38 protein-coding genes, 1 tRNA gene and 1 pseudogene (1 of these 40 only partly in view) are annotated in these 46,202 nt (G+C 71.4%); 19 read left to right on the forward strand and 21 right to left on the reverse strand.

The genetic code is table 11. The features are described 5' to 3' along the window. A protein-coding gene (locus IG64_RS23245) for a toll/interleukin-1 receptor domain-containing protein (RefSeq protein ID WP_037859378.1) crosses the window boundary here: on the reverse strand, positions 1 to 1,206 show its 5' end (the start). The gene continues 1,641 nt to the left of window position 1, outside the view; only the first 1,206 of its 2,847 coding nucleotides appear in the window; its start codon is at positions 1,204 to 1,206; its stop codon lies beyond the left edge, outside the window. 162 nt (positions 1,207 to 1,368) lie between these two features. Here IG64_RS23245 and IG64_RS23250 point away from each other — a divergent pair, with 162 nt between their 5' ends. The 4 genes from IG64_RS23250 (at position 1,369) to IG64_RS23265 (ending at position 7,700) form a co-directional block, all read left to right on the forward strand. After that, positions 1,369 to 2,241: a DUF4231 domain-containing protein gene (locus IG64_RS23250; RefSeq protein ID WP_051813270.1), complete on the forward strand. Its 873-nt coding sequence runs from the start codon at positions 1,369 to 1,371 to the stop codon at positions 2,239 to 2,241. Between the two features lie 109 nt (positions 2,242 to 2,350). Further along, positions 2,351 to 2,923 carry a hypothetical protein gene (locus tag IG64_RS23255; RefSeq protein WP_037859379.1) on the forward strand — a complete coding sequence of 191 codons (573 nt, stop codon included), beginning with the start codon at positions 2,351 to 2,353 and terminating at the stop codon, positions 2,921 to 2,923. A 47-nt stretch (positions 2,924 to 2,970) separates the two neighbouring features. Then, positions 2,971 to 6,294 (forward strand): tetratricopeptide repeat protein, encoded by a 3,324-nt coding sequence (locus IG64_RS23260; protein ID WP_037859380.1) that lies wholly within the window; start codon positions 2,971 to 2,973, stop codon positions 6,292 to 6,294. 287 nt (positions 6,295 to 6,581) lie between these two features. Then, positions 6,582 to 7,700 (forward strand): ADP-ribosylglycohydrolase family protein, encoded by a 1,119-nt coding sequence (locus IG64_RS23265; protein ID WP_037859442.1) that lies wholly within the window; start codon positions 6,582 to 6,584, stop codon positions 7,698 to 7,700. A gap of 181 nt (positions 7,701 to 7,881) precedes the next feature. Here IG64_RS23265 and IG64_RS23270 read toward each other — a convergent pair whose 3' ends face one another. The 4 genes from IG64_RS23270 to IG64_RS23285 all read right to left on the reverse strand — a co-directional run bounded on the left by IG64_RS23270 (position 7,882) and on the right by IG64_RS23285 (position 12,506). Next, positions 7,882 to 9,465: a sodium:solute symporter family protein gene (locus tag IG64_RS23270; protein WP_037859383.1), complete on the reverse strand. Its 1,584-nt coding sequence runs from the start codon at positions 9,463 to 9,465 to the stop codon at positions 7,882 to 7,884. A gap of 515 nt (positions 9,466 to 9,980) precedes the next feature. Continuing rightward, entirely contained in the window at positions 9,981 to 10,172 is a 192-nt protein-coding gene (locus IG64_RS23275; protein WP_037859384.1) for a DUF397 domain-containing protein, read from the reverse strand. A gap of 214 nt (positions 10,173 to 10,386) precedes the next feature. Next, complete coding sequence (locus IG64_RS23280; RefSeq protein ID WP_037859385.1) at positions 10,387 to 11,244, reverse strand: helix-turn-helix domain-containing protein; 858 nt, start codon at positions 11,242 to 11,244, stop codon at positions 10,387 to 10,389. Between the two features lie 497 nt (positions 11,245 to 11,741). Next, positions 11,742 to 12,506 (reverse strand): GOLPH3/VPS74 family protein, encoded by a 765-nt coding sequence (locus IG64_RS23285; RefSeq protein WP_037859387.1) that lies wholly within the window; start codon positions 12,504 to 12,506, stop codon positions 11,742 to 11,744. A gap of 506 nt (positions 12,507 to 13,012) precedes the next feature. On the opposite strand from IG64_RS23285, the gene IG64_RS23290 reads away from it, so the two are divergent. Beyond that, complete coding sequence (locus IG64_RS23290; RefSeq protein WP_420709964.1) at positions 13,013 to 15,451, forward strand: D-alanyl-D-alanine carboxypeptidase; 2,439 nt, start codon at positions 13,013 to 13,015, stop codon at positions 15,449 to 15,451. Between the two features lie 171 nt (positions 15,452 to 15,622). Next, on the forward strand, positions 15,623 to 17,503 hold the full coding sequence (locus tag IG64_RS23295; protein WP_037859390.1) for an MFS transporter: 1,881 nt from the start codon (positions 15,623 to 15,625) through the stop codon (positions 17,501 to 17,503). A gap of 54 nt (positions 17,504 to 17,557) precedes the next feature. Here the strand turns inward: IG64_RS23295 and IG64_RS23300 are convergent, their stop codons facing one another. The 3 genes from IG64_RS23300 to IG64_RS23310 all read right to left on the reverse strand — a co-directional run bounded on the left by IG64_RS23300 (position 17,558) and on the right by IG64_RS23310 (position 20,172). Beyond that, entirely contained in the window at positions 17,558 to 18,442 is an 885-nt protein-coding gene (locus tag IG64_RS23300) for a MerR family transcriptional regulator (protein WP_037859445.1), read from the reverse strand. Positions 18,443 to 18,509: 67 nt separating this feature from the next. Next, on the reverse strand, positions 18,510 to 19,034 hold the full coding sequence (locus tag IG64_RS23305; protein WP_037859392.1) for a glutathione peroxidase: 525 nt from the start codon (positions 19,032 to 19,034) through the stop codon (positions 18,510 to 18,512). Beyond that, positions 19,024 to 20,172 carry an ArsR/SmtB family transcription factor gene (locus IG64_RS23310; protein WP_078884172.1) on the reverse strand — a complete coding sequence of 383 codons (1,149 nt, stop codon included), beginning with the start codon at positions 20,170 to 20,172 and terminating at the stop codon, positions 19,024 to 19,026. The genes IG64_RS23305 and IG64_RS23310 overlap by 11 nt, the downstream gene beginning before the upstream one ends. 89 nt (positions 20,173 to 20,261) lie before the next feature. On the opposite strand from IG64_RS23310, the gene IG64_RS23315 reads away from it, so the two are divergent. The 3 genes from IG64_RS23315 (at position 20,262) to IG64_RS23325 (ending at position 24,363) form a co-directional block, all read left to right on the forward strand. Beyond that, entirely contained in the window at positions 20,262 to 21,509 is a 1,248-nt protein-coding gene (locus IG64_RS23315) for an MFS transporter (protein ID WP_234438596.1), read from the forward strand. Between the two features lie 132 nt (positions 21,510 to 21,641). Further along, positions 21,642 to 23,720, forward strand: coding sequence for a restriction endonuclease (locus IG64_RS23320; RefSeq protein WP_051813272.1), 2,079 nt, complete (start codon positions 21,642 to 21,644; stop codon positions 23,718 to 23,720). A gap of 193 nt (positions 23,721 to 23,913) precedes the next feature. Beyond that, positions 23,914 to 24,363: a DUF7144 family membrane protein gene (locus IG64_RS23325; RefSeq protein WP_037859452.1), complete on the forward strand. Its 450-nt coding sequence runs from the start codon at positions 23,914 to 23,916 to the stop codon at positions 24,361 to 24,363. Between the two features lie 272 nt (positions 24,364 to 24,635). Here IG64_RS23325 and IG64_RS23330 read toward each other — a convergent pair whose 3' ends face one another. Beyond that, positions 24,636 to 26,150, reverse strand: coding sequence for a SulP family inorganic anion transporter (locus IG64_RS23330; protein ID WP_037859394.1), 1,515 nt, complete (start codon positions 26,148 to 26,150; stop codon positions 24,636 to 24,638). Between the two features lie 404 nt (positions 26,151 to 26,554). Here IG64_RS23330 and IG64_RS23335 point away from each other — a divergent pair, with 404 nt between their 5' ends. Together IG64_RS23335 and IG64_RS23340 are read left to right on the forward strand one after the other, a co-directional pair. Beyond that, on the forward strand, positions 26,555 to 27,022 hold the full coding sequence (locus IG64_RS23335; protein ID WP_051813274.1) for a MerR family transcriptional regulator: 468 nt from the start codon (positions 26,555 to 26,557) through the stop codon (positions 27,020 to 27,022). 186 nt (positions 27,023 to 27,208) lie between these two features. Then, a complete protein-coding gene (locus IG64_RS23340) occupies positions 27,209 to 27,691 on the forward strand; it encodes a DUF5994 family protein (RefSeq protein WP_037859458.1) in 483 nt (160 codons plus the stop codon). A gap of 51 nt (positions 27,692 to 27,742) precedes the next feature. On the opposite strand, the gene IG64_RS23345 is transcribed toward IG64_RS23340, so the two are convergent. From IG64_RS23345 to IG64_RS23360, 4 genes are all read right to left on the reverse strand, one after another. Next, positions 27,743 to 28,936 carry a PP2C family protein-serine/threonine phosphatase gene (locus tag IG64_RS23345; protein ID WP_037859396.1) on the reverse strand — a complete coding sequence of 398 codons (1,194 nt, stop codon included), beginning with the start codon at positions 28,934 to 28,936 and terminating at the stop codon, positions 27,743 to 27,745. Between the two features lie 134 nt (positions 28,937 to 29,070). Then, positions 29,071 to 29,523 carry a DUF5994 family protein gene (locus tag IG64_RS23350; protein WP_037859398.1) on the reverse strand — a complete coding sequence of 151 codons (453 nt, stop codon included), beginning with the start codon at positions 29,521 to 29,523 and terminating at the stop codon, positions 29,071 to 29,073. 315 nt (positions 29,524 to 29,838) lie between these two features. After that, entirely contained in the window at positions 29,839 to 30,813 is a 975-nt protein-coding gene (locus IG64_RS39180; protein WP_078884174.1) for an STAS domain-containing protein, read from the reverse strand. Between the two features lie 1,003 nt (positions 30,814 to 31,816). Further along, positions 31,817 to 32,572 carry a GntR family transcriptional regulator gene (locus IG64_RS23360; RefSeq protein ID WP_037859401.1) on the reverse strand — a complete coding sequence of 252 codons (756 nt, stop codon included), beginning with the start codon at positions 32,570 to 32,572 and terminating at the stop codon, positions 31,817 to 31,819. 78 nt (positions 32,573 to 32,650) lie between these two features. Between IG64_RS23360 and IG64_RS23365 the strand changes: the two genes are divergently transcribed. From IG64_RS23365 to IG64_RS42350, 4 genes are all read left to right on the forward strand, one after another. Beyond that, on the forward strand, positions 32,651 to 32,929 hold the full coding sequence (locus tag IG64_RS23365; RefSeq protein WP_037859403.1) for a hypothetical protein: 279 nt from the start codon (positions 32,651 to 32,653) through the stop codon (positions 32,927 to 32,929). 532 nt (positions 32,930 to 33,461) lie between these two features. Then, positions 33,462 to 33,674, forward strand: coding sequence for a hypothetical protein (locus tag IG64_RS23370; protein ID WP_420709965.1), 213 nt, complete (start codon positions 33,462 to 33,464; stop codon positions 33,672 to 33,674). Then, a complete protein-coding gene (locus IG64_RS23375; RefSeq protein WP_234438598.1) occupies positions 33,671 to 34,432 on the forward strand; it encodes a GntR family transcriptional regulator in 762 nt (253 codons plus the stop codon). Before IG64_RS23370 ends, IG64_RS23375 begins: the two co-directional genes overlap by 4 nt. Next, positions 34,411 to 34,731, forward strand: coding sequence for a hypothetical protein (locus IG64_RS42350; protein ID WP_078884178.1), 321 nt, complete (start codon positions 34,411 to 34,413; stop codon positions 34,729 to 34,731). Before IG64_RS23375 ends, IG64_RS42350 begins: the two co-directional genes overlap by 22 nt. Positions 34,732 to 35,507: 776 nt before the next feature. Here IG64_RS42350 and IG64_RS23380 read toward each other — a convergent pair. Continuing rightward, on the reverse strand, positions 35,508 to 36,122 hold the full coding sequence (locus tag IG64_RS23380; RefSeq protein ID WP_158771629.1) for a hypothetical protein: 615 nt from the start codon (positions 36,120 to 36,122) through the stop codon (positions 35,508 to 35,510). A 525-nt stretch (positions 36,123 to 36,647) separates the two neighbouring features. Between IG64_RS23380 and IG64_RS23385 the strand changes: the two genes are divergently transcribed. After that, the gene (locus IG64_RS23385) at positions 36,648 to 37,208 is read left to right on the forward strand and encodes an SMI1/KNR4 family protein (RefSeq protein WP_051813276.1); all 561 of its coding nucleotides are present in this window, start codon (positions 36,648 to 36,650) and stop codon (positions 37,206 to 37,208) included. A gap of 275 nt (positions 37,209 to 37,483) precedes the next feature. Here the strand turns inward: IG64_RS23385 and IG64_RS23390 are convergent, their stop codons facing one another. Together IG64_RS23390 and IG64_RS40600 are read right to left on the reverse strand one after the other, a co-directional pair. Next, the gene (locus tag IG64_RS23390; RefSeq protein WP_037859466.1) at positions 37,484 to 37,903 is read right to left on the reverse strand and encodes a DUF6578 domain-containing protein; all 420 of its coding nucleotides are present in this window, start codon (positions 37,901 to 37,903) and stop codon (positions 37,484 to 37,486) included. 532 nt (positions 37,904 to 38,435) lie between these two features. After that, complete coding sequence (locus IG64_RS40600; RefSeq protein WP_199811643.1) at positions 38,436 to 38,579, reverse strand: hypothetical protein; 144 nt, start codon at positions 38,577 to 38,579, stop codon at positions 38,436 to 38,438. Between IG64_RS40600 and repSA the strand changes: the two are divergent. The 3 genes and pseudogenes from repSA to IG64_RS23405 form a co-directional block, all read left to right on the forward strand. Continuing rightward, positions 38,575 to 38,925: pseudogene (repSA, locus tag IG64_RS23395) on the forward strand (replication initiator protein RepSA); the annotation flags it as partial. The gene IG64_RS40600 and the pseudogene repSA sit on opposite strands and share 5 nt — an antisense overlap. Then, a complete protein-coding gene (locus tag IG64_RS23400; RefSeq protein WP_037859412.1) occupies positions 38,922 to 39,110 on the forward strand; it encodes a helix-turn-helix domain-containing protein in 189 nt (62 codons plus the stop codon). The pseudogene repSA and the gene IG64_RS23400, both read left to right, overlap by 4 nt. Continuing rightward, a complete protein-coding gene (locus IG64_RS23405) occupies positions 39,110 to 40,261 on the forward strand; it encodes a tyrosine-type recombinase/integrase (protein ID WP_107474331.1) in 1,152 nt (383 codons plus the stop codon). Before IG64_RS23400 ends, IG64_RS23405 begins: the two co-directional genes overlap by 1 nt. Before the next feature lie 68 nt (positions 40,262 to 40,329). Here IG64_RS23405 and IG64_RS23410 read toward each other — a convergent pair. From IG64_RS23410 to IG64_RS23425, 5 genes are all read right to left on the reverse strand, one after another. Beyond that, positions 40,330 to 40,405: transfer RNA gene (locus tag IG64_RS23410), tRNA-Arg, on the reverse strand. Positions 40,406 to 40,900: 495 nt separating this feature from the next. Continuing rightward, positions 40,901 to 41,359: a hypothetical protein gene (locus IG64_RS39205; protein ID WP_078884179.1), complete on the reverse strand. Its 459-nt coding sequence runs from the start codon at positions 41,357 to 41,359 to the stop codon at positions 40,901 to 40,903. Between the two features lie 89 nt (positions 41,360 to 41,448). Next, positions 41,449 to 43,263: an alpha/beta hydrolase gene (locus IG64_RS23415; RefSeq protein WP_037859415.1), complete on the reverse strand. Its 1,815-nt coding sequence runs from the start codon at positions 43,261 to 43,263 to the stop codon at positions 41,449 to 41,451. 9 nt (positions 43,264 to 43,272) lie between these two features. After that, a complete protein-coding gene (locus tag IG64_RS23420; RefSeq protein ID WP_037859416.1) occupies positions 43,273 to 43,743 on the reverse strand; it encodes a hypothetical protein in 471 nt (156 codons plus the stop codon). A 673-nt stretch (positions 43,744 to 44,416) separates the two neighbouring features. Continuing rightward, positions 44,417 to 46,108 carry an IclR family transcriptional regulator domain-containing protein gene (locus IG64_RS23425; protein ID WP_037859417.1) on the reverse strand — a complete coding sequence of 564 codons (1,692 nt, stop codon included), beginning with the start codon at positions 46,106 to 46,108 and terminating at the stop codon, positions 44,417 to 44,419. Between the last annotated feature and the right edge of the window lie 94 nt (positions 46,109 to 46,202).

The raw sequence follows: 46,202 nt of genomic DNA on the forward strand, positions 1-46,202 counted from the left end.
GACGCGCGCGTACGGTGCGTCGCTCCGTTCTCCGAACAGCCTGAGTGCTCCCTCGTCGTCGAAGACGGCCAGATTGTGGCTGGAGGACTGGAAGGCGAGCCCGGTGATACCGGGGGCGCCGGCGGGGAGCCGACGCGTGGAGTGCCCCTGCACGTCCCGTACGACCGTCTCGCCGGAACTGCTCCCCACGGCCAGCAGGCGGTCGTCGTCGCTGAACGCCAGGGAGGTGACCTCCCCGTGGACGGAGATCCTCCCCAGCCGCCGGCTCCCGTCGGAGGTCCAGACGGTCACGGAGCCCTTGGCCGTGCCGACGGCCGCGTAGTGCCGCGAGGTGGTGAGGGCCAGGGCCGTCACCGCCGCGTCGCCCCGGACGAAGCGCACCAGGTGAGGGCTGCGGGTGGTGAGCTGGTACAGCGCCGAAAGGGTCTCCGGTGTCTCCTCGACCTGGTAGGCCTGGAGCGCCAGCAGCGAGGCGAGGTCCAGGTCGTCTCCGCTCAGGTTCACCGCGGTGGCGGCCAGTTGGCGGGCGGTCGCGAGGCGTGCCTGGTCCCGCGCGGTGTTCCGCTGCACGAAGGCGTACACGGCGGTTGCCGACGCCAGGACCGCCAGCGTGGTCGTGACCGCCAGCATGGCCTGTCGGAAGCGCTGTAATTTGCGGCGCTGGGAGACGTCCTCACCGATCAGCTCGTCCTTGGGACGGCTGTGCAGTGGTGCGGCCAGGTCGGCCACGCATTCGCGGAAGCGCGGGTCCCGCGGGGCGTCCTCATGGTCCTCGCTCAGCCACCGGAGGTCCACCCAGCGCGGTTCCTCGGTGAAGTAGCCCCGCAGGGCGTCCGGCAGGCACGTGCTGCGCTCCCAGTCGAAGTCCTGTGCCGAGTGGTCCCAGTGGAGTTCGCCCCCGGTGACGACGAGCAGCAGGTTCGCCGCCCGGGGACCCTGCCGCCACCAGGAGATCTCCTTGGCCACCCACGGGGAACGCGCGGACTGGGGCGACGCCAGGAGGAGGAAGAACTCGGAGTCGCCGAGCGCCTGTTCCACCGTGCTCCACAGCCCTGGGTTCGCGGAGAGGGCGGCGTTGTCGAGGAAGACCCGGAGGGCTCGTACCTTGTTCCAGGGCTTGGCGAAGCTGTGCAGGGCGTCTCTCAGCCAGCGGGCCCGGTGGCCATCCGCTTCGTGACTGTACGAGATGAATGCCGCGTAGCTCATCGGCGTGCTTCTCCGTCCTTCTGCCGCGGGTGCGGGACCGTCCCTGGCATCCTTGCCTGACGGCCCACCAACTTCCTTTCCCTCCAGCCGTATTGAGTCCGCCGGTCGTGGCCGCCTTGTGATGCTTTCCCAGCCGGACCCGAGAAGACCAGAGGGGGCAGAGTGAGTGGTACGGCGAACGGACTGCGGGACGACGATCTTCCTACGGTGTTCCGTTCCTCGGACGGGGCGTCGCTGGCCGGACAGCGCCGCTACATCCAGGGCACGAAATGGCGTCTGGTGCTGGCGGTGGCCGCCGCGCTCTGCGGTGTGCTCGACCAGCGGCCTGCCTTGATCGTCCTGGTGCTGATCTTCGTGGCGACCGTCTGTGTGGAGATCTGGCTGCTCACGGAACGTCCGGAGCAGGCGTGGTACGACGGCCGAGCCCTGGCCGAGTCCGCGAAGACCCTCGCCTGGCGCTACGCGGTGGCCGGCGCGCCGTTTCCCGCTCAGCTGCCGCAGGGGGAGGCGGCGCACCGTTTCAACGAAAGGCTGAAGGAGCTGCTGCGGGAGGCGCCCGCCACGAGTTTGGCCCCTGTGGGACTGGTCGCCGTGACGGACGCGATGAACGTGCTGCGAGCCCGCTCCTTCACCGACCGGAAGAACGCCTATCTGCGGGACCGGATCGAAGACCAGCAGCGCTGGTACGCGGCGAAGGCGAGCTGGAACGTGGCGCGGGCACGGCGCTGGCGCCTGATGCTGGTCGCCGCCGAGGGTCTCGGCCTGGCCGCTGCCGTCCTGCGCCTGACCGGAACCCTGACCTTCGACCTGGCCGGGGTCCTGGGGGCCGTCCTGGGGGCAGGAGCGGCTTGGTTCGCGGTGCGGCAGTACGAGACGCTCGGCCGCGCCTACACCTTCGCGGCCACCGAGCTGAGCATCATCCACGGCCGGCTGTCCCAGGTGGACGAGGACCGCTGGGCGCAGGAGGTGGCCGACGCGGAGGAAGCGATCAGCCGGGAACACACGATGTGGCGGGCTTCTCGCGGGTCCGGGTGACCGGCACCGGTCCTGCGGTCTTTGTGCCCGGGCCCTCCCGCGTCCCGCAGTACGATGAGCCGACGGTTCCCGGGGCCGAACAGCTGAGTAGCCGAGGAGATGCGTGCCCATGCCTGCCCGAATACCTTCGTGGGCCTGGGTCGGCGGCCTGACCGCCGCGGCGGTCGTCGCGGTCGGGACGCTGGCGGCCCAGGCGGACCAGGGCGCGCACCCCGTCGCCGACTCCGCGCGCCCCAGCGCGTCGGCCCCGGCGGGCAGGCACTCCCCGGCGGCGCCCCCCAAGCACACGGCCCCGCCCGCGCCGCCGTCCGACTCCGGCACGGGCCGCCGCGTCGTCTACTCCCTGGGGCACAAGCGCGTCTGGCTGATGGACGTGCGCGGCATGCCGACCAGGACCTTCGCCGTCTGGCCCGGCACGGTCAGCCCCGACCCGGGCGCCTACGCGATCTCTCAGCGGGTCGCCGACCCCACGAAGGGCTCGGACGGGGTGGAGATCGAGCACATCATGTACTTCGCGGGCAAGTCGGGCGTCTTCGTCGCCTTCAGCAACGCCGTCGACGGCTCCTCGCCGCCGCCGGTCGCCGAGGGCATCAAGACGGGCGGCGTCCGCACCGGCAAGCAGGACGGCGCGGCCCTGTGGGCGTTCGCGGAGAAGGGGACGCGCGTGGTCGTCGTCCCCTAGGGGAAGGACGGCAGAGGCGGGACCGGCCGGTTCGGGGGTGGGCGGGAATGGCGCAGGCGCGGCACTCGATGCAGGACCTGATCCGGCAGCGCAGGCGAGCGGGTTTCGTGGGCCGCGGCGGCGAACGCGCCGCCTTCCGGGAGAACCTCGGCCTCACCCCCGAGGACGAGCGGCACCGTTTCCTCTTCCACGTCCGCGGTGACGCGGGCGTCGGGAAGACCTTCCTGGTCAGGGAGATGGAGCAGATCGCCCGGGAATGCGGCGGGCTGACGGCGTACGTGGACGAGAGCGTCGGCAGCGTCCCCGAGGCGATGGCGGAGGTCGGCCGGCAGTTCGCCTCCCGCGGATGGAGGTGCAAGGAACTGGAACGGCTGCTGGCCGCCCACCGGGACCGCCGGCACGAGGCGGAGGCGGCCCTGGCCGTGCCGCAGCCGCAGCCCGACGGACCGTCCCCGGCCAGCGCCACGGCCATGCGCCTGGGCCTGGCGGGCATCGGGCTGATCCCCGGCGCGGGCCCCTTCGTCGGAGCCGTCGACGCCGCCCAGCTCGCCCAGGGGGCCGACCGGCTGCGGGCGGGCCTCAGCGCCCGCTTCCGCAGCCAGGACGACGTGCAGCTCGTCCTGTCCCCCGAGCAGAGCCTCACTCCGGTGCTGCTCGGCGAACTGGCGGAGATCGCCTCCCAGGTGCCGTGGATCGTCCTGTTCTTCGACACGTACGAGATGACGGCCCCGTTCCTCGACGGCTGGCTGCACGACGTGATGGCGACCGACCGGTACGCCGGGTCACTGCCCGCGAACGTCGTCGTGGTCACCGCCGGCCAGCGCCGCCTGGACCCCGTCCGCTGGAGCGACTTCGCCGACTTCGTCCAGGACGTCGTGCTGGGGCCGTTCACCGAGGCCGAGGCGCGGGGACTGCTCGCGGCCAAGGGCGTGGTGGCCGAGCCGGTGGTCGAGGAGGTGATCCGCCTCACCGGCGGACTGCCGGTCCTCGTCTCCACGCTGGCCGAGACCCGGCCCGCCGGGCGCGAGGAGGTGGACGACCCGAGCGAGACGGCCGTGGAACGCTTCCTGAAGTGGGAGCAGGATCCCGTACGGCGGGCGGCGGCACTGGCCGGCGCGCTGCCCCGGCGGCTGGACGCGGACGTGTTCCGGGCGGCGGCGGACTGCCCCGAGGCGGAGGCCGGGCCGCTCTTCACGTGGGTGCGCGGCATGCCGTTCGTCAGCGAGCGGGGAGACGGGCTGCGGTACCACGACGTCGTCCGCGCCCCGATGCTTCGCCTGCAGCGGCGGCGCTCCCCGCACGGCTGGGCACAGCGGCACGAGCGGCTGGCCCGGGCCTTCGGCGCCTGGCGTGAGCGGGCGGCGGGGGACGCGCGGCCCGGCGAGGAGTGGGAGCGGGAAGCCTGGCGCGAGCTGCGCCTGGAGGAGACGTACCACCTGCTGTGCGCGCGGGGGACCGCCGCGCTCGGCGGCGCGCTGCGCGATCTCGTCCTGGCCTGCCGGGAGGACGCGGCGGCCGGCCGCCGGTGGGCGCGGATGCTCCAGGAGGCGGGGGCCGCCACCGGCCTGCCCGTCCTGGAGCGGTGGGGGACACGGCTGGGCGAGGCCCTGTCCGACGAGCGGTCCGGGGTCACCGAGGCCATGGACCGGTTGCTGGCCCGGCCCGCTCTGCGCGGGCGCGACCGGGCGGCGGCGCACGCGCTGCGCGGCCGGGAGCTCAAGGACGCCGGCGAGTACCGGCGTGCCCTGGCCGCCTACGACCGGGCGGTCGAGCTGGACCCCGGGCTGGCCTGGGCCCACTACGGCAGGGCCGTCACCTTCGCCCTGATGGACGACCACGCGGCGGCGCTGCCCGGACTCGACCGCGCCGACGAACTCGCCCCCGGCACCCCCTACATCATCGGCATGCGCGGTGAGATCCTGCGGGTCCTGGGCCGCTTCGAGGAGGCCCTGGAGGCGTGCGACCGGGCCGTGGAACTGGATCCGGCGAACGGAGCCGTCCTGGCCACGCGCGCGGCCTGCCGGCACCGGCTCGGACAGCACGAGGCCGCGCTCGCCGACTACGACCAGGCGCTGAGCATCGACGGGGAGTACCTCTGGGCGCTCGTGCGCAGGGCCCGCCTGCGCCGCACCCTGCGCCAGCCGGACGAGGCCTTCGCCGACCTGGACCGGGCGGCCCGCCTCGCCCCCGACTCCGCCTGGGTCGCCTCCGAGCGGGGCGACGCCTACCGGATCGCCGGCCGGTTCGAGGAGGCCGTCACCGAGCTGGGCCGGGCCGTGGCGCTCGACCCCGCCCACGCGTCGGCGCTGGCGAGCCGGGGCGCCGCCCTCGTCGAACTGGGCCGGGCCGAGGAGGCGCTGGGCGACCTCTCCCGGGCCGTGGAACTGGACCCCGGTTACACCTGGGCGCTGGTGATGCGCTCCCGGGCCCGGTTCCGGCTGGGGGACCGGGACGGCAGGGTCGAGGACCTGCTGCGCGCGGTCGGCACCGCCCCGCGGGACGTCCTGCCGCGCATCGAACTCGCCTACACGTACGAGACGGCGGGCCGGTACGACGAGGCCGTCGCCCTCTACGAGGAGGTCCTCGCGGAGCACCCGGAGGACTTCCGCGCGCTCGCCGGGCTCGGGGCTGCCCGTCTCGGCCGCTGCGAACACGCCGAGGCCCTCCGCCTCCTCGACCGTGCGCTGGAGGTCGCCCCGGACTACGACTGGGCGTACGCGCAGCGGGCCCGCGTCTGCCTGGCCACCGGGCGGACCGAACAGGCCCTGGCCGACCTGGACCGGTGTCTCGCGCGGGAGCCGGGGGCGGTCTGGGCGACCTGGGAGCGGCGGACCGCGATCGAGGTGCTGATGCGCTGCGGCCGGTGGGAGGAGGCGACGGCCCGGCTCGCCGACGCCGGCCGGGAGGCGGCTCCGGACGACGACGGCGCCCTGGACCGGCTGTGGGCCGAGGCGCACCGGCACGCCGGGCGGCAGGCGGCGGCCCGGCGGAGCGCGGAACGCCTGCGGGTCTCGGATCCCGTGGCCGGGACCCTCCAACTCGCCCTGACGGTCGGCAGGTTCGAGGGGGTACCGGCGGCGGGGCCGCTGTGGCGGGAACTGGCCCGGCTGCTGCGGGCCGGCGGGGCGGACACGGCCGGGCACCGGGTGGCGCGGTGCGTCACGGCCTGCGGCCGGGGCGACTGGGCCGGGGCCGACCGGGCACTGGCCGGCCTGCCTGCCGCCGTGCCGGACTGGTACGGGCTCGCGGAACTCGCCGCCGCCCTGACCGTGCTGCTGCACAGTCCCGGCACCGACCGCCCCCGTCTGGCCCCCCGCCTGGCGGCGGTCACCACCGCCCGTGACGCCGTCCGGGCGCGGCACGCCGGGTGACGGGACGGGACAGGACAGGACAGGCACGGCGCGGGCGGTGGGCGGTGTCCGGCCCGGGTGCACCGGGGCGGGGGGGCCTCGGTCGGCCCGGAGGGGACCGGGCGCGAGTGGTGGGCGGTCCTCCGCCCGGAGGACGACCGGGCGCGGGCCGCGGGCGGTGCCCGGCCGGACGGGTCCTCGCCACAGCAGCTCCACCAGCCCCGCCGATCACCCCCTGAACACACCGTTCCCGTTCGACTACAGTGCCGAGCGTCGTACGGACGGACGGTGCCGTGAGGGAGGTCTGGGTGGGTACGACGGCCGGGATCGTCTGGGGGCGTGCCGAGCAGCAGGACTTCCGCGGGCGGGTGCGGGGCACGCTGCTCGGCGTCGCGCTGGGGGACGCGCTCGGCGCGCCGGTGGACGGGCTGGGGTACGAGGCGGTCCGGGAGGCGCACGGGCCGGAGGGTGTCGTGGACCTCGTCGCGGCGCACGGCCGGCGCGGCACCGTCACGCACCTCACCCAGCTCACGCTGTTCTCCGTGGACGGGCTGATCCGGGCGCAGGTGCGGCGGGACACCGGGGCCTGGCACCCGCCGACCGACGTGCACCGGGCGTACCTGCGCTGGGCGGCGACCCAGCGCGACTGGGGGCCCGACGAGCGGCGCGAGGACGACGGCTGGCTGGCCCGCGAGGAGTGGCTGTACGCCCGGCGGGAGCCGACGCGGGCGCTGCTCGGCGGCTTCGGGGACGAGACGATGGGGACGCTCCGGGCGCCGAAGAACCCGGGCGAGACGGGGCCCGAGGCCGCCGCGCGGTCGGCGCCGTTCGGACTGCTGGTCGGCTGGGAGCCCCAGTTGGTGGTGCAGCTCGCCGTGGAGTGCGCGGCGCAGAGCCACGGGCACCCCACGGCGTGGCTCGCGGCCGGGGCCTACGCCGTGATCGTGCACGCGCTCGCCCGCGGGGACGGTCTCGACGCCGCCGTGCAGAAGGCGCTGGCGCTGCTCGCCGTACGGCCGGGCCACGAGCCGGTCTCGGACGCGCTGCAGCACGCGCTGGGCGCGGTGCGCCAGGGCATGCCGGGCCCGGCGCGGGTGGAGGAGCTGGCGGGGGAGGGGGCCGCGGAGGGCGTGCTGGCCGTCGCGGTGTACTGCGCGCTGGTCGGCGAGGACGTACGCCACGGGCTGTGCCTGGCGGTGAACCAGAGCGGTCCCTCGGGGGCGGCCGGAGCCCTCACCGGCGGCCTGCTCGGTGCCCTGCACGGCGAGACGGCGCTCCCGCCGGCCTGGCTGGCCGAGCTGGAGGGCCGTCCGACCCTGCTGGTCCTGGCGGACGACTTCGCGATGGAGATGACCCAGGGACCCGCCCTGCACGGACCCGCCGGGTCGGCCCCGGGCTGGCTGGCCCGCTATCCGAGGGGCACCTAGGCCAGGCCGTCGCGTTCCCGCCTGCCCCGCGACGCCCGGCACGCCTCTCGCCGCACCGGACGAAAGCCCGGGTACGCCCCCGTACGCGGACTTCCGCCCGGCACGCCGGGAGCACGCACCGGACGCCGCGGGGCCGCCCTCCGGGCGACGGGCAGGTGACGCCACGGCCTGGAGGGGTCGGTCACGAGGGCTGGGTGCCGACCACGTCGTCGCCCGCGCCCGCCGGGGCCGGCACCGCCGCGGCCGCAGCGGTGCCGCCGTCGCCGTCCCCGTCGGTGTTGACCCGCTCGATGACCGCGAGCCGCTCGGGGGTGTCCTCCGGCCTGACGTAACCGATGACGATGTACAGGACCAGGGAGACCGCGAGCGGGATCGACACCTGGTACTGGAGCGGGACGCCGCCGTCGACGTTCCAGTTGACCGGGTAGTTCACCAGCCAGAAGGCCAGCAGGCCCAGGCCCCAGCTGGTGAGCGCGGCCGTCGGGCCCGAGCGGCGGAACGGGCGGAGCAGGCCGAGCATCATCGGGATGGCGATCGGGCCCATCAGACCCGCGACCCACTTGATGACGACCGTGATGATGTCCTTGAACGTCGGCGAGTTGACCTGTGTGGCCACCGCCATGGACAGCCCCAGGAAGACGACGGTCGTCACGCGGGCGGCGACCAGCCCGCTGCGCGCGCCCCAGGCCCGCGCCCGCCGCGACAGCACGGGCGCCACGTCCCGGGTGAAGACGGCGGCGATGGCGTTGGCGTCCGAGGAGCACATGGCCATCGTGTGGGAGAAGAAGCCGACGATGACCAGGCCCAGCAGGCCGTGCGGCAGGAGCTGTTCGGTCATCAGGGCGTAGGAGTCGGAGCCGTCGGGCTTGTTCGCGTGGACCAGCAGCGGCGACATCCACATGGGGAAGAAGAGGACGACCGGCCAGACGAGCCACAGGATCGCCGACAGCCGCGCCGAGCGCTCGGCCTGGCGGGCGCTGCCGGTGGCCATGTAGCGCTGGGCCTGGTTGAGCATGCCGCCGTTGTACTCGAAGAGCTTGATGAAGAGGAACGCCAGCAGGAACACCGTGCCGTACGGGCCGACCAGCGGCTTTCCATGGCCGTGCAGGGCGGGCTCGTCCCAGGCGCCGAGGAAGCCGATGCCCTTGTCGCCGAGCTTCAGGACGACGGCCACGAACATCGACACACCGGCGAGCAACTGGATGACGAACTGCCCCAGTTCGGTGAGCGCGTCCGCCCACAGGCCGCCGATCGTGCAGTAGACCGCGGTGATCGCCCCCGTGATCAGGATGCCCTGGTTGAGGCTCATCCCGGTGAAGACGGACAGCAGGGTCGCGATCGCCGCCCACTTCGCGCCCACGTCCACGATCTTCAGCAGCATGCCGGACCAGGCGAGCGCCTGCTGCGTGGAGAGGTTGTAGCGGTTCTTCAGGTACTCCAGCGGGGAGGCCACGTGCAGGCGGGAGCGGAGCCGGTTGATGCGCGGCGCGAACAGCTTCGATCCGATGGCGATGCCCAGGGCGATGGGGAACGACCAGGTGACGAAGGAGGTGACGCCGTAGGTGTAGGAGATGCCCGCGTACCCGGTGAACAGCACCGCGCTGTAGCCGGACATGTGGTGCGAGATGCCGGACAGCCACCAGGGCATCTTGCCGCCGGCGGTGAAGAAGTCGCTGACGTCGCCCACCCGTTTGTGCGACCAGACGCCGATCGCGACCATCACGCCGAAGTAGCCGATGAGCACGGCCCAGTCGAGACTGTTCATGTGCCCCCCTTCCAGGGTCCGCCTTGTGAACTCCGCTCATCCGGTTGGCACTTCGCCTGAGCGGGGTAGGGGCGAGGAAGGCCGCGAAGTGCCCGCTCATCGTGGGATCGGTCACGCGGGCGCGACAAGGAAGGGGAAGGTCAAGAGCAGGCAAAAAGGTTCGGCTTGCTGACCTTGGTTCATCTACATGAACAGGCGCGGGGTGGGGCGCAAGCTGGGAGAGGGCTGGTCGGGGGGCCGGGGAGGGCGGGCCGGCAGGCGGTGGCGAGTCGGCAGGCGGGCAGTGGTGAGGCGGCAGGCGGTGGCGAGTCGGCCGGTGCGCAGTGGTGAGGCGACGGGTGGTGGCGAGCCGACGGGCGGTTCGGGGCGGGCACGGCGGAGCCCCCTCGGCAAGGACGGCGAACTGGTCGAGGGGGCTCTGCGAGCGGCGCGCGCGGTCCTGCTGCTCGCGCCGGCGGTACTGCTCTTCAGTTGTGGTGCGGTGCGTCGCGGGAGGACCGGAGGGCCTGTTCCTCTCAGGCCTTGACCGACGCCACGAAGGAGTTCCACGCGTCGGCGGGGAAGTCGAGCACCGGGCCCTCGTGGACCTTCGAGTCCCGGACCGCCATGGTCGCGACGACCGGTGACTTGACCTCGACGCACGCGCCGTTGCCCGTGGAGTACGAGGACTTGGTCCACGTCTCCGTGGCGCCCTGACGAATTGCCATTTCTGCTCCGGATTGCGAGTGAGGGGTGGAATTGCGGTCACCGCACGACGCGTTCGGGGAACCCACAGCGCGGTTTGCGCCAACGGTGTTGCTCGATGGCGTGATCGACGCTACCCGCCGGGCCCGATGGGTGAAGCGGCCCTTCACTCGACCGGATGGCATATTCCAACGGCTCTTCCGTCACCAGTGGTCGACGGTGTACCGTGCCCCGCTCTCAGCGCGCGTAGTCCTTCGCGGCCTTCTCGATGAACTCGCGCGACTGCTCCACGTTCAGCGCCTGCGCCCGCAGGTGCTCGTACATCACGCTGTACTTCTGCACGTCGTTGGCCTTCTCCAGGTACAGGTCGCTGGTCACGCCCTCGATGTAGACGACGCTGGAGTCGGCCGTGTCCGGGAACTCCAGGATGGCGTACTGTCCGTTCAGACCCGGGTGCGCGCCCATCTCGAAGGGGATCACCTGCACCGTCACGTGCGGCAGTTGCGACTGCTCGACCAGGTGCTCCAGCTGTTCGCGCATCAGCGAGCGGTTGCCGACGGCCCGGCGCAGCGCGGCCTCGTCGAGGACCGTCCACAGGCGCAACGGGTTCTCGGCGGCGGAGATTCGTTCCTGCCGCCGCATCCGTACCTGGACCCGCTTCTCGATGTCCGCGGGCGCGGTCTCCGGCAGCGCCCCGGCGATCAGCGCCTCCGCGTACTGCCGGGTCTGCAGCAGGCCCGGAACGACCTGCGGGTCGTACACCCGCAGACTGGCCGCGTCCGTCTCCAGGCCGATGTAGACGCTGTACGGGATGTCGCCGAAGGAGTGCCACCAGCCCTGCTGGCGCGAGTCCTTGGCCATCTGCATCAGCGAATCGACGACCCGGTGGTCCTCCACCTCGTAGACCCCGCACAGGTCGCGGACGTCGCGCTGGCTGATGCTGCGCCGGCCGTTCTCCAGGCGGCTGATCTTCGACTGCGACACCAGCAGCCGCTCCGCCACCTCCTCGGCCGTCATGCCCTTGAGCTCGCGGAGCCTGCGCAGCTCCTGGCCCAGCCGGCGCCGCCTGACGGTGGGATTGACATTGGACGCCACGGGACGTGCACCTCCGGCTGCATGCCTCTGCTTTGCGTATCTGCTGCTGAGCAGACTGCCACCAAGGTGCTTGCCGCCGCTGGGAAACGCCGGATATGCGGCGCGATCCGCGCTGCCCGCGCGCCGGTTCGGCGCCGCGGTGAACGGCCGGGCGGGGTACGGGACCTGACGGTCCCGTACCCCGCCCGGACCAGCGGCTCCCGAACCGGTTCAGGGGACTGCGGTGCGGCGTACTGACTGGTTGCGGTGCTTACGGTGCTTACGGTGCTTGTCGGGCTTGTGACGCTTGCGGTGTTGGTGCTCATGGAGCTTGTGGTGCCTGCCGCTCGCGGTGCCCGGGTGTTCGCGGCTTGTGGTGCCTGGGATGCGGTGCGGTGCGGTGCGGTGCGGTGCGGGGCCGGGCGTACCGGGCCCCGCGGGGTCGTGCCGTGTGACGTTTCTTCCGCCGTGTCCGCAGCCGCGTCCGCCGCCGCGACGGCCCGGTGGCCGTTTCCGGCTCAGTGCGCCACCGCGCGCGCCATGGAGCCCGCGGCGCGCTGCGGCTGCATCGGGACGCCGTGGGCCGGTTCCGGCGCGGGCCTGCCGCCGGCCGTGGCCTGCCGTCCGCCGGCCGAGGCCGGGCCGCGGCGCGGCTGGGCCGCCACCCCGTTCTGCACGTCCATCACGGCGTGCGCCACGAGACCGCCCATCGGATCGTGCCGGATCAGGTCCCGCAGCCGGGAGCGGGACGAACGTCCCTCGTTGCCCGGATACAGGTGCTTGCCGAGGCCGACCGCGTGGGCCAGCGCGGCGAGCGCCGCGGTCCGCGGGTCCGGCGGTACGCCGGTGCGGATCGCGGAGTCGAGCCGGGCCCTGATCTCCCGGCTGATCACGTTGTCCGTCGCCTGGTAGCGAGTCGTCGGCAGCACCCCGCACATCTGGCCGGCCACGGCGTGCACCATGCCGCACCTCTCCAGGTGTGAGAGATAGGTCTGGCGGAGCCCGAGACGGGGCCCGCCGATCCAGTGGACGGCCCGTACCGGAGCGCCGCGCCTTCGCAGCAACTCCAACGCGCAGTCCAGAGTCGGATCTCCTGTCGGCCGTGGCACCACCACGGCGATACGATCCCCGTCCGGGGCTATCCGTCCGGCCAGCGCCAGCTCCACTAGCTGCGCTCCGGCCAGACCCAGGTCGAGCGACTGCGGCTGCGCAGTGGTACCCGTGGCCGGGTCCAGTGCCAGCAACAGAAGCTCCTCCGGAAGTGTTCTGCGGCTCCTGCCCATCCATGCCTCCCCGCGTGGATGAATGACAGGGTGACCCCTCTCACATTGGTCTGTCGAGGGTGCGTGACCGGTTCGTAGTGGAACCAGTAGGTATGTCGTTCTCGTCTTCCGCTCGGGTTTGGTCCGCACACAGGACACTGGTACATGGTTCGGACAGCGGTGCGACCGCGTGATACAGGCGGTCGTGGGGCCACTGCTCCGGCCGGTCGGTACGGCTGTCGTGCGGGCGGCGGTTCACGGTTCGTAGCGGCACGCGGGGCGTGCGGCACATGGAGGAGGCATCGGTGGCGGGCGAGTCCCCCGACAGGTCGAAGCAGCGCGAGTCGTCGGCAGAACCGACGTCGGGGAGCGCGGGTCCGGTTCCCGGGGCCAGGAGCGAGGCGCGTGATCCTCGCGATCCTCGCCTCGCGCCGGCCGGGGGGTCCGGGGAGTCCGGTACGACGTCCGGCGCGTCCGGCGCGTCCGGCGCGTCCGGCGGGTCCGGTACGGCGGAGAGCCGGGGTGGCGTGGACACGGCCACGCGAGTGCTCTCGGTGCGGAACGTCGTCGCGGACGCACAGGACGATCCGGAGTCCGGGGAGTCCGGGGAGTCCGGGGAGCCCGAGGAGTCCGCGGAGTCCGGGGACGCGGCGGCGGAGGCGGCTCAGGCGGCCGGGAAGCCCGGGGGCGCCGGCACGGCGGTCTCCGGTGCGGAGGGCGCCGACGAGAACGAGGACGGGAAGGGGCGCGGCGGCACGGAGGACGCGGAGAGCGGGGACGGGGCCGGAGGCGACCGTGCCGCCGCCTCCGGCGACGCGCGCCTGCGGGCGGCCGTGGCCGCGTGGGTGGACTCCGAGGGACCCGAGGACGCCGGGGACCCCGAGGAGTCCGGGGACCGCGAGGACCCGGAGGGCCGCAAGGACTCCGACGACGACCGCGACGACCCTGACGGCGGCAAGGACTCCGGGAAGGCCGCGGAGGCGGACGAGGCGGAGGAGTCCGACGCGTCCGCGTCCCAGGGCGAGGATGGGTCCGGGGCCGACGGCGAGGACCGCGAGCCCGGGGCCGCTCCCCGGTGGGCCGCGCAGGGCAAGGGCGGCGCAGGCGAGAAGGGCGGCAAGTCCAGCGAGGCGGGCGAGAAGGCAGAGCCCGGCACCCCGTCCAAGACGTCCGGCGCCAGGACGTCCGGCGCCAGGACGTCCGATTCCAAGACGCCTGAGCCCGAAGCAGCGTCCGAGCCCAAGGCCGAGCCCCCCGTCGACACGCCCACCGCCGTCTTCAAGGCGCCCAGGCCCGCCGTCGACCAGCCCACCACCATGCTGAAGCTGGGCGGCGCTCAGAGGGGCGACGCGGAGAACGCGCCGAAGACCGGTACGGAGAACGCGCCGAAGACCGGTGCGGAGAACGCGGCGAAGACCGGTGCGAAGGGCGGCACGGCGGCCGAGGGCGCCGCCAAGGGCCCCCGGCAGGCCGACGGCGGGCCCGCCCCGAAGCCCGCCCGCGGGGCCGGTGAGTCCGAGGCCGAGCGCACCAGCAAGTTCGTCGCGCTCAAGCCCCTCGACGACGCCCCGAAGACCGCGCCCACCGCGCCCGCGGCCCCCACCGCACCCGCCGCGACCCCCACCCCCACCGCCCGCAACCACCGGCCCGGCTTCGAGCCCACCACGCAGCAGCCGCTGCCCCCCAAGCCCCCGCTGGACCTGCTGGCCGAGCTGACGAACACGCCGCCGCCGCCGGAGACCCCGCTGCGCACCACCGTGCGCCGGGTGAAGATCTGGACCCCGCTGGTCCTGCTCCTCCTGGTCGTCTTCGCGATCGTGCAGGCGCTGCGCCCGCTGCCCGCGCCGGGTCTCGCGCTCACCGCGAAGGACAGCTACACCTTCGACGGCAGCAAGCTGACCCTGCCGTGGCCGGGCGAGGGCCAGGGCTGGATGGACGTCGAAGGCGTCGGCACGATGGACCACTTCGGTGAGCAGAAGCCGGCGCCCATCGGATCGGTCGCCAAGACCATGACGGCGTACATCATCCTGCGCGACCACCCGCTGAAGGTGGGCCAGGAGGGTCCGAAGATCAAGATCGACCCGCAGGCGGAGAAGGAGGGCGGCTACGACAAGACCGGTGACGAGTCCACGCTCAACACGGTCAAGGCCGGCCAGACCCTCACCGAGAAGCAGGCGCTGTCCGCGGTCATGATCCCGTCCGCGAACAACATCGCGCGGCTGCTGGCGCGCTGGGACGCGGGGTCCGAGGCGGCGTTCGTCAAGAAGATGAACGCCACCGCCAAGGAACTGGGGATGGCCAACACGACGTACACCGACCCCTCGGGCCTGACGAAGACCACCGTCTCCACCGCCGAGGACCAGGTGAAGCTCGGCGACCAGGTCGTGAAGAACCCGGCGCTGGTGGCCATCACCAGCGCGGCGAGCTGGACGGACCCGTCCGGCAAGAACTGGCCCAACTGGAACGAACTGCCGTACCGGATGGGCGCGATCGGCATCAAGACCGGCAGCACCACCGCGGCCGGCGGCAACCTGCTCTTCGCCGCCCGCAAGAAGGTCGGCGGCCAGACGGTCACCGTCGTCGGCGCGATCCTGGGGCAGCGCAAGAGCCCGATCCTGACGACCGTCAACGAGGTCAGCAAGACCGCCCTGGAGGCCGCCAAGGGTGCGCTGACCTCGGCGAAGATCCTCAAGAAGGGTGACGTCGTCGGGTACGTCGACGACCGGCTCGGCGGTCACACCCCGGTCGTGGCCACCGAGGACGTCACCGCGGTCGGCTGGGCGGGGTCGAGGGTGAAGGTGTCCTTCGCCCCGGACCAGGTGCCGCACTCGGCGAAGGCCGGCACCAAGGTCGGCACGCTCACCGTCGGCGAAGGCGGCGCGGGCGGTGCGGTCAGGGTCCCGGTCGCCCTGCAGAAGGACCTCGGCGAGCCCGGCTTCACGGACAAGCTGACCCGCCTGGGCTGAGTGCTCCCGGCACCCCGGGTGCCGGGACCCCGGCGAGCCTGCGCGCACCCCGTCGGGGAGCCCCACCCGGGCGCTCCCCGGCGGGGTGCGTGCTAGCGTCACGAATCGGGCACGTCACCGGTCGTGGGACGAGGCCGCGAACAGAGGACGGGACACGGGGAGTGCCTTCAGGTGGCCACTGCGGAGCCGACACGCGCCGACGACGCCGATCCGGGCCCGGGAGGCCCGCGAATAGGTTCGCACCCCAAGGGCACGGACGGCGACCGGACGCATCCGGACGGTGAGGCGGCCTCGCGCGCCGGACGGTGGCCGCGCGCCCGGGCCGCCGTCATGGCGCTGCGCGAGCGGATGCTCGGACACCCCGTCCTCTCGATCACCGGCCTGGCCGGTGTGCTGCACATCGTGTGGTTCTTCACGTTCGCCAACAGCGGCGGGGACCTCGCCGCGCAGGACGCCTGGGCCGAGTTCGTCGGCCGGCACCCGGACTCGGCGTACAACCTCGCCTGGTACGGCGGTATGCACGCGGTCTCCTACAGCATGGTGTCGCCGTACCTGATGTCCGTGCTCGGTGTCCGGACGACGATGATGATCGCCGGCACCGTCTCCTCCGGCCTGCTCACCCTGATACTCCTGCGCAGCCGCGTGGTCAGGAACCCGCTCTGGGCGGCGCTGGCCGGGGTCTTCGGACTGCTGTGCAACGCGATATCGGGCCGGGTGACGTTCGGCCTGGGCACGATGTTCGCGCTCGGCGCGGTCGCCGCCGTGTTCTGCTGGCCGCACCGCTGGCGCCGCAGGCGCTGGGCGAAGGCACTGGTCGCGGCCCCGCTGGCCGCGCTCGCCACCATGGGCTCACCGGTGGCGGGACTGTTCGTGGGCCTGGTCGCGGTCGCCCTGTTCCTCCAGAAGCGCCGCCCCGGCGCCTGGGCGCTCGGTATCGCGCCGAGCGTCGTGGTGGCCGTCTCGGCGCTGCTGTTCCCCTTCTCGGGCACCCAGCCCATGGGCTTCGGTTCGGCGTCCCTGCCGCTGCTGTACGCCGTCCTCGCCGCCGTCCTCGTCCCCCGGGAGTGGAAGACGGTGCGGATCACCTCCTGGGTGTACGCGCTGTCGGTGGTCGGGGTCTGGGTGATCAGCTCCCAGATCGGTTCCAACATCACCCGGCTGGCGATGCTGTTCGCCGGGACGGCGCTGGTGGCGGCGCTGCCCTTCACGGTGCCGCGCTCGCGCAAGTGGTACACGGCCGTGCTGGCCCTGGTCGGCTTCGGCGTCTGGATCGGCGTCAAGACGGTGGACGACATCGTCCACACTGCGCCCGCCGCCTCCTGGTCGCGCGAGCTGGCACCGCTGGTCAACCAGTTGCAGAAGGCCGGCGCCGAGAAGGGCCGGGTCGAGGTGGTCCCGGCCAGCTCGCACCGCGAGGCCTCCGCGCTCGCGCCCTACGTCAACCTCGCCCGCGGCTGGAACCGCCAGGCCGACATGGAGCGCAACCCCCTCTTCTACGACGACACGCTCAACTCGGCCAACTACCACGAGTGGCTGCAGCGCTGGGCGGTCCACTACGTGGTGCTGCCCAAGGGCGAGCCCGACGGCGACGGCGGACAGCGCGAGCGGGCGCTGGTGCAGCGGGGCATGCCGTACCTCAGCCAGGTCTGGGGCGACGCCAACTGGCAGCTGTTCAAGGTCACCGACCCGACGCCGCTGGCCGAGCCGAACGCGGTCGTCGACCGCGCCGAGCAGGGCGAGCTGACCATCGAGGTCCGCAAGCCCGGCCGCGTCCTCATCCGCATCCCGTACTCGCCGTGGCTGAGCCTCGTCGACGACCACGGCAAGAGCCTCAAGGCGCCGCAGGAGACCGAGGCGTCCAAGCACCGGATCAAGGGCACGCCGAAGACGTTCGACAACGTCAACGGGTGCCTGGCGGAGACACCGCAGGACGCCAGGGGCGACAAGTGGACGACGCTGCTCGCGCCGAAGACCGGCACGTACCGGCTGGCGGCGCCCTACCAGCTCCCCCGGGGCACCCCGTGCCCGGACGAGCTGAAGCCGGCGAAGTGAGGAGCGGGCCGCGGCGCCGGCACCGGGGCCCGGCCCGGCTCCCCTGGACCCGCCTCACTCGACGGGAAAGGCCGCGTCGCACACGGGGTCCTGCGGCCCCGCCGCCCCCCAGTCCGTGAAGTACACCTCGCGGCACGGCCCCGCCTGCGCGAGTCCGCGCTGGGCGATCCACTGCTCCACCGCCTCGAAGGCGGCCATGATCTGCGGATGGGCCACCTGGGCCTTGGTGATCCGGGTGTACGCCAGCCGCCGGGCCGGCTCGATGCGCACCGCCGTCTCCCAGGACCGCCCCCCGGCCGCCGCCCAGGCGCGCGCGGCCCGCTCGTCGGCGACCGGCACGCAGCACTCCGCGGGACCGTCGCTCTCCATGGACACCTCGGAGTGGTAGACGACGTACGGCGCCGCCGTGACGCCCCCGCACGCGCGCGCCGCGCCCTCCAGGCGGGTCAGGGACGCCCCGATCCACGCGGGCAGCTCGCTCGCCAGCGTGTGCCGGGTCTCGGTGACCACCACCTGCTCGGGCACGTCGACCGTCTCGACCACGAACTTCCCGTACATGTCGCTGTCCCTCCCGGACAGCCGTGCACGGAGGTACTCGGCGAGGGTCCGCTGCCCGGCCACCCGGCTCTCGACGTCCGCCCAGTACGCGGCGAGCAGACCGGCCGCTCCGGCGCCGTCCGTCTCCACCGCCGCGACCACCTCCGCCACCCGCGCCAGCGGCATGTCCAGCCGGCGCAGCAGCGCCACGAGCCGGGCCCGCTCGGTCTGGGCGGCGCGGTAGTAGCGGTAACCGCTGGCCTCGTCGACGTGCGCCGGTGCCAGCAGCCCGAGGCGGTCGTACAGCCGCAGTGCCTTCGCCGACAGCCGGGAGCGCGCCGCGAACGCGCCGATGGTGAGCAGTTCTTCGTCGTCCCCGTCCACCGCGCCATCCTCCGTCACCGGACGGCCCGTCCCGCCCGGCGACCAGGAGGCCGGGTCCTGCCCCAGGGGCACGGCCGGCGCGGGCTCAGCCGAGCTGGGCCTCGACGGCCGCGACCAGTTCGGGCGCGTCCGGCTCGGTCTGCGGCGAGAACCGGGCGACGACCTCGCCGTCCCGCCCGATCAGGAACTTCTCGAAGTTCCAGCGGACGTCCCCGCTGTGCCCGCCGGCGTCCGCGAAGCCGGTCAGACGCGCGTAGAGCGGGTGCCGTCCTGCCCCGTTGACCTCGACCTTCTCGGTCATCGGGAAGGTGACGCCGTACGTCGCCGAGCAGAACTGCGCGATCTCGCCCGCGCTGCCCGGCTCCTGCCCCATGAACTGGTTGCAGGGCACCCCGAGCACGGTGAAGCCCTGGTCCGCGTACCGCTCGTGGAGCTTTTCGAGTCCGGCGTACTGCGGGGTGAGCCCGCACCTGGACGCCACGTTCACGACGAGGACGGCCCGCCCCGCGTACTGCCCGAGGTCCGCGGAACCGCCCTGGAGGGCGCCGATCTCCACCTCGAGGGGAGAACCCTGGGGGGCCGCGCCGCCGTTGCTGCTGTCAGTGGTCATGTACGGATGCTAGGGCCTCGCGTGACCCCGCTCCCCGACCCGGCCCGATCCGGACGGAAGACCCGGGTGCCGAGACCGGCTCCCCGCCGGCCCCGGTCTCCCCGCCGGTCCCGGTCTCCCCGCCGGCTCCGGCGTCCCCTTCGGACCCGGCGTCCCCGGAGGCGGCCGCGAGGAGGACCTGGCCCGCGCCCGTGCGCGAGTACAGCACCGACCGCCCCGCCCGGCGCCGCTCCACCAGCCCCGCGTCCAGCAGCACCCGCAGATGGCGCCCCACGGACCCCAGCGCCTGCCCGGTCACGGCGGACAGCTGGGTGGTGCTCAGCGGTGAGCCGAGCAGCACCAGCACCTGCGCCCGCGACCCGCCCAGCAGCGCCCCCAGCGCGGCGGGCACGGCCGGGCGCCGCTCGCCCGCACCGGCCGCCAGGACCCCCGCGCACGGGTAGACGACGGCGTACCGGTGCTCGGACTCGTCCCACGCCACCCAGCCGTGCTGCGGCGTCACCGGCACGAACAGCAGCTGGGCACCGGAGATCTCGCGCGGCGGATACTCGTGCAGGTTGACCTGGAACCGGTTCTCGCCGAGCCAGCGCGTCCCCGGCCGCAGGGCGTCCAGCACGGCCGCCCAGCCGCCCCGGCTCATCTGCGCCGTCCGCGCCCCGACATCGGCCTCCAGCACGCGCCGCCGCCGCTCCCAGGAGGGCCGCACCGCCCGGGTCCAGACGTACTCCAGCAGCCCGGCCGCGCGCTCGGGCAGGTCGTCCCGCTCCAGTTCCGCCGGGAGGGCGCCGGCGAGCGAGGTCCGCAGGTGCGCGCGGGCGGCGGCCGGGTCGGCCGCCCGCACCCGCGCCACCCCCTCGGCGAAGGACTCCCCGTCCCGCGGCGTGGGCGTGAGGAAGTCCGCGATCCACTCCCGGCCCAGCCCCGCCCGCACGAGCAGCGCGGTCACCGGGTCACGGGCCAGCAGCGCCCGGTAGGCGGGCAGGTGGGTCCGCAGCCAGGCGTGCTCGCCGGGGTGCCCGCCGGCGTACCCGCCCGCCCCCTTGTGCAGCAGGATCAGGCTCGCGAAGGCCTCGGCGAGCGGCGAGAGCACGAACCGGCTCCCGGCGAGGGTGTCCGCGTTGACCTTCCACCAGCCCACGTGCCGCCCGACCTCCCGCCGGGTGCGGAGGTTTCGCACCCGTGCGAAACAATAACGAGCGCCCGCGTGCCCGCCGCAGACTCCGGCGCATGCGCGGTTACCAGGACCTGTTCCGCACCCCCGAGTTCACCCCGCTCTTCCTGTCCGCCGCCGTCCAGACCGCCGCCCAGACGATGAGCGGCCTGGCGCTGGGCACCCTCGTCTACCGGGCCACCGGCTCGCCGCTGCTGTCCGCGGTGAGCATGTTCGGCCAGTCCCTCGCGCAGGTGCTGGGCGCGACCCTGTTCCTGTCCGGCTCCGACCGGCTGCCGCCGCGCCGCGCCCTGACCGCTCTCGCGCTCGTCTTCACGGCCGGCACGGCGCTGCTCGCGCTGCCGGGCCTGCCGCTGGGCGCGCTGTTCGCCGTCGTCCTCGGCCAGGGCCTGGTCGCCTCGCTCGGCGGCGGAGTCCGCTGGGGCCTGCTGAACGAGATCCTCGCGGACGGCGGCGACAGCGGCTACCTGCTGGGGCGTTCGGTGTTCAACATGATGAGCGGCGTCATGCAGATCACCGGGTACGCCGTCGGCGGCGCCCTGGTCACGGTGGTCTCCCCGCGTCTGTCGCTGCTGCTGTCGGCCGGGCTGTACGCGGTGGCCGCCGCCACCGTCCGCCTCGGTCTGAGCAGGCGCCCGCCCCGCGCCCAGGGCCGCCCGTCGGTCGCGGCGACCTGGCGCGCCAACGCCCGCCTGTGGTCCGACCGGCCGCGCCGCCTGACCTACCTGGGGCTGTGGCTGCCCAACGGCCTGGTCGTCGGCTGCGAGGCGCTGTACGTCTCCTACGCCCCCGGGGCCGCGGGCACCCTCTTCGCGTGCGCGGCCCTCGGCATGCTGGCCGGTGACCTCACGGTGGGCCGCCTGCTGCCGCCCGCCCCGCGCAGACGGGCCGCCACCCCCCTGCTGCTGCTCCTGGCCGCCCCGTACCTGCTCTTCGCCCTGCACCCGCCCGTACCGGTGGCCGCCTGCCTGGTGACGGTCGCCTCCGTCGGGTTCGGCGCGAGCCTGGTCCAGCAGGAGCGGCTGATGACCCTGACCCCCGCGGAACTGAGCGGCCACGCCCTCGGGCTGCACTCGGCCGGGATGCTGACCCTGCAGGGCCTGAGCGCGTCCCTGGCCGGCTCGGTGGCCCAGGTCACCTCACCCGCGGCGGCGATGACGGTGCTGGCGGCGGCGTCGGCCGCGGTGACCCTGGCCCTGGCGGCGGTCGCCCGGCGCACCCCGGGGACGGCGGAGACCGGGGCGGGGGAGCCGGGCGAGGCCGGTGAGGCGGGTGAGCGGCCCCGGCCGGCCCCGGCCCCCTGAAGGCCGCCGGAGACTCCCCCGACCGCGCGATGGCTCTCCCCGCCGCGGGATAGAGTCGCCTGATGAACCGGCCGTGGGGGTGACCGGTGATGCTTGGCTGTACCGGTGTCCTGGGGAGGGGGCCTGCGGAGCATGAGTCGTCGCTCTACTGGTTTGGTCGGTGTCTGGGCCGAGGCGCAGCGGCAGCAGCAGCGCCAGCGCGAGGCCGACGACAGGCGGCGCCGGGAACAGGTCCGGCAGGCGCAGGCCTACCAGCGGCGGGCCGCCCAGGACCACCGGCAGTACCGGCAGGCGGAGGCCCGGCGGCGGACCGAGGAACTGGACGCGCGGGTCGCGGCGTTGCAGGGCCTGCTGGCCGCCGGTATCGGTGCACCCTCCTTCACGGCCGCCTCGCTGCGGCGCCCGGAAGAGGTGGAGCCGTTCGCGCCGGGGCCGCTCGCCCAGCCCGTACCCATGCCGCAGCCCCACCAGTACCAGGCGCAGGGCGGCTGGACCGCGGGCCGGCGCGCCCAGGCGGAGGCCGACGCGCGCGCCCGGTTCGAGCAGGACTGGTACGCGGCGCAGGCCGCGGAGGCCCGGCGCCGGGAACAACTGGCGGCCTACCGACGCGAGTACGAGCAGTGGGCCGCCTCCCGGCTCGCCGAGGTGCGCCGGCACAACGCGGGCGTCACCGAGGTGGCCGAGGGGGTGCGGCGCCGTGACCCCGACTCCGTGGTCGAGTACTTCTCCGCCGCCCTGTACGCGTCGACGGCCTGGCCCGAGGGCTTCCCGCGTCAGCTCTCGGCCGCCTACGACGCCCACGCGGGCCAACTGGTGCTGGACTGGGAACTCCCGGGGTACGACGTCGTCCCCGCCGCCAAGTCCGTCCGCTACGTGGCCGCCTCGGACGAGGACAGGGAGAGCGCCCGTCCGTTGACGCAGTGCCGGGCGCTGTACCGGGAGGTCGTCGCCCAGTGCCTGCTGCTGGTGCTGCACGAACTCTTCGCCGCGGACGCCGTGTTCGGCGCGCTGGAGTCCGTGGCGCTGAACGGCTTCGTGGACGCCCACGACCCGGCGACGGGTCGGCAGGGCCGCATCCCGCTGGCGACCGTGATGGCGCCGCGCCCCACCTTCAACGGGCTGCACCTGGAGCAGGTGGACCCGGTCAGCTGCCTCACCGACGCGCTCCGGGGCCAGCTGACGGCGCGGCCCGACCAGCTCGCCGCCGTACGCCCCGGCAGGCGCCCGGAGGACGTCGGCGACGGCGGCCGGGTCGTCACCCACGGCGGCGAGGGCGACGAGGAGCCGGACCTGTACACGATGGACCCGCTCGTCTTCGAGTCCCTCGTCGCCGACCTGTTCCGTGCGATGGGGATGCAGGCGGTGACGACCCAGCGGTCGGGCGACGGCGGCGTGGACGTGGACGCGCTGGACCCCGCGCCGATCACCGGCGGCAGGATCGTCGTCCAGGTGAAGCGGTACCGCAACACCGTGCCGCCCACGGCCGTGCGCGACCTGTACGGCACCGTCCAGGACCAGGGTGCCAACAAGGGCGTCCTGGTGACGACGTCGAAGTTCGGGCCGGGCTCGCACACCTTCGCGGACGGCAAGCCGCTGGAACTGGTCTCCGGCACCGAACTCGTCGACCTGCTGCACCGGCACGGCCTGCGCGGCCGGCTGGGCGGCCCGCGCCGGACGCCGGAACCGGCGCCCACGCCCCCGTCCGGCGCCGCGGCCCCGGCCCGCGACGACTACAACGTCCTGGGCATGTCCTGGTCCGGCGGTGTCGCGCTGGACGTGTGCGCGCTCGTCTGCCGCGGCAACCGGGTCCTCGACGACGACCACTTCGTCTTCTACAACAACCTGCGCACCCCGGACGGTTCCGTCGGCGCGGTCGCCGCCACGCCCCCGGACAAGGCGGCCCTGCGGGTCTCCTTCGACGCGCTCCCGGCCCACTGCGACCGGCTGGTCCTCGTCGCCGCCGTCGACCCGGAGACGGACCCGGACGCCGACCTCTCCGGTTTCACCGACGCCCGCATCCGGCTGCTCGACCCGGCCCTGACGGAACTGGGCCGCCTGGAGGTCTCCGACGGCCGCCCCGGCGAAACCGCCCTGGTCCTGGGCTCCTTCCGCCGCAGGTCCACCAACGACTGGGACTTCGTCCTCGGCGGCAGGGGTTACGCCGGCGGCCTGCTCGAACTGGTCGAGGACCACGGCATAGAGGTGGAGTGACGGGGGCCTTTTCCCTGGAGCCCTCTCCCCTGGGCCCCTTCCCCCGGGAGCCCCTCCGGCCTGCCCGCCGGCCGGTCGCCCCCGGCCTGCCCGCCGGCTGGGCCTCCGGTTCACCCGTCCGGCGGTCTCCCGCTGGTGGGACGCCCTGCCGCCGCGCACGGTGGACGCATCCGACCGCACGGAGGACGACACCATGACGCAGCAGCCGGCAGCTCCGGGCCCGCGCCCCGAGGACCACGCCGCGGACCGGGGCAGAACGAGTCCCTGGGTGGCGGGCGGCACCGTCTTCGCCGGGGTGGTGCTGCTGGTGGCCGGTCTGCTGGACATCCTCAAGGGCATCTCGGCCCTCGCCTCCGACACCATCTACGGGCGCATCGGCGACTACGTCTACCGCTTCGACCTGACGACCTGGGGCTGGGTCCTGCTGATCGTCGGCATCATCGCCGCCGCCACCGGCCTGGGCCTCCTCACGGACGCGCTGTGGGCCCGCGTGACGGGCGTCTTCATGGCCTGCATCAGCCTCATCGCCAACTTCCTCTGGCTGCCGTACCAGCCCCTGTGGGCGATCATCTCCATCGGCCTGGACGCCTGGGTCATCTGGGCCCTGACGGCCCACAGGGCCTCCCGCACCGCTGCGCTGTGAGGCGGCGCCGGACACCGTGAGGACGTGAGGAGAAGCCGCCGGTACGGATGGCTGTGGACGCACCCCTCCGCCGGACCGGCGTCCCGGGCTCGCCCGGCGCGTGAGGCGGAGGCCGCGGGCCGCGGCCGATGCGCTGCGGAACCGACGACGTCCCCGGACGCCGGGTGGTCCTCGGCGCCGGGCTGCGAGAACCGGCGGTGGCGGGGCTGCCCTTCACCCTGTTCCTGGGAACCGGGGGCCCGGCGCCCACAGGGGTGGACCGGGGCTTGCGCTCAGTGGCCGGCGGTGAGTTCGCCGCTGAGTCTGCCGTGGAGGCGGGCGCTGGGGCTGTTCAGGCCGATGATCTCGACCGTCTTGCCGCGCTGGGCGTACTTGGACTCGACGGCGTCGAGGGCGGCCACCGAGGACGCGTCCCAGACGTGGGTGCCGGTGAGGTCGATGACGACCTTGCCGGGGTCGTTCGCGTAGTCGAACCGCGTGACGAGGTCGTTGGAGGAGGCGAAGAAGAGCTGACCGGTGACCGCGTAGACGACCTGGGTGCCGTCGGGGTCGGTGACCGAGGTGACGTCGGTGAGGCGGGCGACGCGGCGGGCGAAGACCACCATGGCGGTCAGCGAGCCGGCCACGACGCCGACGGACAGGTTCCCGGTGGCCACGACGACGATGACGGTGATCACCATGACGGCGGTCTCACCGACCGGCATCCGCCGGAGCGTCGCGGGCTTGACCGAGTGCCAGTCGAAGGTGCCGACGGAGACCAGGACCATGACGGCGACCAGCGCGGCCATGGGGATGGCGGAGACGACGGGGCCGAGGACGATGCACAGGACGAGCAGGAAGAACCCGGCCAGGAACGTCGACAGGCGGGTGCGGGCCCCGCTCCTGACGTTGATCATGGTCTGGCCGATCATGCCGCAGCCGCCCATGCCGCCGAAGATGCCGGTGACGATGTTGGCGATGCCCTGACCGACCGCCTCGCGGGTCTTGTCGGAGGGGGTGTCGGTGAGGTCGTCGACCAGCTTCGCGGTCATCATCGACTCCATGAGCCCCACCAGGGCCATGGCGAAGGCGTAGGGCGCGACCACGGTGAGGGTGTGGAGGGTGAACGGCACGTCCGGCAGGCCCGGCACGGGCAGGGAGGACGGCAGCTTGCCCTTGTCGCCGACCGTCGGTACGGCGATCCCGGCGGCGACGGTGATCACGGTGAGGATCACGATCGCCACCAGCGGCGCGGGCACCGCCTTGGTCAGCCGGGGGAACAGCAGCATGAGCGCCAGGCCGCCGGCGACGAGCGGGTAGACCGGCCAGGGCACGTCCCGCAGGTTGGGGATCTGCGCGGTGAACAGCAGGATGCCCAGGGCGTTGACGAAGCCCACCATCACGCTGCGCGGCACGAACCGCATCAGCCTGGCCACCCCGAGCGCGCCGAGGACGATCTGGAAGACACCGGCGAGGACGACGGTGGCGATCAGGTAGTCCAGGCCGTGCCGGCGGACGACGGGCGCGATGACGAGGGCGACGGCACCGGTGGCGGCGGAGATCATCGCGGGCCGCCCGCCGACGAAGGCGATCACCATGGCCATGGTGCACGCGGCGAACAGTCCGACCTTCGGGTCGACGCCGGCGATGACGGAGAAGGAGATCGCCTCCGGGATCAGGGCCAGACCGACCACCAGGCCGGCCAGGGCCTCGGTGCGGAACACCGCGGGGGACAGCCAGGCGGGCCGGCCGGGGCCGCGCGGCAGCCCGGCGGGCGTGAAACGGGAGGAGGGCGGAGAAGAAGGCAAGGACGCGGTACCTGTCGTGCTCGGGCGCACCCGGGCGGCGGCCCGGCGGGGGCGCGGAAGGAAGCGGCGGGCCGTACGGCAGGCCGCGGCCGGCCCGTCGTACACGGGCCGGAAGTCTTCGGGGCGGCGGTACGGCGGCGGCTGCCCGCGCGGTCCGGCCGGTGTCAGGGGCGGCGGATCACGGCGGGCAGGCGCCGGCGCGGGGCGCCATCGGCTCGCGCACGCGTCTCTCCCGCAGGGCTCGGCAATCTCGACCGGGGGCGGCGTCGGTCCCGGTACCGCACACAGGCGGAGGCCGGTCCAGCCGGCCTCACCGCCGGCAACTCTACCGCAACGTTAGAGTTGGGGCGGGGGCCGGACGGCGTGCGGCGCCACCGGGACAGACCCAGGACCGGAGCGGGAACGTGGACGGCAAGCACATGCACATCGGCGAGGTCGCCGCGCGGACCGAGCTGTCCCTGCGCACCATCCGGCACTACGAGGACGCCGGTCTCGTCGTCCCCTCCGCCCGCTCGCAGGGCGGCTTCCGCCTGTACACGGAGTCCGACGTCGCCCGCCTGATGGTCATCCGCCGCATGAAGCCCCTCGGCTTCACCCTGGAACAGATGCGCGAGCTGCTGCACGCCACCGACCGCCTGGACTCGGCGGAGGACCTGCCCGCCGGTGAACGGGAGGAATACGTGGAGCGGGTACGCGCCTTCGAGCGCACTGCCGTCGAACGCGTACGGGACCTGCGGACCCGGCTGGCCCGGGCGGAGGAGTTCGCGGCGACCCTGCGCGAACGCCTCGCCCCGGCGGCGCCCACCACGCGATCCCCGACTTCGCTCGACGCCGCTGCTGGGGGCGTTGTCGATACCGAGCCCGGTCCGTGACTGATCCGAGGCCCTGAGCGTCCCGCACATCGCAACCTGCGACGGACCTCCTGTGCTGCGTCCGTTCCCTCCGAGGCCGGACGAGGGGGAGCTTCGAGGACGCCGTCGCGCGTGGCACCAGGAGTAAGTTGGAAGGTGTGGGACGGAGTCCCGTCGTCGCACCGCCGCTACAGACGGGTGGTCACCATGACCAGCTCGGACACACCACCTGTTCCCCGGCGTCTGCCCAGCGGCGTCCACGAGGCCGTGCGGCCAGGATGCGCGCTTCTCCGGCTGGAGACGACCGCATCACGCGAAGGCGTCCTCGACGGTGCGTGGTGGCCCCGCTCTCGCGACATCGGCGCCGAACTGCCCGCACTGCTGAGCGCCCTCGTCGCCCACCTCGGCCCCGTGACCCGCGTGGGACTCGACACCGCAGCCTGGGAAGGTCTCCCGACGCGTATCGCCGTGGACGACCGGGTGGTGCACATCGATTCCTTCCCGGCCGGTGACGACACGGTCCTCGTCACCCGGGGCGACAGGGACATCTTCTCGCTGCTGGTGGTCCCGCCGGACGCGACACCGGAGGCCGCCCGCGCCGCGATGGCCCAGGCGGTCCGGTCGGACAACCTGAGCCAGGCGGAACAGATCCTCATCGACACCGAGAGCGGGCACGGCCCGCCGGGCTGACGGCCCGCCGCCGGGCGCGACCGGCGAAACGGTGCCGGACGGCGGGGGAGGTCAGCCGCGCCACTCCACCATGAGCAGCGTCGCGTCGTCGCTGGTCTGTCCGCCCCGTGCCTGCTTGAGCGTGTGGGACAGGGAGCGCGTCACCGCCCGGATGCCACGGCCCGTCCTTTCCAGATGGTTCACGAAGTCGATCAGCTGGTCCTCCCCGAACTCCTCCCCGCCGCTCTTGTGCTCCTCGACCACTCCGTCGGTGAAGCAGAGGACCCGGTCCCCGGGCACCAGCCCCAGCTCGCTGATCCGGGGCGCCGGACCACCGAGGCCGACGGGAAGGGTCGTCGGGGCGGCCAGACGCCGTGCGACGCGGTGGTCGCGGACCAGGATCGGCGGCGGGTGTCCGGCGTTGACCCACTGCACCCGCCCGGTCGTCGTGTCCAGCTGCATCATCTGCGCGGTGACGAAGTGCTCGGGGCCGAATTGCCCGGCCACGGCACGGTCCATGAACGCGTAGATCTCCGACAGTCCGATGCCGGCGCGGCGGGCGTGGCGGTAGGCGCCGATGGCCACGGTGGCCATCGTGGCCGCGTCCAGCCCGTGACCCATCGCGTCGATCATGGCCACGTGGAGGACGTCGTTGTTGAGCGCGTAGTCGAAGCTGTCACCGGCCACGTCGTAGGCGGGTTCCAGGATTCCGGCCACGGCGACCCGGGGCATGATCATGGCCAGCGGTGGCAGCAGTGACCACTGGATCTCCGCGGCGACGCCCATCGCCTCACCGCGCCGGACGTCGAAGAACAGGTCGGAGTAGCCGTGCTTGGTGACCAGGAGGTCGGCCACCAGGCCGGAGATTCTGAGCAGCAGGCGGCGGTCGTGGTCGTCCACGCTGTCCAGCGTCACCGCCATGACCCCCACCTGGTCACCGCCGTCCAGCAGAGGCAGGTGGATCCGGACGCCGTCCTCCCGGGGCACCTCCACGGGGACCGCGTCCAGGAAGCAGCGGCCCGCCTCGGAGTCGTCGATGACCTGCGGTTCCCCGCCGGCGAGGCCCGCACCGGGCAGCGGTACGAGCAGCAGCTGGCCGTAGTCCTGCAACAGCACCTGCGGACGGCGGCCACCGAGTTGCTCCATCACGTCGGCGACCAAGGGCCCGATGAGGTGGGGCGGGAGTTCGTGCGCGCTGTCGAGGATCTTTCCCAGGAGGGCTTCCCCGAAGCTCTCGGACCGGTCCGTACGCCGCACTGCCGTCATCCCCTCACCCGCCGCGGTCACGCTTCGTGTGGGGGCGGGCCAGGAGGGCAAAGGGTCTGTCGGTGCCATAGCTCCGTCACGGGGTCGTGGACGCCCGGCCTGCCGGCCCCGCGGAGCCGGCCGGGACGGGCCGCTCATCTCGGTCCGGCTCCGCCTTCCGACTCCCAGGCGTCCTGTCCGCCGGGGCCGTTCTCGGCGAGTGCCAGCAGGCGCGGAGCCGACAGGGGGTTCCCGGGGTCGGCGGCGACGGTCAGCAGCCGGGCGGCTACTGCGGCGGGCTCGTCCGGGGGGATCACCAGCAGTTCCCAGCGCCCCACGGTGCCGCAGTCCACGGTGACGGCATGCTCCTCGGCGGCGGAATCGGTCAGGACCACCTCGATCACGTGGCCGGGCGCCATCACTTCCCGCGGGGCATCGGGCCAGGCGGCGGTCCCCACGGTCACGCGGGTCACGGTGCCGCTGCTCGGATCCAGGGAGCCGACCAGCGCGGGCAGTTCGAGTTCGAGGGCGTCGCAGCGCGGCCACCACGCGCCGTCCAGCGGGCCATGGCTGACGTCCGGCGTGAGGCGCAGCCGGGGCATGGGCATCCGGTAGGAGTGTCCCTCATCCGGTGCCGTGCCTTCGGCTGGCTCTGTGATGGGGTTCATCGTGCGATCCCGTTCCGGGCCGTGCGGTTTCCGGCTGCCCGTGTCTGTCGTTCGCCGGGAACGGCGCCGCCGTGGTCGTACGCCCGGAAGTTCTCGGTACCTGCCAGGCTACTCCCGGCGTGGCGGGCCGGCGTGGTGCGCAGCCAGCGTGGAGACACCTCGGCACGGCGGACGCCGGGTGGCGTGACCGCCCCGGCCGGTACGACTGCCGGCTCGTCGCTCCTCTGCCACGCCACTCGTCGCTCCTCTGCCACGTCATCGGCGTGCCGAGGGCTGCCCTTCGACGGAAAGAGTCAACACGCACGGGGCGACGGGGCCGGGCAGTCCGACGACCTCCCCCATGTTCTGCCAGCCCCAGGACGAGAAGGCGGCTTGTCCTGCCCGGTCGGCGGGATGCAGCAGGGTGATCCCGAGGGAGGAGTGCAGGTCCGTGAGCAGACGCTGTTGCAGCCGGCGGGCGATGTCGCGGTGCTGGACGTGCGGGTGGGCCACGACCTGGGTGAGGACGACGAACCGTGCGCGGGAGGTGAGCCGCTGGATGATCTCCTGGAGCGCTCCGTCGCACCCCCGGCGGCCGGAGCCGTCAGGGCCCGCCGGAAAACCGAAGGCGCAGCCGACCAGCACCGTCGTCTCGGCGACCAGCAGGACGAAGCCGGGGCGGCGGGCGGTGACCGTCAAGCGGTGCAGGAAGTCCCCGCGGTTGTGGTACCGCTCGCCCGTGGTGCCTGCGACGGACTCCGCGGCCAGGTCAGCGATGTCCTCGCGCATGTCTTCTGCCTGCCAGCGGGTCAGCCGGCGAAGGCGGATCCCGTCCCCGAGGACCGGCTGGTCCGGCCGGCGAGCGGCATCCTCGGGCGCCCGCGTCGCGCCGCTCACGAGGCCGTCGGATGCGGCGGGCGGCAGGGGACTCGCCGAGGCCGTGAGGAGCAGTGAAGTCGGTTCGGTGGCATCGAGGAGCCGGGCGATCTGAGGGCACGGATGGTGCAGCCGCAGGCGAGCGTGGACCCGGCCGGCGCGCCGCGCTGCCGACAGGAGGACCTCCAAGCCCCTGGCGTCGCAGGAGCCGACCGTGGCCAGGTCGATGTCGATCACCGTGACACCGTCCAGCAGGCACTGCTCCACCGCGGCCCGCAGCAGCGGCGTCGTGGCCGGCCCGATGTCGCCGGCAAGCGTGACGAGCGTTCGCTCTCCACGGTTCCGCCGATGGATGTCCAGCCGGGAAAGGATCATCACGTCCCCCTTGGGCGGGGTTGCGGACCTGGCCGGGCGCTCGGCGCGGCCGTTGCCGTGATGAGCTTGCGCTGGGTTCCTTCGACCGCGGCGGACATGGTGCCGACCCGTCTCCGCGCCGACCACCGGGGCGGCCCGGATCCACTCGCCTCTCGCCGAGGACGACCCGGCGTGGCAGCCGGAGTGCGTGATGCCCTCGGTACTTCAACCGTACGTCGGCCGCAACCGGAAGCGACTGGGTCGAAGAGCACGGCACGAGAGGGACCGCGTCACACGAGGGACCGTTCCCCGACGTCAGAATGTCGCTGACACTGCGGCTGCTTGTACGTGTGCACCTGCCTGCGCAGGCTGTCCTCCCCGGCAGCGCCGTGCAGGCGCGGGAGAGGCGCGTCTCAGGCGTGCGCGGGGAGACACGCCTGCCCCTCGCGTGGACGCCGCTCTACGTGGCGGATGCAGGCAGAGCCCCCTCGTACGGGCGACGTTCGATCATGCTCGCGTGAGGACGTGGCATCCATCCGGCATCCGGAGAGGAACGGCCCCCTGTCCGAACAGAACGGGGGCCGTCACCCCTCTGACCTGCTGCGCAGCCCGTGCCCCCGGCAGGATTCGAACCTGCGACACCCGCTTTAGGAGTTCGATCCCGCCCCGGCATGGTCACGCCCCACCACGTGCAAGGGAGCCACACGTGGCCGCCGGATGCTGCCGCTGCCCGTGGTCGTTGATGGCAACGTTGGATGTCACCGGAACAGCCCCGGCACCGGGCAGACCTCCAAGGGCTCGCCCGGCCGGTCGGCCCAACGCCACCAGACATGCCGACCGGCACACCTCCACAGCACCCGGCAGATCCGCCGGCCATCGTCCTCCCGCTCGGAGAGAACGAAGCCACCGGACTTCATGGGCTGGCCGCAATCGCTACAGGTCGGGCCGTCACTGGTCATGCTGGCACCCCCTCTGCCTTGTCACTCAGTTAGACACTCCCTCGCAGCGGCAGGCTTGCCTACGGCTACCGGTTGATCGGGATCTCGTAGACGATCTCGCAGTGGGCGGCGGGCACGATGATGTCCGCTGTCTCGACGGGTCGTCCTTGGTCGCTGTAGTAGGTCCGCCGGATGTGGGTGACGAGCGCGGCTTTCTGGATGCCGAGCAGGGATGCTTCCTCGGCGGTGGCCTGCCGGGGTTCGGGCTGTTCCACGGCGTGGCTGACGGTGACGCCGATGGCGGCCATGCGGTTCACGACGCCTGCCCCGGCGTGCGGGCCTCCTTCGGGTAGGACGACGAGGGTGCCGGCGGTGAGGTCGTAGGACTCCCAGCTCGTCGACAACTGCACCGGCCTGCCGTCGCCCAGGAACTCGTACGTCGTCCGGACGCACAGGTCTCCTTCGGCGATACCGAGTCGAGCCGCGATGTCCGCCGGCGCCGGAACCTTGGCGTCGGTCCTGCTCTCCCAGTCCCCCTGCTTGCCGACGGCCTTCATGTCCGCGCGGAACGGGGACCCGGTGGGCTGCTCGCGCGCCGAGGAACGTACGACCCGAACGCGCCGCCGTGGCTCGGCGACGTACGTGCCCGAACCCGCACGCCCTTCCAATACGCCTTGGGAGATCAGCAGTTCCTGCGCCCGGCGCACCACGTTCTCGCCGACGCCGCACTCCTGGCCGATCTGCGCGCGTGAGGGCAGGCGGTCTCCCGGCTCCCACACGTGGTCCGCGATCCGCCGCCGTAGCTCGTCGGCGATGCGGAGATAAGGCGGCTGCTCAGGCATATGGAAAATCTAGTCCACTAGCTCTGATCTAGTTAACTAGCTTCACTCAAAGTGATCGCCGGTGACGGAGGCTGCCCTGTGCCTGCTTGTGAAGTGAGCGCGGAAGCCATCGCGGCCCGGTTATCGGCCGTCGGGCTCACCACCCGTGTGGAGGAGCACGAACGTTGCACGTCGATCGAGGCGGAGGTGCCGGAATCGCTTTCCGCCGACTCGTGGCGGGAGGTCCTGGACGCGGTGTCCGAGGCTGACCGGTTCGGGCTCCTCGCCACCAGCTTGAACGGCCGCGCCCTCTGGGCGGTCGTAGCCAAAGCGGTCCCCACGGCGGGCGATGCCGGGGGACCGAGCCATCAGCGATAAGAGCTGAGCAGCGTGATCAACCGTATCCGCCGTGCCGTCTCACTCACCAGAGAGCGGCACTCCCGCAAGGGCAGGCACCGCCGCCCCTCGACGTCCTCCCGGCCGCCGACCGCCTTCGCGCGGTCCATGTCTATCGACGGACACGTAACCGCCGTTACCGGGCAGGGAAAGGACACCGCGAACCGCCTGGGTCTCCTGGCGGGTGAGGACAACGCGCTCGTCCGGCCGTATGTGACGGGCTGGGAGCGGCGCGTACGGCAGCGGGTCGTGGTCCAGCATCTGCCAGCTGAGGCATGGTCAGCTCTCGCGGTGGCCTACTGATGTCCTACCGCCCACAACATCGCCTCACGCACGCTGAGGCTGCTCCGTACCGGTCGGCCGCGTGCCGGATCGGTACGCACCTGGCATGCGCGGAGTCCGCACCGGCCACGGCCCCGGTCGACGTTCCGGTGCTCTACGAGGCGTGCGACTGCCCGTGCCACGCGGCACCCACCCGACCCGCGTCGGCGGGGGTGGAGAGGTGAGGGAACGCATGCCCACGGGCGCGATGGTCTCCCCGGTCGAGATCACCTCAGCGAGCGTGCAGCGCGGAGACCTCATCCAGATCGGCGGCCGTCAGTGCCTGGTGATCGACCTCATCCAACTGCGCCAGGGCGCGAAGCAGCTCGTGTTCGAGTCGGGCGAACTGCTGACCATGCACTCACGGTCCCGGATGATCGCCATGCGGATGCTGAGAAGGTGGTGATCCGGCCCGTGTCTTCCCGCCGAGACGCCATCGCCGGTGACCTCCGCAGCCAGATCATCACCGGCCGCCTCAAGGCCGGCGAACGCCTGCCCTCTGAACCCAACCTCGCCGCGCGCTATGCGGTCAGCCTGCCGACGCTGCGGAGTGCTCTGGCGGCCCTCCAGGGAGAGGGTCTGATCGAGAAGGTCCACGGCCGGGGGAACTTCGTACGTCGGCCCCTGCGGAGACTCACCTACGTCGGTGGAGGGCGGCACCTCGATGCGGCTACGTCGGCGGACGCAGCTCTACGTGTCACTGTGCGCACGGCCAAGATCCGGGCGCGGGGCCAACTGGCCGCCCTGATGAACGTACCGGCCAGAAGCCCTCTCACTGAGTTCATTTGTCTCGCCCATGAAGGGGAGGCGCCCCACAGCCTGGCCCACATCTACGTACCCCGGGACCTGGCGCCGGCTGCCGTGCCCGAAGAGTCGACCTTGCGGTTTGGGGCGCTGGTGAGCGTGGACGATCTGCCCTCGCCGCTGGCGGAGGTCCAGGAGAGGGTCAGGGTTCGCCTGCCGACACAGGAGGAAGCGTCGGTCCTCCGGCTCGGCTCTGCCTGGGCCGTTCTCGCCATCAGGCGCGTGATGACCGATGCTGCCGGGCGCGTGGTCGAGGTCGCGTTCCTCGTGTTCCCAGGCGACCACGCCGATGCGGTTTTCACCACTCACCACCAGATCGACGGCAGGAGGCCAGAAGAGTGGCATCACAGAACGAGTTGAGACTACTGCCGTGGTCGGGACCCGACGGCAAGCCCTGCTACCTCAGCAGTGATGACGGCGACAGCTACATGTCCCGCCTGGCGGACAACACCGAAACGGCTCACCTCGGCATGGCAACCCAGATACTGGACCACGCACGAGATGTTCTCGGCGACTCGGACTCGGAACCGGAGGAACTGCGGTCACTGGCAGCCGGACTGACCCTCGCTCTGAGGGACACACTCCGAGTGGCTACCAGCCGCGGCGGACGCTTGCGATACCGCATGCGGGGCCGCGGAGCCCCGTTCGTGCCCGTCTAATGACCCCGGCCTGGCTCACCAGCGAGCCTGAGAAGGCCCACGGCCCTGACCCGCTCGGGTGCCGTGGGCACATCTCGTTGTCGGCTGACTTTGGGCGGGCTCTCAGCCTGGGAAGCTAAGGCGATTCACCGGCCACCGCACGGCCGACCTGGGCAGACACGCTGCCCACGTTCGACGCTTCGGGGCGCTGCTACCCGGTGTTCCCCTGAATCCTCGCACGATCTGGCACGTGACTGGCACGATCCGTCGACTTCAGGTCGTCACGGTGTCAGTCTCGCGACGTGCCCCAAGGCGATGAGGCCGATACCAACGGCGATCAACGAGGGATACGTGAAACCGCAACACGCTACGAGCAGCGCCCCCGTGCCCCAGAGCCTCGGATGCCGAACGTGGTGTTGTAGCCATCTGCCCGGCATTCGGCCGAGCAGTAGGCCGTGCATGCCCAGCACGGCACAGGCGAGCCAGAGGGCTCCTACCAGCAATACAAGCGGCAGAAGGAGGATTGCAAACGACGGTGACATAATTGGTTCCCCGGCAGATCAACAGACTGGCTCGGCACGGCAGTCTCGCACGTCCATGTCGACGCTTACGGCCGGACCTCTTCGTCCCGAAGCAACTCGGGATGCTCACCGTCCTGGGGCTGGCGCGCCCTTCACCTGCGCTGATGGCCCGCTGACGTCCACGGTTGTTCGCGGCCGTGTGTCGTCGTTGTCAGGCAGTTAGACACTCACCGGGGACAGGTCCGTGTTCGCCCAGGCCTGTCTCTCGGTACACCGCTAAGCGGGTCTTCCATTCCAGTCGTCCAGGTGGTCACGCGCTACGTCAAGGAACCCTGCGATCGCATTTGAAACAGCTCCGATGGAGGCTGCTACCTCGCGGTATCGGATCAGGGGACCATCCGTAATGATCGTGAGATCGTCGCTGTCTACTGACATGAAGGGGCTGCTTTGGACCAGTCCGACGTAGCTCTCCAGGTCACCCAGCGCGTTCCCGCACTTCTCAAGCACCGCATACGCTTCTTCGGCGACGACCTTTGGGCCGGCGAGTCGCACGCGGATCGCGGCATCGCCCATCGGGTCGAGTTGAGCGAGCAGGTCCTGTAGGGATGGGATGGCACCGCGACGCTCGTCTTCTCCGATGCTCTGGCTGTACGCCCCGACTGAGTTTGCGGCGTCTTGAATCTGACTTATCGCCAGCCGCGCCGCCTTGGCGAACTCCTGATACGAGTCCATCCGTGTCTGCCGAACGGACATGCCGTAGGCATCGGCTCCTGATTTCGCGGCAGCACCCACGGATCCTCGGCTGGAGGAACGGGCGGCGGCAACGGTGGCCACCCCTCCCACCAGGGCGCCAGCCACGCCAGCAATAGCGGCGATGAAGGCTGTGTCCATGCCCTCAGAAGCAAGTTGAATGGCTATCACAGGTCTGGCTCCAGTGCCCTGAGGTGCTTCTATGTGTGCGGATCGCACGGTACAGCCGCATGCCGTTCCCTGTAGAGGGCGTGATCTCGCCACCCAGGCGCAGAGAGTGGCACGTTCTGATCCGTAGCTCTATGTGGAGCGGTCAGGGAGGGGCAAACAGGTCGTCCGTGGGCCTCACAGGGGCGCTACTGGATGCGAACGGCTTTGGTAGTTGCGGTACTTCGCTGCTGTATCGCGTCACAGGTCCATTCGGGACTCCGTTTCGCGGGACTGGGAATCTGGGGTGATCTACTGGATACTTGTGCGCCGACCTGGTGAAACGGTCCTTGGGGAGCTGCGGTGGCTGGTGCCCAACGCTCGCAATTTCCCACTGTTCCCCTTCGGTCTGGTGCCGATGTCGTGCGGTGCTGGTGCGCCCCCCGGCGGCACTGTCAGTGCGTGTCGCTAAGGTCACCGTCACTGACAGCTGAGCAGAGAACCACCAGGGGGAACGTCATGGCAAGAGAGATCGCGGCGGCTGTTGTGGACGCGTGGGATGAGATCGAACGGTGGTACGAGGCCCAGGGTGCCGCGCATCTGATCATGCCTCCTGCCTCCGGTGAGCAGATCGCCGCCCTTGAGGAGATGCTTGGCATCGAGCTGCCTGAGGCGGTTACGGCCTCGCTGCGGCGACACAACGGATCTGCGGACGGGGGCTGGCCCACGGGCACGCTGTTGTCCTGTGACGGCATCCTGCAAGAAGTGAGTGTGTGGCGCGACCTCCTGACCAGCGGCGACTTTGACGACCTCAAGGACTTCGTTGTGGCCGGCGAGGCGCTCAAGGCCGGCTGGTGGCAGTTCGGTTGGGTCTCGCTCGATGCAGACGGCGCGGGAAACGGCGCGGTGCTGGACCTGTCGCCGGGTCCTGGGGGAAAGGTCGGCCAGGTCATCGACATGGACCACGAAGCAGGGCCGAGCGGGCCCATAGCGAGTGACTTCGTCGGATACCTGACGGCAATGGCCGCTCGGCTGGGCGACTTCGCAGTGATCGACGGACAGTACGTCGAGGAACAGTAGACGGGGCGCACCATATGCAACCTGGCCCAGCCCTGGCGCGGGATGACCTCGTGGACTTTGCCGTACGGTCTCATCTTTATCAGGTCGATCACGGGGTCCGCCAACGTCGACCAACGGCCCCTGAACCTCGGCCGATCGTTCCCTGAGGTTCGGCGTCGATCGCGGTTGTTCGTGCTCGTTGGTGTCAGCCGCTGGTGTAAGCCGCCGCACCCGGTCTTGACAAGGGCTGTCTCATCTGGCAAAGAGCTTCAGTTTTGACTGCACCACCGGCTCCCTCATTGACCCTGAGTAGCCATGCCTTCCGGCACGTCTGTGGCACGCTGAGCGGTCACCAAGTAGCCCGCGAAGCGGACATCTGGTCGAGCCTCTGCCCACCCGTCCGCTTCCCTGACCGGAACCAATACGGTTGTGCCAGGAACCGGGTGGTGCACGTTGCCCGTGCTGCCTGGGGGTGCCTCGTAACGGCAGTGCACCTCGGTGATTGTCAGCACCTTCAACCAGGTCGGCGCGTGCTCCTCCTCCTGACCGTGATGCTCCTCGTGGAAGTCGATCTCAGCCGCACGCTTGCTACCGACAACGTCGGCGTAGTCCTCCGGATCGGTCTCCAGCAGCTTCCACGAGACAACATCCCCCGGCGTGAACCTCTCCCCGCAGCACTGCATCTGCCAGTCATCGACCCAGATTGTCAACGTCATGCTGCCATTGTCCGCCGAGTGAGGCGCGCTCACCGGGACTTTTCCTCGTCCCCGCTACAGACCTGAACCCACCACTCACCCCAGCTCCCATCCCGTCCGCCGTCGACCCACACACCGTGGAGCGGGCGTGGTCCATGGCGTTCAGGTGGAGCGCGCCACTGTACGAACGACCTGGACGTCATGGGCCGCGTCTGCTCGGCTTCGCCTGGGTCGACGGTGGACGGGATGGGAGCCACCGCGCACGCCACAACGGACCCGCGGGCGGAAACGGCGCCCCCTCCATCCCGGTGCCAGCCGATCGCCGCCGGAGGCATGTCCTTGACCGTGGCCGCTCTATGCGGTGATCGACTCATGGCCTCCGGCCCTATCCACAGTGGGCGCGCGTCGGCGTAGCGCGCCCGGAGCGGGCCGAAGGCAGGAGCGCAGGGCGGAGCGGAGCCGGGAAGCGCGCCCGGCGGAGCGGAGCGCAGCCGGGGCTTGATGAAGTAGGGAAACTCTTACCGCATCCACCACGTGTGGCTCTCTCGTCGCCTCATAGGTGCCAGGTGCTGAGCTTGGTCAACGCTTCGGCGCGGTCTTCGATGACCTTCATGCGGGCGAGCCGTTCGGCTTCGTGGTGGTGGGCGTCCTGGGCCGTGGTCTGGCCGGGCCACTTGCGGTAGAGGAGTCCGTGCAAGCTCCTCGACCCGCTCTACCCGGACCTGCGGCTCTGGGCCTGGGCTCACATGCTTGGCTTCCGCGGCCACTTCTCCTCGAAGTCCCGCCGGTACTCCACCACGCTCGGTGCCCTCCGTCAGGCACGCGCCGACTACCGCGCCGCGCAGGAACACGCCGCCCTCGGCCTGGACGACGCCGAGCCGGACACCGTCCTTGTCCTCGCCGACTGGCAGTACGCCGGCCACGGCCACACCCCCGGTGAATCGGTCCTCGCCGTCACCACCGCCCGCGAGATCCAGACCAACCGCGAAACCGCCCGAGAAGCCCTACGCGATCACCTCGCCTCGGAAGGAGCCGCAGCATGACCACCGCCACCGCCGAACTGCTGACCGTGCCCGACGTCATGGCGCGGCTCAAGCTCGGCCGCTCCACGGTCTACGACCTGATCCGCTCCCGTCGCCTGGTTTCCATCACCGTCGGCCGCTCCCGCCGCATTCGCGCTGACGCACTGCGCGACTTCATCACCCGCGAGACCGAGGAGGCCTCCTGATGGCCAGCCAGCGCAAGCGCAACCCCAACGGGGCCGGCACCATCACCAAGCGCAAGGACGGCCGCTTCCAGTGCGCGGTCTACGTGCTCCAGCCGGACGGCACCCGTGCCCGCAAGTTCGCCTACGGCAAGACCTGGGCCGAGTGCGACGCCAAGCGTCGGGAACTCCTCGACAAGGTCGACCAGGGCGTGCCCGTGCTGACCCGGTCGGCCAAGCTCTCCGAGTGGCTGCCGTACTGGCTGGACAACGTCATCAAGCCCCGCCGGAAGCTGAGCACGTACGACAAGTACGAGGCACATGTCCGGCTCTACCTGGTGCCGCTCCTCGGCGCGAAGCGGCTCGAATCGCTGGGCGTCGCCGACGTGCGCCGCTTCCTTGTCCGCCTGGAGGCGGAGGCGACCGCGGCCACGGCCAAGGAGGCTCACCGCGTGCTGCGGTCGGCATTGTCCTCGGCCTGCCGAGAGGAACCGATCACGCGGAACGTCGCGAAGCTCGTCGAGCCGCCCCGGATCAAGGAGCGGGAGCTGAGCCCCTGGACGCTGGACGAAACCCTCGACTTCCTCGCCGCCGCCCGCACAGACCCGCTCTACGCGGCCTTCGTGCTCGCCTTCGCGATGGGGCTGCGCCGGGGGGAGATCGTTGGGCTTCGTTGGTCGGACGTCGACCTCGACAACCGGGTGCTCTACGTCCGCCAGCAGATGCAGCGTCGCCGTGGCGTCCTCTACGACGACGATCCGAAGATCCGCCGTCGCCGTGCCGTTCCGCTGCCCGCTCTCTGCATCGCGCCCCTGCGCTGGCACCGCACGCGGCAGGCAGCTGCTCGCGCGAAGGCGGGGGAGGGGTGGCAGGAGTCCGCGTACGTCTTCACCACTCGGACCGGCCGCCCGGTCGAGCCGCGCAACCTCTACCGCTCCTTCACCCGCGTCGCCCAGTCCGCCAGCCTTCGCGTGATCCGGCTGCATGATGCCCGGCACGGCACGGCCACGCTCCTCACGGCGGCCGGGGTCGCGCCACGGGTCGTGATGGAGATCCTGGGCCACTCTCAAATCAGCATCACCATGGACGTGTACACGCACGTCGTCCAGGACACGCAGCGCGAGGCCATGAGCCACATGGACCGGCTGCTCAGGAGGCGTCGCGGTCGTCAGTGACCGACCCCGTTGATGTCAGAAGTGGATGTCAAAGGTCCCGGACCATGATCGGTCCGGGGCCTTTTGCCTGGTGCCCCCGGCAGGATTCGAACCTGCGACACCCGCTTTAGGAGAGCGGTGCTCTATCCCCTGAGCTACGAAGGCGGGGATGTGTGGGCAAAGGTGTTGGAAATCCGCCCACATCGGACGGATTCCGACCCCTGAGGGCCCCAGACATCCACAGGGCGCCCCACCAGAGTGGTGCACCGCGCACAGTCTAGCGGTTGTGGCCGCACACGGAGGCGGCTGCTGCTGCGTGGCCGCGGCTCCTGCGTGCCGAGTCCCTGTATCGGTCGGCGGAGCGTGTCGTGCGGTGACGCTCTGTCTCCCTGAGTTGCGTACGGTGTCGGGCGATCAGCATGAGCCCCTGGTGCGCGGTGGCCGTCCCAGGGAGGAGCAAGCCTTCAGATCGTCCTCGGACACGTTGTGGACCGCCCATGATGAACTGTGGCTCCCCCGGGCACTGTCCTGCACCGCTGGTGGCGAGCCTGGACGGACGAGAACCCGCCCGCCGAACTCCATGCCCTGATCGGCACGGTCACCGTCGGCCACGGCATTGATCTCTGCTACCGCTGGCTACGGCGACTGCGTCGGTGAAGCTCATGTGATCGGGGTTGACGCCGACCAGAAGTCGGAGTGGACGTTCGGGTCCGGAATCGGCTTTCCTGCGTAATTCGGTCCGATTGTCTTCGAGGTGGGCGGTGACACCGATGACTTTTCCACGCACGGTGTTGCCACTTCGAAGAACGCCTGCCCGTTGTCGCCGATCAAGAGGCGCACGTTAAATTCATCTGGCGTCTGGAAATACATAGCCGGACTTTCGGCGTTCCGGTTCATGCCGATCTGGCTGTATCCTTGTGATTTCCAGTAGCGCTCCACCACGCCCAGGAAGCTCCCCCTCCGCGCCTCCGAGATTACGGTCATTACCGCCCGCCGCCTCGATACGTCACAACTACCCTCAGTTGACTCACCATGGGTCCAATGAACTGTCGGCGTGATCGCGGCGAACGTGCCGTCAAGGATCTTGTCGGCGTGCTCTGCAGCTTCTTGCATGTTCATTTTTTTCGAGTCACCTACAGACGTTCCGTTCGAAGAGCTGCATCCAGTCAGCAGCAAAGCGCCAAGTAGAATTCCAAGGTATGTACTTCTCACCGAGGCTGCTCCCGAACGATCTGGTCGGATTTGCCGACAATAATCCTTGCAATATTGTCCGCCGACATCTGATCTTTTGTAGGGTTGAAGTAGTTGGAGTGGGCTTTCATCTTCCCGTGATCCTCGAAAATTGTCGGCCCGTCACTCACCGCGAACCGTGTGGCACCGAAAGCCTTGCTGGCGGGATCCTTGCCGAACCAAAGATCGTCGCCGTTCGGGTCACTCGCGCTCGCACCAGCTGCAGCGCCGACTTCCGGCGCGCCCGCGAAACCCCCAAGAACACCCCCGACAACCCCGCCACCGACCTGCCCCTTGGAAGGAAGTCCAGTAACGATGTCGTGTTCGGCCGCGCCCACGAACACGTGTCCCTGACCTACATTCAACTGGCCCGCAGAGTTCGCCCCTGTCCCAGGGCTTCCCACGAGAATGATGTCATCGGCTCCTGGGATGCCGCCCTTCTCCTGAGCCGCAAGGCCGACGGTGAGTGATCCGTACGAATGGCCGATTGCCGTGATGTGAGGATCGCCTTTTTCGTGTGTCGCCGAAATCCCGGCCATGAACTGGTTGTAGGCGGGTGCTCCCGCCTCGGCATCGTCCGTGAACATGACACTCCTGCTGCTCAGGAAGTCACGCGCACTGATCTGGGGTGCGTCATAACCAAGCCAGACGATTGACGAAGTGGAGCTGTGCGGGGAAATTTCCCTGGCCGTCAGGGCCGTGTCCTGGGCGCGCTTCATTGTGCCGCCGGGGAAGTCCCCGTCAAGCCTCGCGGTGAGTCCTGGAAGATAGGAAGAGATGTTCTGTGCTGTGTCCGGATTTCCGTAGGCCACAATTGCCCGGCCGTTGCCTTCGTCGCCGATACCAAGGAGATACATGGGTGGGTCGCTGCCTGCGAGAAGCTTCTCCTGGATGCCTTTCAAGCCATCCAGCTTCGTCTGGGAGTCGTCGTCGTGCTGGCCTTCCAGTTTCGCGATCAACGTCTGAATGTTCTCGCGGTTCACCTCGTCACGCACCATCGCCGGTACGCCATCCAGGTTTCCGATAATCTCAGGGAAACCCCTCTTGTACTCATCCCGCTGATCATCGCTGAGACTGTTCCACCACTTGGTGATGTCGGCCGGCGACTTGTCCATCGGGATGTGGTCCAGAAGGTATTGGGTTGCCGCTGAGCTGACGGCGTCGACGTCGGACGCCACGTCGGCCCACGTCCTGGTGTCGACGGCCAGACCAGGTGAGGCCTTGAGTTTTTCCAGTGCCGTGCTGTAGCGGTCGTCGATCTCCGTGGCTTCCTGCACGGCGTGGGCGATGCGGTCGGCGATGTCCTGGGCCTTCGCACGGTTCGGGTTGGGGCTGCGCAGGCCGGTCATGTCCGGGCCGGGTCCGCGGCGGTAGATGCCATTGAACCCGGTGACCGTTCCGCCGGCGATCTTCTCTCCGGTCTGTTCGTTCTCGCCACCGGCGGGGTATGTGACACTGCCGCTTGCGTTGACCGTGTACGACAGCGACTTCGCGTCATCGAGTGCCTCGAGCAGGCGGCGACGTGGGGCGGCGATCTCGGACGAGAAGCCGGTAAGCACTCCGCTGATCAGGCCGCATTCGACCTGGGTGTAGTGGAAGTTCTGCGAGAGCTTGGCCAACTGCTTCTGCGCCGCGTTCGCCGCCTCGCCCTCGTTGGCCGTCTGCATGGCCTTGGTGATCTGCTTGTCGATACGGCCCTTGGCCGCGTCGGCCATGTCACTGATCGCGCGGTACCCGTCCGCTGCGTCGGCGTACTCGGAAGGGCTGATGGTCCGCAGTTCATTGAGGTCCATGCGTCCGGATCACCGGCCCTTTTCCCTGCCGCCGGCGGCGGACATGTCCTCGGAGTGGACCTTCAGCCCAGCGATCTCGGCCTTGATGGACTCGTCAGTCTTGAGCTGGTCATTCCCCACTTTTTCCAGCACGCTGGCGAGCCCGTTGCACAGCTCGCTGATGTCCTTCACGCGGCGTTCCCAGGAGTCGTACACCCTCTTTTGAGCTGCCGCGGTTGAACAGGCGGAATCCTTATCCTTGTCGATCCCTGTCGTGCCGCGCCGCAGCTTCGTCAGTGCCTTGCCGATGTCGTCCCGCAGGTCCCCCACGCCCTGGCCAGCCGTAGACCATGCCTTCCTGTCGGACCGGAGCCTGCCGGAAGCGCCGCTGCCGGTCGAACTCGTGCCGTTCTGGTCGCCGGGCAGCTGGTTGAGCTGCATCCGTGTGGAGTGCTGTACGGCTGCTGCGGCCTTGAGCTGCTCCCACTCGTCCCACGCCATGCGTGGCCCCTCCCCGTGTCTCGTCGTACGTCGCCGAGACCTCTTGAACGCTCGATCGCAACTCTGCGGTGGTCGAGAAGCACAGTAGTAACGCTGCGTCGAGTGACCCATCCGTATCAGCCACCAGCCTGTCTGAGTAGGCGTACTCAGACGGCACCCCAGTCGTCGATCGGACGGGGGGCGGGAATCCTGGGAATCCGTAGGGCGGTTGTCCGGGTACTGGGAAGGGCGTTGGGAGTGATTCGGTGGTCGTCCGGCGTCGGCGGGAGACGGCGGCAACCGCGATCGCGGCTCCGAGGAGTACGACAGCTCCGACGCCCAGCGCGATCCAGAGAGGGGAGCTGTCATTCCTGCCGGTGCAGCGGCGCCTGCGGTCTGAGAGGCTTTCGAAGACGTTGGCTTTGATGCCACGTCCTTGAGGGCCGGGAGCGGATAGACGTTCGCCGGGCCGGGGTCGCCGGGATTCTGCAGCGCGATGGGCGGCCGCACTCGCCGAGGAGTGTCAGAGCTGTCCCTGGTGGCAGTGTGCGGGGGCGGTTACAGCGTTTGGGGGTGTCGCACGGCACCAGGCCTGATCTGCGACGACGGCATTTCCGACACATCCCACGAGGGCGGCTCGTGGTGGTGTGCGCGACTGGCGTCAGCGTACCGGATCAGGGCGTCGGCGGTGGGGTCAGGTCAGGGGGACGTGGGTGAAGCGGGAGGCGGTGCGGAGGTCTGTTTCTATGCGGGACGCGGTGCGGCGGAGGGCGGGGAGGAGGGTCTCGGTGCACTCCTCGCGGGTGTGGCGGGCCGCGTGCATGGCGATGTTGACCGCCGCTACGGGGTGGCCCGTGCGGTCGTGGACGGGGACGGCGATCGCGCGCAGGCCTTCTTCGAGTTCCTCGTCGGCCAGGGCGTAGCCGAGCGGGCCGGGGTCCGTCAGGGCGCGGCCCGCTGCGGTGGCGTGGGCCGGGAGACGGGTGCCGACGGTGAAGTTGACGCTCATGATGCGGTGGGTGGCCGCGTGGGCCGTGTACTGGATCTCGTCGCCGGCGGGGGTCAGGACCGCCAGGGACGCCGACTCGTGCACCTGGGCCGCCAGGTCCTCCAGGTGGGGCTGGGCGATCCGGGGGAGTGAGGTGCGGGACAGGGGCGGGAAGCCGAGGGAGAGGACCCGGGGGGTGAGGGCGAAGGTGCGGTCGGGGCCGGGTGCCACCAGTCCCAGGTGCTCGTAGGTGATGAGGGCCCTGCGGGCCGTGGCCCTGGCCAGGCCGGTCGCCTGCGCCGCCTGCGTGAGGGTCAGCGTCGGGTACTCCTCGCCGAAGGCGGTCAGGACCGTCAGGCCGCGGGCCAGGGATTCGATGAACTCCCTGCCGAGTTCCTGCTTCGACGCCGCCGTCCAGGTCGCCAGGCCGGAGACAGGGGCGGCCGGGTGCTCGGGGAGCGGCGCCGTCCGCAGGTCCGCCTCCATCGCCGTGACCGTTTCGCGCAGCCGGGGGAGCAGGGTGGCGCGCAGGCGCTCCGCGGAGTGGCGGCTGGTGTGGCTCACCACGCTCGCCACGCAGGCGATCCGGCCGGTGGCCGGGTCCCGTACCGGTACGGAGACGGCCACCAGGCCCGGTTCGATCAACTGGTCGTCCCCTGCCCAGCCCTCCCGGGCCGCCCGGGCGGTGCGCTCCTCGAAGTCGGCTGCCGAGGAGGGGGGAGCCGGCGGGATCGCCGGGAAGGCCCGGTTCTCCGGGTCGGCCGCCCGGCGCTCGTGCCAGTGGTGCCAGTCCTCGGCCGTCCACTGGGTGGCGAAGAGCGGGCCCGGTGCGGTGCGTTCGGCCGGGAGCAGGTCGCCGATGCGGAAGCTCAGCGACATGGCGCGGCGCCGGGTCGCCTGGTGGATGAACCGGATGCCGTCCCGGTCGGCGACCGCCAGCGACACCGACTCGTCCAGGGCGTCGGCGAGGGCGTCCGCCCGCGCGCCCAGGAGCGCGGGCAGGCGCAGGGCGGCCAGGTAGGCGTTGCCCAGTTCCATGAGGCGGGGGGTGAGGACGGCGTCCCGGCCGTCGAGGCGTACGTACCCCATGCGGGCGAGGGTCGCGGTGATGCGGTCGACCGTGGAACGGGCTAGGCCCGTCGTGCGTTCCAGGTCGCTCGGGCTCAGGGTTCCGCCCGCCTCCGTCAGCGCCCGCAGCACCCCGACGCCCCGCAGCAGCGGAGTGACCGCCTCCGCGGGGACGGCCGGTGTGGTGCTTGTGGTGGTTGTGGCTGGTGCGGTGTGGATGGCCCGTGTGGTGGCGCTTGCGTGCGTCGTGCCCGCCGCGGTGCCGGGCGCCGCCGTCCCGGGGACGTGCGGCGTCGGGTTCGCGGGCGTCGTCGAGGGCGTCGCGGGCATCGGTCGGTTCTCCCGTGCCGGGTGGGGGTCCCGGCGTGGTCGTAGAAGGGGGGGCGGGCGGTGGCTGATGGATGCGCGTGGCGGGGGGGGGGCG

It is taken from the genome of Streptomyces sp. NRRL S-340 (genome assembly GCF_000720185.1).
In the GTDB taxonomy this organism is placed as follows: domain Bacteria; phylum Actinomycetota; class Actinomycetes; order Streptomycetales; family Streptomycetaceae; genus Streptomyces.

Excerpts from the sequence above, each read along its gene's own strand:
- IG64_RS23255 (WP_037859379.1), top strand. The coding sequence starts at position 2,351 with ATGCCTGCCCGAATACCTTCGTGGGCCTGGGTCGGCGGCCTGACCGCC.
- IG64_RS23260 (WP_037859380.1), top strand. The coding sequence starts at position 2,971 with ATGGCGCAGGCGCGGCACTCGATGCAGGACCTGATCCGGCAGCGCAGG.
- IG64_RS23270 (WP_037859383.1), bottom strand. The coding sequence starts at position 9,465 with ATGAACAGTCTCGACTGGGCCGTGCTCATCGGCTACTTCGGCGTGATG.
- IG64_RS23275 (WP_037859384.1), bottom strand. The coding sequence starts at position 10,172 with ATGGCAATTCGTCAGGGCGCCACGGAGACGTGGACCAAGTCCTCGTAC.
- IG64_RS23285 (WP_037859387.1), bottom strand. The coding sequence starts at position 12,506 with ATGGGCAGGAGCCGCAGAACACTTCCGGAGGAGCTTCTGTTGCTGGCA.
- IG64_RS23305 (WP_037859392.1), bottom strand. The coding sequence starts at position 19,034 with ATGACCACTGACAGCAGCAACGGCGGCGCGGCCCCCCAGGGTTCTCCC.
- IG64_RS23315 (WP_234438596.1), top strand. The coding sequence starts at position 20,262 with ATGCGCGGTTACCAGGACCTGTTCCGCACCCCCGAGTTCACCCCGCTC.
- IG64_RS23320 (WP_051813272.1), top strand. The coding sequence starts at position 21,642 with ATGAGTCGTCGCTCTACTGGTTTGGTCGGTGTCTGGGCCGAGGCGCAG.
- IG64_RS23325 (WP_037859452.1), top strand. The coding sequence starts at position 23,914 with ATGACGCAGCAGCCGGCAGCTCCGGGCCCGCGCCCCGAGGACCACGCC.
- IG64_RS23340 (WP_037859458.1), top strand. The coding sequence starts at position 27,209 with ATGACCAGCTCGGACACACCACCTGTTCCCCGGCGTCTGCCCAGCGGC.
- IG64_RS23345 (WP_037859396.1), bottom strand. The coding sequence starts at position 28,936 with ATGACGGCAGTGCGGCGTACGGACCGGTCCGAGAGCTTCGGGGAAGCC.
- IG64_RS23350 (WP_037859398.1), bottom strand. The coding sequence starts at position 29,523 with ATGCCCATGCCCCGGCTGCGCCTCACGCCGGACGTCAGCCATGGCCCG.
- IG64_RS39180 (WP_078884174.1), bottom strand. The coding sequence starts at position 30,813 with ATGATCCTTTCCCGGCTGGACATCCATCGGCGGAACCGTGGAGAGCGA.
- IG64_RS23360 (WP_037859401.1), bottom strand. The coding sequence starts at position 32,572 with ATGCCTGAGCAGCCGCCTTATCTCCGCATCGCCGACGAGCTACGGCGG.
- IG64_RS23370 (WP_420709965.1), top strand. The coding sequence starts at position 33,462 with ATGCCCACGGGCGCGATGGTCTCCCCGGTCGAGATCACCTCAGCGAGC.
- IG64_RS23380 (WP_158771629.1), bottom strand. The coding sequence starts at position 36,122 with ATGGACACAGCCTTCATCGCCGCTATTGCTGGCGTGGCTGGCGCCCTG.
- IG64_RS23385 (WP_051813276.1), top strand. The coding sequence starts at position 36,648 with ATGGCAAGAGAGATCGCGGCGGCTGTTGTGGACGCGTGGGATGAGATC.
- IG64_RS23390 (WP_037859466.1), bottom strand. The coding sequence starts at position 37,903 with ATGACGTTGACAATCTGGGTCGATGACTGGCAGATGCAGTGCTGCGGG.
- IG64_RS23400 (WP_037859412.1), top strand. The coding sequence starts at position 38,922 with ATGACCACCGCCACCGCCGAACTGCTGACCGTGCCCGACGTCATGGCG.
- IG64_RS23405 (WP_107474331.1), top strand. The coding sequence starts at position 39,110 with ATGGCCAGCCAGCGCAAGCGCAACCCCAACGGGGCCGGCACCATCACC.
- IG64_RS39205 (WP_078884179.1), bottom strand. The coding sequence starts at position 41,359 with ATGAACATGCAAGAAGCTGCAGAGCACGCCGACAAGATCCTTGACGGC.
- IG64_RS23415 (WP_037859415.1), bottom strand. The coding sequence starts at position 43,263 with ATGGACCTCAATGAACTGCGGACCATCAGCCCTTCCGAGTACGCCGAC.
- IG64_RS23420 (WP_037859416.1), bottom strand. The coding sequence starts at position 43,743 with ATGGCGTGGGACGAGTGGGAGCAGCTCAAGGCCGCAGCAGCCGTACAG.
- IG64_RS23425 (WP_037859417.1), bottom strand. The coding sequence starts at position 46,108 with ATGCCCGCGACGCCCTCGACGACGCCCGCGAACCCGACGCCGCACGTC.